The organism is Buchnera aphidicola (Microlophium carnosum) (assembly GCA_011752475.1).
In the GTDB taxonomy this organism is placed as follows: Bacteria; Pseudomonadota; Gammaproteobacteria; order Enterobacterales; family Enterobacteriaceae; genus Buchnera; species Buchnera aphidicola_BG.
The window spans coordinates 173,015-230,685 of sequence record CP048747.1 but is presented as its reverse complement, the minus strand read 5'-3'; the positions used below and the strand labels follow the sequence as shown (position 1 = coordinate 230,685).

The 57,671-nt window shown below is 25.2% G+C and carries 47 protein-coding genes, 1 other RNA gene and 2 pseudogenes (2 of these 50 running past the window's edge); 18 read left to right on the top strand and 32 right to left on the bottom strand.

Annotated elements, in window-relative coordinates:
- Together speE and speD are read left to right on the top strand one after the other, a co-directional pair.
- Positions 1-763, top strand: the 3' portion of a protein-coding gene (speE, locus tag G4A98_01035) for a polyamine aminopropyltransferase (protein ID QIQ41805.1). 98 nt of this gene lie to the left of the window's left edge; the window shows 763 of its 861 coding nt (coding positions 99-861); its start codon lies off the left edge, out of view; its stop codon occupies positions 761-763.
- A gap of 27 nt (positions 764-790) precedes the next feature.
- Entirely contained in the window at positions 791-1,585 is a 795-nt protein-coding gene (gene speD / locus G4A98_01030; protein ID QIQ41804.1) for an adenosylmethionine decarboxylase, read from the top strand.
- A 187-nt stretch (positions 1,586-1,772) separates the two neighbouring features.
- On the opposite strand, the gene lpdA is transcribed toward speD, so the two are convergent.
- The 4 genes from lpdA to G4A98_01010 all read right to left on the bottom strand — a co-directional run bounded on the left by lpdA (position 1,773) and on the right by G4A98_01010 (position 8,341).
- Positions 1,773-3,194 (bottom strand): dihydrolipoyl dehydrogenase, encoded by a 1,422-nt coding sequence (gene lpdA, locus G4A98_01025; protein ID QIQ41803.1) that lies wholly within the window; start codon positions 3,192-3,194, stop codon positions 1,773-1,775.
- Positions 3,195-3,256: 62 nt separating this feature from the next.
- Entirely contained in the window at positions 3,257-4,465 is a 1,209-nt protein-coding gene (locus G4A98_01020) for a dihydrolipoamide acetyltransferase (protein QIQ41802.1), read from the bottom strand.
- A gap of 13 nt (positions 4,466-4,478) precedes the next feature.
- Positions 4,479-7,142: a pyruvate dehydrogenase (acetyl-transferring), homodimeric type gene (aceE, locus tag G4A98_01015; protein ID QIQ41801.1), complete on the bottom strand. Its 2,664-nt coding sequence runs from the start codon at positions 7,140-7,142 to the stop codon at positions 4,479-4,481.
- A gap of 149 nt (positions 7,143-7,291) precedes the next feature.
- A complete protein-coding gene (locus G4A98_01010) occupies positions 7,292-8,341 on the bottom strand; it encodes a GMP reductase (protein ID QIQ41800.1) in 1,050 nt (349 codons plus the stop codon).
- Between the two features lie 55 nt (positions 8,342-8,396).
- On the opposite strand from G4A98_01010, the gene G4A98_01005 reads away from it, so the two are divergent.
- Entirely contained in the window at positions 8,397-9,047 is a 651-nt protein-coding gene (locus tag G4A98_01005; GenBank protein QIQ41799.1) for a dephospho-CoA kinase, read from the top strand.
- An 81-nt stretch (positions 9,048-9,128) separates the two neighbouring features.
- Here G4A98_01005 and G4A98_01000 read toward each other — a convergent pair.
- The 4 genes and pseudogenes from G4A98_01000 to truA all read right to left on the bottom strand — a co-directional run bounded on the left by G4A98_01000 (position 9,129) and on the right by truA (position 15,460).
- Positions 9,129-9,488, bottom strand: a pseudogene (locus G4A98_01000) (NUDIX domain-containing protein).
- Between the two features lie 71 nt (positions 9,489-9,559).
- The gene (gene secA, locus G4A98_00995; protein ID QIQ41798.1) at positions 9,560-12,184 is read right to left on the bottom strand and encodes a preprotein translocase subunit SecA; all 2,625 of its coding nucleotides are present in this window, start codon (positions 12,182-12,184) and stop codon (positions 9,560-9,562) included.
- A 234-nt stretch (positions 12,185-12,418) separates the two neighbouring features.
- Positions 12,419-14,663 (bottom strand): annotated as a pseudogene (locus G4A98_00990) (penicillin-binding protein 1B).
- Positions 14,660-15,460, bottom strand: coding sequence for a tRNA pseudouridine(38-40) synthase TruA (gene truA / locus G4A98_00985; protein ID QIQ41797.1), 801 nt, complete (start codon positions 15,458-15,460; stop codon positions 14,660-14,662). The pseudogene G4A98_00990 and the gene truA overlap by 4 nt, the downstream one beginning before the upstream one ends.
- A 298-nt stretch (positions 15,461-15,758) precedes the next feature.
- On the opposite strand from truA, the gene dksA reads away from it, so the two are divergent.
- The gene (gene dksA, locus G4A98_00980) at positions 15,759-16,214 is read left to right on the top strand and encodes an RNA polymerase-binding protein DksA (GenBank protein QIQ41796.1); all 456 of its coding nucleotides are present in this window, start codon (positions 15,759-15,761) and stop codon (positions 16,212-16,214) included.
- A 1,345-nt stretch (positions 16,215-17,559) separates the two neighbouring features.
- On the opposite strand, the gene hpt is transcribed toward dksA, so the two are convergent.
- Entirely contained in the window at positions 17,560-18,102 is a 543-nt protein-coding gene (gene hpt, locus G4A98_00975) for a hypoxanthine phosphoribosyltransferase (protein QIQ41795.1), read from the bottom strand.
- Between the two features lie 647 nt (positions 18,103-18,749).
- Between hpt and thrA the strand changes: the two genes are divergently transcribed.
- From thrA to thrC, 3 genes are read left to right on the top strand one after another with little or no spacing between them, the layout of a single operon-like run.
- Positions 18,750-21,194, top strand: a complete 2,445-nt coding sequence (gene thrA, locus G4A98_00970; protein ID QIQ41794.1) for a bifunctional aspartate kinase/homoserine dehydrogenase I — start codon at positions 18,750-18,752, stop codon at positions 21,192-21,194.
- A 19-nt stretch (positions 21,195-21,213) separates the two neighbouring features.
- Positions 21,214-22,143, top strand: coding sequence for a homoserine kinase (gene thrB, locus G4A98_00965; protein QIQ41793.1), 930 nt, complete (start codon positions 21,214-21,216; stop codon positions 22,141-22,143).
- A gap of 3 nt (positions 22,144-22,146) precedes the next feature.
- Positions 22,147-23,436 carry a threonine synthase gene (gene thrC, locus G4A98_00960; protein QIQ41792.1) on the top strand — a complete coding sequence of 430 codons (1,290 nt, stop codon included), beginning with the start codon at positions 22,147-22,149 and terminating at the stop codon, positions 23,434-23,436.
- 84 nt (positions 23,437-23,520) lie between these two features.
- On the opposite strand, the gene ychF is transcribed toward thrC, so the two are convergent.
- The 3 genes from ychF to G4A98_00945 all read right to left on the bottom strand — a co-directional run bounded on the left by ychF (position 23,521) and on the right by G4A98_00945 (position 25,977).
- Positions 23,521-24,609, bottom strand: a complete 1,089-nt coding sequence (gene ychF / locus G4A98_00955) for a redox-regulated ATPase YchF (protein ID QIQ41791.1) — start codon at positions 24,607-24,609, stop codon at positions 23,521-23,523.
- A gap of 42 nt (positions 24,610-24,651) precedes the next feature.
- Positions 24,652-25,185 (bottom strand): aminoacyl-tRNA hydrolase, encoded by a 534-nt coding sequence (gene pth, locus G4A98_00950; protein ID QIQ42166.1) that lies wholly within the window; start codon positions 25,183-25,185, stop codon positions 24,652-24,654.
- 180 nt (positions 25,186-25,365) lie between these two features.
- Positions 25,366-25,977 carry a superoxide dismutase [Mn] gene (locus G4A98_00945; protein QIQ41790.1) on the bottom strand — a complete coding sequence of 204 codons (612 nt, stop codon included), beginning with the start codon at positions 25,975-25,977 and terminating at the stop codon, positions 25,366-25,368.
- A gap of 218 nt (positions 25,978-26,195) precedes the next feature.
- Here G4A98_00945 and rnt point away from each other — a divergent pair, with 218 nt between their 5' ends.
- Complete coding sequence (rnt, locus tag G4A98_00940; GenBank protein ID QIQ41789.1) at positions 26,196-26,843, top strand: ribonuclease T; 648 nt, start codon at positions 26,196-26,198, stop codon at positions 26,841-26,843.
- Between the two features lie 157 nt (positions 26,844-27,000).
- Here the strand turns inward: rnt and grxD are convergent, their stop codons facing one another.
- Positions 27,001-27,327 (bottom strand): Grx4 family monothiol glutaredoxin, encoded by a 327-nt coding sequence (gene grxD / locus G4A98_00935; protein QIQ41788.1) that lies wholly within the window; start codon positions 27,325-27,327, stop codon positions 27,001-27,003.
- A 127-nt stretch (positions 27,328-27,454) separates the two neighbouring features.
- On the opposite strand from grxD, the gene ssrA reads away from it, so the two are divergent.
- Positions 27,455-27,819: a transfer-messenger RNA gene (gene ssrA / locus G4A98_00930) on the top strand.
- A gap of 36 nt (positions 27,820-27,855) precedes the next feature.
- Here the strand turns inward: ssrA and G4A98_00925 are convergent.
- Positions 27,856-28,164 (bottom strand): outer membrane protein assembly factor BamE, encoded by a 309-nt coding sequence (locus G4A98_00925; GenBank protein QIQ42165.1) that lies wholly within the window; start codon positions 28,162-28,164, stop codon positions 27,856-27,858.
- A 133-nt stretch (positions 28,165-28,297) separates the two neighbouring features.
- Positions 28,298-29,179 carry an NAD(+) kinase gene (gene nadK, locus G4A98_00920; GenBank protein ID QIQ41787.1) on the bottom strand — a complete coding sequence of 294 codons (882 nt, stop codon included), beginning with the start codon at positions 29,177-29,179 and terminating at the stop codon, positions 28,298-28,300.
- 116 nt (positions 29,180-29,295) lie between these two features.
- Here nadK and G4A98_00915 point away from each other — a divergent pair, with 116 nt between their 5' ends.
- Positions 29,296-29,823 carry a nucleotide exchange factor GrpE gene (locus tag G4A98_00915; GenBank protein QIQ41786.1) on the top strand — a complete coding sequence of 176 codons (528 nt, stop codon included), beginning with the start codon at positions 29,296-29,298 and terminating at the stop codon, positions 29,821-29,823.
- Positions 29,824-29,856: 33 nt separating this feature from the next.
- On the opposite strand, the gene ung is transcribed toward G4A98_00915, so the two are convergent.
- Entirely contained in the window at positions 29,857-30,498 is a 642-nt protein-coding gene (gene ung, locus G4A98_00910; protein ID QIQ41785.1) for a uracil-DNA glycosylase, read from the bottom strand.
- A gap of 96 nt (positions 30,499-30,594) precedes the next feature.
- Between ung and G4A98_00905 the strand changes: the two genes are divergently transcribed.
- Positions 30,595-31,188, top strand: a complete 594-nt coding sequence (locus G4A98_00905) for a peroxiredoxin C (GenBank protein QIQ41784.1) — start codon at positions 30,595-30,597, stop codon at positions 31,186-31,188.
- A gap of 119 nt (positions 31,189-31,307) precedes the next feature.
- Here the strand turns inward: G4A98_00905 and G4A98_00900 are convergent, their stop codons facing one another.
- A complete protein-coding gene (locus G4A98_00900; GenBank protein ID QIQ41783.1) occupies positions 31,308-32,030 on the bottom strand; it encodes a DUF2076 domain-containing protein in 723 nt (240 codons plus the stop codon).
- A 250-nt stretch (positions 32,031-32,280) separates the two neighbouring features.
- On the opposite strand from G4A98_00900, the gene gyrA reads away from it, so the two are divergent.
- From gyrA to G4A98_00880, 4 genes are all read left to right on the top strand, one after another.
- Positions 32,281-34,782, top strand: a complete 2,502-nt coding sequence (gene gyrA / locus G4A98_00895; GenBank protein ID QIQ41782.1) for a DNA topoisomerase (ATP-hydrolyzing) subunit A — start codon at positions 32,281-32,283, stop codon at positions 34,780-34,782.
- 93 nt (positions 34,783-34,875) lie between these two features.
- On the top strand, positions 34,876-37,170 hold the full coding sequence (gene nrdA / locus G4A98_00890) for a ribonucleoside-diphosphate reductase subunit alpha (protein QIQ41781.1): 2,295 nt from the start codon (positions 34,876-34,878) through the stop codon (positions 37,168-37,170).
- Positions 37,171-37,238: 68 nt separating this feature from the next.
- Positions 37,239-38,369: a ribonucleotide-diphosphate reductase subunit beta gene (nrdB, locus tag G4A98_00885; GenBank protein QIQ41780.1), complete on the top strand. Its 1,131-nt coding sequence runs from the start codon at positions 37,239-37,241 to the stop codon at positions 38,367-38,369.
- A gap of 1 nt (position 38,370) precedes the next feature.
- Positions 38,371-38,634: a 2Fe-2S iron-sulfur cluster binding domain-containing protein gene (locus tag G4A98_00880; GenBank protein ID QIQ42164.1), complete on the top strand. Its 264-nt coding sequence runs from the start codon at positions 38,371-38,373 to the stop codon at positions 38,632-38,634.
- A 32-nt stretch (positions 38,635-38,666) separates the two neighbouring features.
- On the opposite strand, the gene pta is transcribed toward G4A98_00880, so the two are convergent.
- Both pta and G4A98_00870 read right to left on the bottom strand, forming a co-directional pair.
- Positions 38,667-40,799, bottom strand: a complete 2,133-nt coding sequence (gene pta, locus G4A98_00875; GenBank protein QIQ41779.1) for a phosphate acetyltransferase — start codon at positions 40,797-40,799, stop codon at positions 38,667-38,669.
- A 43-nt stretch (positions 40,800-40,842) separates the two neighbouring features.
- Entirely contained in the window at positions 40,843-42,114 is a 1,272-nt protein-coding gene (locus G4A98_00870) for an acetate kinase (protein QIQ41778.1), read from the bottom strand.
- A 28-nt stretch (positions 42,115-42,142) separates the two neighbouring features.
- On the opposite strand from G4A98_00870, the gene nadE reads away from it, so the two are divergent.
- Complete coding sequence (gene nadE / locus G4A98_00865) at positions 42,143-42,949, top strand: ammonia-dependent NAD(+) synthetase (GenBank protein QIQ41777.1); 807 nt, start codon at positions 42,143-42,145, stop codon at positions 42,947-42,949.
- A 7-nt stretch (positions 42,950-42,956) separates the two neighbouring features.
- On the opposite strand, the gene G4A98_00860 is transcribed toward nadE, so the two are convergent.
- The 3 genes from G4A98_00860 to prfA form a co-directional block, all read right to left on the bottom strand.
- Entirely contained in the window at positions 42,957-43,766 is an 810-nt protein-coding gene (locus G4A98_00860) for a tetratricopeptide repeat-containing protein (protein QIQ41776.1), read from the bottom strand.
- 164 nt (positions 43,767-43,930) lie between these two features.
- Positions 43,931-44,764, bottom strand: coding sequence for a peptide chain release factor N(5)-glutamine methyltransferase (prmC, locus tag G4A98_00855; protein QIQ41775.1), 834 nt, complete (start codon positions 44,762-44,764; stop codon positions 43,931-43,933).
- Positions 44,761-45,846 carry a peptide chain release factor 1 gene (gene prfA, locus G4A98_00850; protein ID QIQ41774.1) on the bottom strand — a complete coding sequence of 362 codons (1,086 nt, stop codon included), beginning with the start codon at positions 45,844-45,846 and terminating at the stop codon, positions 44,761-44,763. The genes prmC and prfA overlap by 4 nt, the downstream gene beginning before the upstream one ends.
- Before the next feature lie 232 nt (positions 45,847-46,078).
- Here prfA and ispE point away from each other — a divergent pair, with 232 nt between their 5' ends.
- Positions 46,079-46,951 carry a 4-(cytidine 5'-diphospho)-2-C-methyl-D-erythritol kinase gene (gene ispE, locus G4A98_00845; protein QIQ41773.1) on the top strand — a complete coding sequence of 291 codons (873 nt, stop codon included), beginning with the start codon at positions 46,079-46,081 and terminating at the stop codon, positions 46,949-46,951.
- 84 nt (positions 46,952-47,035) lie between these two features.
- Positions 47,036-47,983 (top strand): ribose-phosphate pyrophosphokinase, encoded by a 948-nt coding sequence (locus G4A98_00840; protein ID QIQ41772.1) that lies wholly within the window; start codon positions 47,036-47,038, stop codon positions 47,981-47,983.
- 74 nt (positions 47,984-48,057) lie between these two features.
- On the opposite strand, the gene G4A98_00835 is transcribed toward G4A98_00840, so the two are convergent.
- From G4A98_00835 to nuoH, 10 genes are all read right to left on the bottom strand, one after another.
- Complete coding sequence (locus tag G4A98_00835; GenBank protein QIQ41771.1) at positions 48,058-48,276, bottom strand: hypothetical protein; 219 nt, start codon at positions 48,274-48,276, stop codon at positions 48,058-48,060.
- 285 nt (positions 48,277-48,561) lie between these two features.
- Entirely contained in the window at positions 48,562-49,803 is a 1,242-nt protein-coding gene (gene folC, locus G4A98_00830) for a bifunctional tetrahydrofolate synthase/dihydrofolate synthase (GenBank protein ID QIQ41770.1), read from the bottom strand.
- A gap of 218 nt (positions 49,804-50,021) precedes the next feature.
- Entirely contained in the window at positions 50,022-50,957 is a 936-nt protein-coding gene (locus G4A98_00825; protein QIQ41769.1) for a TerC/Alx family metal homeostasis membrane protein, read from the bottom strand.
- A gap of 83 nt (positions 50,958-51,040) precedes the next feature.
- Positions 51,041-52,501 carry an NADH-quinone oxidoreductase subunit NuoN gene (gene nuoN / locus G4A98_00820; GenBank protein ID QIQ41768.1) on the bottom strand — a complete coding sequence of 487 codons (1,461 nt, stop codon included), beginning with the start codon at positions 52,499-52,501 and terminating at the stop codon, positions 51,041-51,043.
- 6 nt (positions 52,502-52,507) lie between these two features.
- Positions 52,508-54,025 (bottom strand): NADH-quinone oxidoreductase subunit M, encoded by a 1,518-nt coding sequence (nuoM, locus tag G4A98_00815; GenBank protein QIQ41767.1) that lies wholly within the window; start codon positions 54,023-54,025, stop codon positions 52,508-52,510.
- A 101-nt stretch (positions 54,026-54,126) separates the two neighbouring features.
- Positions 54,127-55,962 (bottom strand): NADH-quinone oxidoreductase subunit L, encoded by a 1,836-nt coding sequence (gene nuoL / locus G4A98_00810; GenBank protein ID QIQ41766.1) that lies wholly within the window; start codon positions 55,960-55,962, stop codon positions 54,127-54,129.
- A complete protein-coding gene (gene nuoK / locus G4A98_00805; protein ID QIQ41765.1) occupies positions 55,959-56,261 on the bottom strand; it encodes an NADH-quinone oxidoreductase subunit NuoK in 303 nt (100 codons plus the stop codon). The genes nuoL and nuoK overlap by 4 nt, the downstream gene beginning before the upstream one ends.
- A 30-nt stretch (positions 56,262-56,291) precedes the next feature.
- Entirely contained in the window at positions 56,292-56,807 is a 516-nt protein-coding gene (nuoJ, locus tag G4A98_00800; protein QIQ41764.1) for an NADH-quinone oxidoreductase subunit J, read from the bottom strand.
- A 10-nt stretch (positions 56,808-56,817) separates the two neighbouring features.
- The gene (gene nuoI / locus G4A98_00795; GenBank protein QIQ41763.1) at positions 56,818-57,360 is read right to left on the bottom strand and encodes an NADH-quinone oxidoreductase subunit NuoI; all 543 of its coding nucleotides are present in this window, start codon (positions 57,358-57,360) and stop codon (positions 56,818-56,820) included.
- A gap of 24 nt (positions 57,361-57,384) precedes the next feature.
- Positions 57,385-57,671: the end of an NADH-quinone oxidoreductase subunit NuoH gene (nuoH, locus tag G4A98_00790; GenBank protein QIQ41762.1), read on the bottom strand. 682 nt of this gene lie beyond the right edge of the window; 287 of the gene's 969 nt are visible here — the last part of the coding sequence; the start codon falls outside the window, past its right edge; it ends in the stop codon at positions 57,385-57,387.

Here is a 57,671-nt window from a genome sequence, read left to right as displayed (position 1 = left end):
CAAAGTAATCATCTTTAAAAATTCTATATTTGGTAAAATCATGGTCATAGATGATATTGTTCAAACAACTGAACGTGATGAATTCATATATCATGAAATACTAACTCATATACCTATATTTGCTCATGGTTCAATAAAGAATGTATTAATCATAGGAGGAGGTGATGGTGGTATACTTCGTGAAGTATGTAGACATAAAACTATTGACAGTATCACTATGGTTGAAATTGATATTAATATTATTGATTTATGTAAAAAATATTTCCCAAATCATAGTAATAATGCTTATCAAGATTCTCGTTTAAAATTAATCATTGATGATGGTTTAAATTTTACAAAAAAAACACAAGAAAAATTTGATTTAATCATATCAGATTCTACAGACCCTATTGGTTGCGGAAAAAATTTATTTCTATCAGAATTTTATTTTAATTGTAAAAATTGTCTTAACAAAAATGGTCTTTTTGTATCACAAAACGGTGTTTTCTTTCTTCAAAAAAATGAAACTATTCTTACTTATAAAAATTTAAAAAAATATTTTTATGATGTAAGATTTTATCAAGCGAACATTCCTACTTATTATGGTGGAATCATGATGTTTGCATGGGGTTCTGATAATATAGAACTGCGTAAAAATAGTTTAAAAAAAATACAATCACGAATAAAATATACAAAATTATCTTTTAATTACTATAATGATAAAATTCATATAAGTAGTTTTCATTTACCTCAATATATTCTTAATGCATTAAATGAAAGTTAAAAATCCTTTCATAGGAGAGTAATTAAATTGCAAAAACTAAAATTATATGGCTTTAATAATCTTACTAAAAGCCTAAGTTTTTGTATCTATGATATTTGCTATGCGAATACTAACGATTCACGTAATAGTTATATTTCTTATATTGATGAACAATACAATGCTATTCGATTAACTAAAATTTTAAAAGAAACGTGTTCAATTATTGGTGCTAACGTTTTGAATATATTTCATCAAGATTATGAACCTCAAGGTGCAAGTGTCACTATCTTAGTGTGTGAAGAACCAATTAATATAGAGAAAATTAATGTTTTAAATAAAAATATTATATCATCCTCTGTACTTGCTCATTTAGATAAAAGTCATATTTGTGTACATACGTATCCTGAAAGTCATCCGCAAAGTGGGATTTGTACTTTTCGAGCTGATATCGAAGTTTCAACATGTGGAATCATATCGCCTCTGAACGCATTAAATTATCTTATACATCAATTAGAGTCAGATATTGTTACAATTGAATATCGTGTTCGAGGATTTACTAGAGACATACATGGTATAAAACACTTTATCGACCATAAAATCAATTCCATTCAAAATTTTATGTCTAATAATATAAAATCTATGTATGATATGGTTGATGTTAATATGTATCAAGAAAATATTTTTCATACTCGAATGTTATTAAGAGAATTTAATTTAAAAAACTACTTATTTAACATTAATTTAGACGATCTAAACAAAAAAGAACATTCTTATATTGTGAACTTACTATGGAGAGAAATGCGCGAAATTTATTATGGAAGAAATATATCTAGAATAGATTGAATGTGAAAAATATTTTATATAAAAAACACATTTCAAAAAATTAATTCAAAATATTTAATAATTATTTCGAATAAGATAAAGTATTTTAAAAAAGAAAAGATTATAGAAGCTTAATTTCTATAATCTTTGCTTTTTGCAAACGAATTTATTAATTTAAACAAAATAGAATTTTTTAAAAAATTAACAATTATTTATTCAATTGATAGTTTAATACATCTGTTGCTGTACCTTGAAAAACTTCTGCAGCTACACCTATTGATTCATATAAAGTCGGATGAGCGTGAATAGTTAATGCTATATCTTCGGCATCACATCCCATTTCAATAGCGAGTCCGACTTCACCAATTAATTCACCAGCATTTGTACCTACTATAGAACCACCAATAATTTTATTATTTTCTTTATTAAAAATTAATTTTGTCATACCTATACTACAGTTTGAAGAAATAGCTCTACCTGATGCACTCCAAGGAAAATTTGCAATCCCATAATCTATTTTTTCTTTTTTAGCTTGTGTTTCGTTTAATCCTACCCAAGCAATCTCGGGATCAGTATAAGCTATTGATGGAATTACCTTAGGTTCAAAATAATGTTTTTTACCAAAAATTACTTCTGCTGCAATATGACCCTCATGTACACCTTTATGAGCCAACATAGGTATTCCAGTTACATCGCCAATAGCATAAATATGTGGTATATTTGTTTTTAACTGTTTATCTACTTCAATAAAACCAAAACTGTTTATTTTCAGTCCTATTTTTTCTAATTTTAATGTATCAATATTAGGAGTTCTTCCTATTGCTACTAATACAGCATCATAAAATATATTTTTTTTGGTAATATTTTCTTGCACTATATCTACTGTTAATCCGATTTTTTTTAGCTCAACTTTATCTATATGAGTATTTAACATCAAATTAAACCTTTGATTAATCGATTTTATATATGTATCACTGATATCTTTATCTACTGAAGGAAGAAAATGATTAAATCGATCAATAACATCAACAGTTGAACCTAATGCACTATATATTGTAGCCATTTCTAAACCAATAATTCCACCACCTATAATTAAAAAACGATTTGGAATAGTTTTCAATAATAAGGCATCAGTTGAGTCCCAAATTCTTATATCATTATTAGGCATAGAAGCAATTTTAATTGGTCTAGAACCTGTTGCAATAATTGCATTATCAAAAAAAATAGTAAACTCATCTTCTTTACTAGTGACAATAATACTTTTATCAGTATTAAAAACAGCATGTCCTTGAAAAATTCTTATTTTTCTTGTTTTTCTCATATTAGATAAACCACTAGTTAGTTTATTTATAATATTTTCTTTCCAATTTTTAATTTTTTCAATATTAATTACTGGATCACTAAAAAAAACACCTGTTTTAGATAATTCTTTTGCTTCTCCAATCACTTTAGCTATATGTAATAACGTTTTCGAAGGAATGCAGCCAACGTTTAAACAAACGCCTCCTAATTTATTATAACGTTCTATTAATACAGTATCTAAACCTAGATCTGCACAACGAAAAGCTGCAGAGTAACCTGATGGTCCGGATCCGATAATTACAACTTGTGCATAAATTTTTTGATGCATTATAACCTCTTATAAATAAAAAAAAACAATGTATTATTTACATAATATTAAATATATGAAAACTACATAATTAAAAAATGTACATCAGATAATAGTTTATTAATTAATGTGATAAAACGAGCCGCGTAAACTCCGTTGATGACACGATGATCATAAGATAACGATAATGGTAGCATTAAAGATGGAATAAATTCTTTTCCATTCCATAACGGTTTAACCTGAGATTTTGAAACTCCAAGAATTGCTACTTCAGGTGCGTTGATAATTGGAGAAAACCAACTACCTCCGATTCCTCCTAAATTAGAGATTGTAAAACATCCTTCTGTCATATCTGAAATATTTAGTTTTCTTTTACGTGCTTTTTCTGATAGTAAAATTAATTCAGAAGATAGCTGTTCAATATTTTTTTTATTAACATCTTTTAATACAGGAACAAATAAATCATTATTAACATCTATAGCAAATCCGATATTAATATATTTTTTTAAAATAATTTTTTTATGATCTAAAGTAAGAGAACTATTAAAAATAGGAAATTTTTCTAATGCATGTGCAACTACTTTCATTATAAAAACCAATATTGTAACATTATCACTAGTATTTTTTTGTACTTTTTTTTCGATGTTGTATTTTTTACGAAAGTTTTCTAGGATAGTAATATTAACTTCATCAAATTGTGTGACATGGGGTATATTAATCCAATTCTGATGTAAATTTTTACCAATTGTTTTTTGAACACTGCTTAATTCAGATTCTTCTATTTTTAATGTATTATACTCATTAGGTTTAATGATTTTTTTTTCTTCTAAAATATTCTTTTTTATATTATTTTGATATAATTCTATATCTTCTTTTAAAATCCGTTTCTTAGGTCCAGTACCAATAACACTACATAAATCAATATTTAAATGACGTGCTAAACGTCTTATAACTGGAGTTGCATGAAAATATAAGTCTTTTTTTATTTTTTTTTTATGATTGAAATCGATATCTTGATCTAAATAGTTTGCTTCTTTTTTCTTTATATAAGAATTGATATCATCAACTTCAAACATCATGATAAGAGAATTAGTTTTAATTTTTTCACCAATTTTTATATAAATATTTTTTACTACTCCTGACATCGGTGATGGTATCTCCATAGAGGTTTTATCTCCTTCTACAGTTATTAATCCTTGTTCAAGTTCTACTTTTTCATTAACATTGACTAATATTTCGATCACTTCTACTTCATCGAAACCAATATCAGGTATTTTTACTTCTATATCCACTGTTTTTTACCTCTTAAGCTAAACGCGGATTAATTTTATCAGTATTAATATTAAATTTAACAATTGCATCTTCTACTACTTTTTTCTTAATATTATTTATATTAGCCAATAAACTTAAAGCAGCTACAACAATATAATGAGCATTTACCTCAAAATGATTACGTAATTTATCACGACTATCTGAACGACCAAATCCATCTGTCCCTAAAACATGATATTCTTGTGAAGGTATGTAATGACGAATTTGCTCAGCAAATAGTTTCATATAATCAGTAGCTGCAACAGTCGGATTTTTATTCATAACTTGTTTAACATATGCTATTTTATTTTTTTCATTAGGATGTAGCATATTCCATCGTTCACAATCTTCTCCATTTCTAGCTAATTCTGTAAAAGAAGTAACACTATATATATCTGTTGTAATAGAATAGTCTTTTAACAAAATTTCTGCGGCTTCACAAACAGAGCGTAAAATAGCACCAGAACCTATTAACTGTACTTTTGATGCAGTGCCATGTAAAGTTTTTAATTTATAAATTCCTTTACAAATACCTTCTTCTACTCCTGTAGGCATAGCAGGCATATAATAATTTTCATTAATTGTAGTAATATAATAATATATATTTTCTTGAGAAGGACCATACATACGTCTTAATCCATCTTGTATAATTACAGCAACCTCATAAGCAAAAGAAGGATCATAAGATATACAATTAGGAATTGTTAAAGATTGTATATGACTATGTCCGTCTTCATGTTGTAATCCTTCACCATTTAAAGTAGTTCTCCCTGAAGTTCCACCAATTAAAAAACCTCTTGCTTGCTGATCGCCAGCAGCCCAAAATAAATCTCCTATTCTTTGAAAACCAAAAATTGAATAATAAATATAAAAAGGAATCATAGGAAAATTATTAGTACTATAAGAAGTAGCAGCAGCCAACCAAGATGAAGCTGCACCTAATTCATTTATCCCCTCCTGCAATATTTGACCTTTTTTTTCCTCTTTATAGTACGCTAATTGTTCTCGATCTTGAGGAATGTACTTTTGACCACTAGAACTATAAATACCAATTTTCCGAAACAATCCTTCCATACCAAAAGTTCGTGCTTCGTCAGCAATAATTGGTACTATTAGATGTTTTATAAAATTATTTTTTAAAATAATATTTAAAACACGTATAAAGGCTATAGTTGTAGAAATATCTTTTTTTTGTTCTTCTAATAATGACTGAAAATCTACTAGATCTGGTAAAACTAATTTATTAGTAAAATTAGATAAACGAAAAGGAATATAACCACCTAATTTTTTTCGTTGTAAATGTATATAATAATATTCTTCAGAATTTTTTGCAAAAGTCACATATGGTAATTTTTTTATATTATCATTTGATATAGGAATATTAAAACGATCTCGAATATGCATTATGCCATTTATATCTATTTTTTTTATTTGATGAGCAATGTTTTTACCTTCTGCAGTTACTCCCATTCCATATCCTTTCACAGTATGTGCTAGAATCACTGTTGGTTTATATTTTGTTTCCTTTGCTTTTTTTAATGCATTAAACATTTTTTTTGGATCATGTCCTCCCCTATTTAACTGCCATATTTCTTCGTCAGTCATATCTTTAACTAATTCATATGTTTCTTTATATTTACCAAAAAAATTTTTACGAACATACGCGCCATCTTTAGATTTAAAAGTTTGATAGTCTCCATCGATTGTTTCATTCATTAATTGAATCAATTTTCCACTTGTATCTTTTTTTAATAAACAATCCCATCTGTTTCCCCATATAACTTTTATAACTTTCCATCCTGCTCCATAAAAAAAACTTTCTAATTCATTTACAATTTTTCCATTTCCTACTACTGGACCATCTAATCTTTGTAAATTGCAGTTGATTATGAATATTAAATTATCTAACTTTTCACGTACAGCTATAGAAATAGCACCTTTAGATTCCGGTTCATCCATTTCACCATCACCTAAAAAAGCATAAACTGTTTGTTTTGAAGTATTTTTTAATTCTCGATGTTGTAAATATTTTAAAAACTTTGCTTGATAAATAGCACAAAGAGGTCCTAAACCCATAGATACAGTAGGAAATTGCCAAAAATTTGGCATTAATTTAGGATGTGGATAAGAAGATAGTCCTATTCCATCAACTTCTTGTCTGAAATTATTAATTTGCTCTTCTGAAAGACGTCCTTCTAAAAAAGAACGAGCATAAATACCTGGAGCAATATGTCCTTGAAAATAAACTAAATCTCCTCCATCATTATCGTTTTTCGCTCGAAAAAAATGATTAAAACATACTTCGTATATTGTAGCTGAAGACTGAAAAGATGATAAATGACCGCCTAATTCTAAATTTTTTTTTGATGCACGTAATACCATCATGATAGCATTCCAACGAATTGCTGAACGAATGCGCTTTTCTAAAACAAGGTTCCCAGGATACTCAAATTCATCTTCACTGCAAATAGTATTGATATAGTCACTAGTAAAAAAAGATCTAAAAAATTCTACTCTATTAATTTTAGATGTTTTTAAAACTTGTTCAATTAAAAAATGAGCTCTTTTACGCCCTTCTTGTCGAATAACAGATTCAATAGCTTGCACCCAATCACTAGTTTCAATTGGATCCACGTCATTATATAAGCGTTCTGACATGGTATAAATTCCTTATACATTATATATTTAATAATAAAATGAAAAATTCATTATAAATCTTTAAAAAAATCAATAAAATTAACTATATTTATACACACACTTAATTTTATTAATTTTAAAATATAAAAAAAATTCAAAATAAATATTGTTCATTCTTTAAAAATATTAAAAACACAATTTTCTTGTTCAGTAACCCGTATAAATGTAGTTCTTTTTGTTAATTCTTTTAATTTCTCTGCACCAACATAAGTACAAGAAGAACGTAATCCCCCTAAAATATCACGTATAGTATTATCGACACTTCCACGATAAGGTATTTTAACTGTCTTACCTTCAGACGCACGATATCTTGCAATTTTACCTTCATAACGCTTCATTGCAGAAATAGAACTCATACCATAAAAAAGCATATATTTTTTTGATTCTTCTTCAAGTATATTTCCTGAGCACTCCTCATGACCTGAAAGCATTCCTCCCAACATAACAAAATCTGCACCGCCTCCAAAAGCTTTAGCAATATCTCCAGAAACAGCACATCCTCCATCACTAATAATTTGTCCATTTAATCCATGCGCTGCATCGGCACATTCTATAATAGCTGAAAGTTGAGGATAACCGACTCCAGTTTTCACACGTGTAGTACATACTGAACCTGGACCGATACCAACTTTCACTATATCTGCTCCAGATAATATTAACTCTTCGACCATTTCTCCAGTCACAACATTTCCAGCACAAATAATTTTATCTGGAAAATAATCTCTTACTAATTTTAAAAAACAAACAACATGTTCAGAATAACCATTAGCAACATCAATACAAATATATTTTAACTCCGATGATAATAAAAAAATTTTTTTTATTTTTAAAAAATCTACATTAGAAATTCCCATTGATACAATTACATGGTTTAATATTTCTTTAGAAGATGAATCAATAAAAATTTTCCATTCTTCAAAAGAGTAATATTTATGAACTGCTGTTAGTATATTAAAATTTGATAAAGATCTTACCATGTCAAATGTACCTATAGTATCCATATTTGCTGCAATAATAGGGATTCCAGACCAAACATTAGGGGAATATTTAAAGGAAAAACAACGAACAAGATCAACTTGAGCACGACTTTTTAGTATAGAACGTTTTGGTCTAATTAATACATCTTTAAACCCCAGTTTAATATCTTCTTCAATTCTCATACAATTATTATCCTAATTTAAATGTACAATACTAATAATAAAAATTTAAAATATTATGACTTATATTGTAGCACTTACTGGAGGTATTGGTAGCGGAAAAACTACCATCTCTAATGGTTTTAAAAAAATAGGTATTAAAATTATTGATACAGATATCATTGCAAAAAATATAATAGAATATAATATAAAAATATCATTTTCTATTAAAAAAAAATTTGGAAAAAAAATATTGAATATAGATAATTCGATTAATCGATCTCTACTTAGAAAGTATATTTTTAATGATAAAAACCATCGTTTATGGTTAGAAAATCTATTACATCCTAAAATTTATCAAGAAACTAAGCATCAAATACGACTTGCACAATCAAATTGGTGTCTATGGGTTGTACCATTGCTAATTGAAAAAAAATTAGAAAAACAAGCTCATAGGATTCTTTTAGTTGATACACCAGTAAAAGAACAAATAAAACGTATAATGAAAAGAGATAAGATTAATCTTCTAGAAGCTAAAAAAATTATTGCATTACAAGCTACTAGAAAAGAAAGAATTTCTGTATCAGATGATATTATTTTAAATAAAAAAGATATCAAAAAAATAAATGCACATATTTATTATTTTAATTTGTTTTATTCATTTCTATCAAAAAATCACAATAAAAGAATAATAGAAATTAAAAAAAATTATTTAACAAAATTTTATTAATATATTATATATATTTTTTAACTTTTTTATTTTCAATAATTCTTGAAATATAAATATTTATTATAAAAAGATATCAATATATTAATATTGATTTTTAAGGGAAGTTATAATATTGTGATTCGCACGTGGAAAATCAAAAGATCTTAAATTATATAAACATTTCCAATTATAAGGATATCCCTCAATACTATAAGGTTTTCCTGTCCATTTTTTTATTAAAAAAAAATATAGTTTTAATTTTTTTTTACAATTCATGTACTCTATATATTGAAAAAAAATAATGTCTAATGTAATAATTCCAACTTCTTCTAATAACTCTCTTTTTAATGCATGTATTATATTTTCATTTTTTTTTATCTTACCACCTGGAAATTCCCATATATTTTTTTTATATTTTCCTCTAGTTACATAAACTTTTTTTTTTGTTTATAATAATACCAATTACTGCTTCTATATATTTCATTAAATATATCCTTAATAAAAATATAACTTATTTTGTAGCAAAAACAATTTTATAAACTACCATGACAATACTTATATTTTTTTCCTGAACCACATAAACAGAGTGCATTGCGACTAATTTTCATATTATTAGGATTTAATGTTAAGTTTGTATTTAAATCTATATATTTTTTTGCATAAGACAGATTAATCTTACTAAGAAATGATACTACTTCATATTTTAATAATTCTAACATGCTAGAAAACATATTAAAAGATTCTCGTTTATATTCTTGTTTAGGATCTTTTTGAGCATAACTACGCAAATGAATACCTTGTCGTAGATAATCTATAGCTGATAAATGTTCTTTCCAAAGTGAATCTAATGTTTGTAACATGATAATTTTTTCTATCATACGCATATTTTCCGTACCAATTAATTTCTCTTTATTTTCATAATTAATATTCGCAAAATCAATGATTTTTTTTATAATTGTTTTATCTGTTAAATTAGGTTCTACAGTAAGCCAATCTAAAATTGGTATATTTAAATGAAAATCAATCTTTAATTTCTGTTCTAAATCAGCAATATTCCATTTATCTCGGATTGTATTTTTAGGTATATATAAAATAATATTTTTTTTTAAAACATCGTTTAAAATATCATAAATTATTATTTTTATATCTTTCACATCAATTAATTTATTACGTTGGGAATAAATTGCACTACGCTGTTCGTTAATCACATCATCATATTCTAATAACTGTTTTCTAATATCAAAATTTCGGCTTTCTACTTTTTTTTGAGCATTTTCTATAGCTTTTGTTACCCAAGGATGTTCAATAGCTTCATTAGAAGATAATCCTAATTTTCGCATCATATAAACGATTTTATCAGATGCAAAAATTCGCATTAAGGAATCTTCCATAGAAAGGTAAAAACGTGAAGAACCACTATCTCCTTGACGACCAGAACGTCCTCTTAATTGATTATCAATTCGGCGTGATTCATGACGTTCAGTACCAATAATATGTAATCCCCCAGAAGAAACAACTAAATCATGTTCTTGTTTCCATTGTTTTTTAATTTTATCAGCTTCATGTTCAGTGATGTTTACATGATGATTTAATTCAACTTCTAAATTACCACCAAGAACTATATCTGTACCTCTACCAGCCATATTAGTAGCAATCGTAATTGATTTAGGCTTACCAGCTTGTGCTATAATTTCAGCCTCTTTAGCGTGAAATTTAGCATTTAAAACATTATGATTAATATTTAATTTTAATAACTTCTTAGAAATAATCTCTGATTTCTCAATGGAAACTGTACCAACTAATACAGGTTTATTTAATTTTATACATTCTTGTATATCTTGAATAATTGCATTAATTTTTTCTTTTTTCGTAATATATACTAAATCAGGTAAATCTTTTCGTATCATTTCTCTATTTGTTGGTATTACAATAGTATCAAGATTGTAAATAGAACTAAACTCAAAAGATTCAGTTTCAGCAGTTCCAGTCATACCCGCTATTTTTTTATATAAACGAAAATAATTTTGAAAAGTGATAGATGCTAGAGTTTGGTTTTCATTTTTTATAGGAACATTTTCTTTTGCTTCAATTGCTTGATGCAATCCATCAGACCATCTTCTTCCTGGCATAGTACGACCTGTATGTTCATCTACAATAATTACACTATTATCTTTAACAAGATAATCAATATCTCGAATAAACAATTTATGAGCACGAAGTGCAGATAAAACATGGTGCATTAATATTATGTTATTCGAAGAATATAATGATTCTCCTCTATTCATTAGTTTCTTATCAAACAATATTTTTTCAATTTTAATTAGTCCTCTTTCTGTTAAATATACTTGTTTTGATTTTTCATCAATAGAAAAATGCCCTGTTCCATGAAAAATATCTGAATCTTCTTGTATTTGAGGAACTAAGAAAGGAACAATTGTATTGATTTCTTTATATAATTCAGAACTTTCTTCTGATGGTCCTGAAATAATTAAAGGTGTTCTAGCTTCGTCTATCAAAATTGAATCTACTTCATCTATTAATGCATAATGTAATTCTCTTTGTACTCTTTCCTCAGAAGTAAAAACCATATTATCACGTAAATAATCAAATCCATATTCATGATTCGTTCCATAAGTAATATCAGATAAATACGCTTTTTTTTTAGAAAAAAAAGATATTTCAGATGAATTTAAACCTACTGTTAAACCAAGAAATTCAAATAATAAAGTGTTTTTTTCAGCATCTCTTCGAGCTAAATAATCATTCATGGTTACGATATGTACGCCTTTTCCACTTAATGCATTTAAATAAGCTGGCAAGGTTGATGTTAAAGTCTTTCCTTCACCTGTTCGCATTTCTGCAATACATTGTTTATTTAAAACTATTCCTCCAAGGATTTGCACATCAAAGTGACGCATGCTAAAAACACGTTTACTCGCTTCTCGAACTGTAGCATAAGCTTCTGGTAATATATCGTCTAAAGTTGCACCACTACTTAATCGAAAACGAAATAGTTTTGTTTGTTCTTTTAATTTCTTATCTGACAAATTTTCAAAATGTTTTTCTAGTTTATTAATAGATAATACTATTTTTTTAAACTTTTTTAAAATACGATTATTACGATTACTAAATATTTTAGTTAAAAATTTAATTAACATATTATATGTTCTCATATTTAAAATTTTTAGATAAAATAACAGTTAAAAATTTTTATTATTCTTGAAGTAATATAATTAATTATGTTACTCAGTATATATAAAATATAAATAAAAAATTATTATGAGTAAAATACTCTAAAATTAATATTAATAATATACAGTAAAATTACATTAAAGTTTTAATGCAGATTAAAACTATACTTTCTTTAAAAAAATTTTTATTTTATTTTAAAATCAACTGTTCAAACAAAACAAAAAATTTTTTATATTAAAAAATATTTTTGATAATTCATAATGATACAAATTTTTTCATTTTTTGAAGAGTAAACTAGTACACTTCAATTATACTTATCGTTTTTTTGACAAAATCATTTTCTTAAATTATCTATATAAAACATATTAATATTTTTTAAAAGTTTTAATAGTAATGGTATTAGACATTGATATTGAAGATATCTCTATAAACTTTCATTGTCGTAGAAGCACTATATAATTTTGTTGTTTGATTATTATCTCTTTCTATCTAGGTAATTGCAATTTGTTTTCTATCAATACCTATAAACTAATTATCAACTAAATTGTTTGTAGTACCAGTTTTTCCAGATAAAAAATTTTTTAAAAATTACTCCCAATGACTTTACTACTCCAGTATTATCTACTTGATATATAGCATATAATGTCAAATAAGAAGCTTTAGAAGAAGTCATATGTTTTAATTAAGGAAAAGTTTGATAAAAAACTTTACTATCATCAGCAACAATTGATCTGACTGATGATAATAATAACTTATAACCACCAATTGCAATTATTAAAAATATTTGTACTGTTTCAATAGGTGTTAAGTCAATAGCCTCTAAAGATGTTGATGGAAAGGGAAAATCTAATTGCTAGAAATACTTCAAGTATAAACAACTACCAACTAATTTTTTTAATCCTATAACTATACTGAAATGCACTGTAAGAATATTAATTGAGTGAATTAAAACATCTAATAACATTACCCTTTAATTAAAAAAATATTATTTTTTGGTTTCCAATACTTACCATTATCTAATTTAATTAAAATGAGATGATTAAGAATTCACGTATTTCAATTGTATTTATTTGATTATAATAAAGCAGTGAAATATGTTATTAGTTTAGATCAAAAACTAATAGAACGACGAACTTTTAAAACGAAATTATAACTATGCAATTTTGATTTAAAACTTCCAATAAGCGATTGAACTTTTGCAGAAAACCTATTAATAATTACAAATAACAACTTTTAAATCTTCTAATCTTTTTTTGCTTTGCAATATAAGAATTTCTATTTTTTTATCTTTTCCTACTGCGTTTTATGAAATGTAATCAAGAGTTGTAAATATCTTTATTCTTAAAAATTTTTAATTGAATTACTAACTTTTATTGTAAATTCTTAACATACCAGTTTTGCAAAAGAAAGATGAGAAAAAATAATATCTCTCTTAGGTTGGATATTTAAAGAACGTTTACATAAATTCTTATAAAGATTTTTTATAACATATTTTTTTGATATTATAAAAATCAGAATACATTTCTTCTTTTTAACGCAGATTTAGAGTAAGTACAAGACTTATATAAAGATACCTCTTTTACTATTCTCACTAATAAAACATATTGTTTTAAAGTTAACTCATGTATTATTCAACTAAAATAGTAAATACTAACAAGAGGAAATATTTGAATTGTTTTATCATCTTATCCTAAATACAATTCATTAAATATAGTTCTAAAAATTCGATTTGGTGTATAAAAAACCATTTATAATCAAATTTATATACATTTCATTTATCTTTCTTGATATTAAACAAATATTTGTTAGAAACAGATTTTTATTAACTTTTAACTTAAAGTACGTCTAACTTATATTGTACGACTAACTATCGCGTTTACTAAAAAGTTTATCCTAGTTTATCCTAGTTTATCCTATAGAAGATATGTGAATATTATTCATTTTTATAAAAATATTTATCTTCAATTCTTAATAGTGTTTTAATTAAAATATCTAGATATTTATTACAAAAAAAATATACGTTTCTTTTTTTTAGGAAATATTAACATAGAAATTAATTTAGGTGCTAAACGAAAAAAATAAAATTACAATTATTATTAATATTTTTAATTTCTATGAAAGTATTTTTATTGAAAAATAAACGTGTATGAAATTCGATTTCCTTGACAATAGGGAATTCAAAAGGACATTATATAGATTCTATGTATTATTTTTTATACTGTATTCTCTAAGAGACATAACTGAATCTACTTTTTTATACGTTTTACTTCTTAAAAGATTTAATATCTCTTGTTGAGAAGATTAAGCACCTAGTTTCAAATTAACGATACATCTATATATTGAATTCGGAAAACTCTATACTTTTCTTTGAATTAATTAATCTATCTTAGTATATAAATACAATTTATAGAAAATAATCAAAAAAAATAATTTAACATTTTTCATTTAAAGAATATAGAAGTATATTCTAATTTCGGAAGATTAAAATGTAGAGGATATTGTACATATACTAAATATAAACCTTTAGCTGGTGCAGTAACTCCCGCATAATTTCTATCTTTTTTTTGTAATAATTCTTTCATCCAAAAGTCTTTTTTTTTAGACATCCCAATTTCAATCAAAGAACCCACAATATTCCGAACCATATGATGTAAAAAAGAATTGGCTGTAATATCAATTATTACCCAATCATGAAAACGAAAAACATTTAATTTGGTAATTTTTCTCCAAGGAGAACATGACTGACAACTTAGAGCTCTAAAAGATGTAAAATCGTGTTCTCCTAATAAAAATTGAGCTTCAGAGTACATTTTTTTTACATTTAATTTTCTATAAATATGATATGATTTATTTTGAAAAATAGCAGAACGAAGACTATAGTTATATATTATATAACGATAAGAACGTGTAATAGCACTATAACGAGCATGAAAATTTTCTGGAACTTCTTTTATCCAAACGATAGAAACATTTTTAGATAGGTAACTATTTACTCCTATTGACCAAGATGATTTTTTTCGAACAGCTGTGGTGCTGAAATGTACAACTTGTCCTATACTATGAACTCCAGCATCAGTTCGACCTGCACATATAACATCTATCTTATGATTAGCAATTATAGACAAAGCTGTTTCGATTTCTTCTTGAATGCTAAACACGCTTTTTTGACGTTGCCATCCATGGTATAAACTCCCATCATATTCAACTCCTAAAGCAAATCTTTTGATATTATCTTGTACCATTTAAAAAGAATCCTATCACAAATATTAATAAAAATAATAACTTGTTATTTTCATAAAAAATTATCTATTTCTTTAAAAATAAAGCTAATAGTATAAAAAATATATTTAATTATAGTTTATGTTAACATAATTTATTATAATGATTTATTTATATAAAAAAAATAAGAAAAGATTATATATTTAATATCTCAAAAACATATTTTCTAAATTGAAATTTATCAAAATAATACAATAAATATTGTGTTCACAATATTCCTTATGTTGCATATTTAGTAAAAATATTATCTCGGAGAGAGCTATGGAAAAAGAAAAAAACAAAAAAACATCATCTTTAAACGTTCTTTCTATTGCAGGTTTACAACCTTATCAAAAAAAAATAGATGAACAATACATGAATGAAGATCAAATGTTACACTTTTATACAATTCTTGAGACATGGAAAAATCAATTAAAAGATGAAATCAACCATACTCTACTCTATATACAAGATAAAGCTACAAATTTTCCAGACCCTATTGATCGAGCTACACAAGAAGAAGAATTTAGTTTAGATTTACGAAATCGTGATCGCAGTCGAAAATTGATTAAAAAAATAGAAACAACTTTAAAAAAAATTCAAGAAAAAGATTTTGGTTATTGTAATTCTTGTGGTATTGAAATTGGAATTCGTCGTTTAGAAGCTAGACCTACTGCCAATCTTTGCATTGATTGTAAAACATTAGAAGAAATTAGAGAAAAACAAATGACTGGTTAGTTTTATAGATTAAAAATTTATAATAAGGATATTCGAACAGTTTGAAAAATATATTCGAATATCCCCTTGTAGTTTGGAACATATTATTATACTGTAATTCATTGAAGTAAATATGAAACGTATTATAAATTCTCAATTAATAAACCAGAAAATAATAAAACAAAATTATCAGATGTTACAAACTAGGACTTTTAATTTACTAAATTATTGTATAATAATTATTCGACCTGTATTTTGTGTCTTATGATAAAATTAAACAAGCTGTTGCAAAAATAAAAATAATTATCAGCTCTAGTACAAATCTAATTAAAATAATACCAAAGGAAAATAGTTAGTAAAAATTATTAAAGGAGTATCTAACAGCTCATAAATCAATATTAGCATATAGTTATACAAATTTAACACCCAATCTTTCAACTATTCAGATAAATATAAAACTCCAAGAAAAGAAAAAATAACAAAAATAAATTAATAGACGAATCTTTTTTATCAAAATTATCTGAAATTAAATTACTTTTAGTAGAATGTGATTTAAAAAATTAACAGCAAAAATAACTAAAAACTTACCTATTTTAGTTATCGATATAAGATAGAGTAAATATACTAATAGAGAAATTCTTATAATATATAATTGATTAAGAATTACTAAAGGGAAAAAATCAGTTTTATAGAAAATTTTATTTCTGTAAAATAACAGAATTTAAAAAGAAATTATAAAATATATGTGTGAAGTTAAAAAAGATATTTATCTCAGCATAAAATATAGTTTTGAAAGATATAATATTATATTGTATATATATAAAACATACGATTGATTTCTACCATAAATCATTTAAAAAATAGAGATATAGCACTAATATCATTAAAAAACATATAGATAATATTATTAAGTATTTTTATTAATCTATTCAATTGAATACTTTATTAAATCTTCAAATTACCATCAAACCTTTAAAATAGATTGTGAAATATTAAAAAATATAGATGTTGTTTTTTCCTATATGAGTGAAATTTATCCAAAACATTATATAAAATAAAAAACTTGTAAAGATTCTATGATACTTTAAATTCTTATAAAGATAAATATAGACGAGATATTTTAAAGCAATCAAGATAATAATTTCTAAGATTATTTAATTTCGCATAATCGAATTGTTTTCTTAAGAAAAAGATCGCCAGTTAATATAATATTAAAAGAAAAAAATTTGAAATAATTGTAAAAAAAACAGTTATACTAGAAAAAATTTATTCGCTCATTTAAACAATTTTTAATTAAAACAAGATTTTCTGTTGATATATTTAATATTGTAATTTATAAAATATGACAATATTAATTTAATTTGATTTAATTTAATTTTTTAAAAACTACTTTTCCTATGTATGGTAGATAACGATAAGATTGAGCATAATCAATACCATAGCCTACTATAAAAAAGTTTTCTAAAATAGAAAAACCTATAAAATCAACACTAATATCTACCTCTCGACACTCTGGTTTATCTAAAAGGGTGCAAATTGATAATGATTTTGGGTTTCTAAGTTTTAAAATACCCAATACTTTACTTAAAGTTTTGCCTGAATCAATAATATCTTCTACAATTAAAACATGTTTATTGTAAATATCTTCATCTAAATCTTTTATAATTTTAACATCTCCACTAGATAGCATCCCCCGTCCATAACTAGAAGTTGTCATAAAATCTACTTCATGTTTAATATGAATTCTACGACATAAATCTGCTATAAATACAAAAGAACCACGTAGTAGTGCTATTAGTATCATTTTATTTTTACTGTTTCTATATTTTTTAGTAATTTCTTGACCTAGTTCGCGTACACGAATATCCAGTTCTTTCTCGGAAATGATAACTTGAATGGTATGTTTCATAATGTTAACTAAATAGTTAGTGTGAATTGAATCATATTAAAAATTTACAATAATACACTGGTAGTTTATTGAAAATATACAATATATTGAACAAATAAATTTCTAATATACAATGAAAAATAAAATATTTATTTTTTAAACTATTGCACTAATAATGATCATTATGTTATAAAAATTAAAGTAATTAAAAAACACATATTCTATCTATATCAAAATGTGATTTATGTTATATTTTATATTTAATTATAAAAAATAATATTTTATGAAAGAAAATGTTAAATTTCAAAAAAATTACAAAATATTTTTAGTGTAAAAGAAATAATTTTTTGTTGTAATATTTTTCTATAAACATAAATACATCTAATTTATGATAAAATCAAAAAATACTGCTTTTACAGCATTCTAAATAAATAAAAATATTTTTCATCAACAATATAAATTATATTAAAAAATATTGCTTAATACAATTGATTAAAAAACTTTGCGCATTCATAAAAAAATATTAATATCTATTTATAGCCTCTTCACTAGAATAGCTGTTCTAATTCTTATAACTAGTCATGATGTGGGCTCAGATAATCTTTTAAAAAACCTGCCCATACTAAAGGCAGGTTTTTTTACGACATAAATACAAGGAACTAAAAAATATGAAGTTATTAAAATTTGGTGGCACTTCACTTGCTAATGCAGAAAAATTTTTATGCGTATCTAGTATTATAGAAGAAAATATTAAAATAGATCAAATTGCAGTAGTTCTTTCAGCACCAGCTAAAGTAACTAACTATTTAGTTAAAAGTATAGAAAATATCACTAATAATAATATTTTAGAAACAATACATCTTGCAGAAAATATATTTTTAGAATTAATAAATAATATTTTAAAAATACAATCTAATTTTCCTTATAATCAAGTAGAAAAAGTTATAAAAAAAGAATTTGATAAATTAAAAAAAATAATACATGGAATAGTATTATTAAAACAGTGTCCAGATAATATTCGCGCAACTATTATTTCTCGTGGAGAAATACTTTCAGTTTTTATAATGAAAGGTATATTACAATCTAAAAATCATAATGTAACTATTATTAACCCAGTTGAAAACTTTATATCTTTAGGAAATAACTACTTAGATTCAACTGTTGATATATCTAAATCTAAAAAACGCATTCATAATATAAACATTCATAAAAATGATATTATTTTAATGGCTGGTTTTATTTCAGGTAATCAAAATAAAGAGTTAGTAGTATTAGGAAGAAATGGATCTGATTATTCTGCCGCAGTTTTAGCGGCTTGTTTAGATGCGAATTGTTGTGAAATTTGGACCGATGTGGATGGCGTTTTTACTTCTGATCCAAGAAAAGTTTTAAATACTTATTTATTAAAATCAATATCATATCAAGAGGCAATGGAATTATCTTATTTTGGTGCTAAGGTATTACATCCTCGCACTATTGAACCAATTGCTCAATTTAAAATTCCATGTTTTATTAAAAATACTGCTAATAAAGACTCTATGGGAACTTTAATTTGTCAAAAAAATTATTCTGAAAAAGATTTTCTAAAAGGTGTAACTCATCTTGATGAAATAGCAATGTTTAATATATCTGGACCTCATATAAAAAATATAAGAAATGTAATTCCACGTATTTTTACTGTAATATCTAGAAATAATATTAAAATATTATTAATTACACAATCATCTTCGGAATATAAAATGAATTTTTGTATTTTTGAATCTGGTATTGATAAAGTTCTATACTCATTAAATAAAGAATTTCAACTAGAATTAAAAAATAAATTATTGAATCCTTTTAAAATAAAAAAAAATTTATCTATTCTTTCAGTAGTGGGATCAAATATTTATAAAAAACATGATATTGCATCAAAAATATTTTCTACCTTAGGTGCCTCAAAAATTAATATCCTTGCAATTGCACAAGGTTCTTCAGAACATTCTATTTCATTAGTAATTCAAAAAGAACATATTTTACAAGCCGTTCAAAATGTTCATAATATATTATTTTGTAATAAAAAAATTATTCATGTTTTTTTAATAGGAATAGGTGGAATTGGTAGCACATTATTGAATCAAATACTCAAACAAAAACAGTTTTTAAATGAAAGAAATATAGAAATTAAAATTTGTACTATTGCCAATTCTAAAAAAATATTATTTTTAGATGAACCAAGTAATCTATCTAATTGGAAAAATGATTTTAAAAAATCCACTAAAAAATTTACTTTAGAAATATTAAATAATTTAGTAAAGAATAATAATTTTTCAAATTCAGTAATTGTTGATTGTACATCTAATCAATTGTTAGCAGAACAATATGTAAATTTTATTTATAATGATTTTCATGTAGTTACTTCAAATAAAAAAGCAAATACTAGTGCATTGACTTACTATAAAAAAATAAGACATGCTACTGCTGAAACAAATAAAAAATTTTTATACGAAACCAATGTTGGATCAGGATTACCAGTAATAGAAACTATTCAAAATCTATTTAAAACAGGTGATACTTTAATTCGTTTTAAAGGTATATTATCTGGGTCATTATCTTTTATTTTTGGAAGATTAGAAGAAGGTGTTTCATTATCACACGCTACTAAAGAAGCAAAAGAATTAGGTTTTACCGAACCGAATCCATGTGATGATTTATCAGGAATTGATGTTGCGAGAAAGTTACTAATTTTAGCACGTGAATCTGGATGTAATATAGAACTAAAAGATATTAAAATTGAACCTTTATTACCGGATATCTTTAAAAAATATGAAGATGTCGACAAATTTCTATTAAAATTAAAAGAATTAGATTCTTATTTTCTAAAAAAAATTAATCAAGCACGCAATGTAGGAAATGTACTTCGATTTGTTGCGACAATAGAACAAAATAAAAAATTTTTTATAAAACTTGAAGAAGTCAACATTAATGATCCATTATACAAAATAAAAAACGGTGAAAATGCACTAGCATTTTATACAAATTATTATCAACCAATTCCTCTAGTACTAAGAGGTTACGGTGCTGGTAATAGTGTTACAGCGTCTGGAGTATTTTCCGACTTACTACGTACACTATAATAAACGTCAGGACATAGTAATGATTAAAATTTATGCACCAGCTTCTATTGGTAATGTTGGAGTAGGATTTGATATTTTAGGTGCAGCAATTATACCTATCAATGGTGCGTTATTAGGTGATTTTGTAACAGTAAAATTATCAAAAAAATTTAACTTAATTAATAAAGGTATGTTTTCTGATAAATTACCTAAAAACACTGAACAAAATATTGTTTGGAAATGCTGGTTAAAATTTTGTAGTGTTATAAAAAAAAATATTCCAGTTTCTATTATATTGGAAAAGAATATGCCTATTGGATCAGGATTAGGTTCTAGCGCATGTTCGGTAGTAGCTACTTTGGTTGCCATGAATGAAATTTGTAATAAACCTTTAAGTTCAAAAGAATTATTACTTCTTATGGGAGAAATAGAAGGTGAAATATCAGGTAGCATACACTATGATAATGTTGCTCCATCTTATCTTGGAGGACTACAGCTCATATTAGAAGATTCTGAAATAATAAGTCAAACAATACCAAGTTTTAAAAATTGGTTTTGGATAATAGCTTGGCCAGGAATAAAAATCTCTACTTCAGAAGCAAGAGAAATATTACCAAAAAAATATAAAAGAGAAATATGTATTAAAAATAGTCGTTACTTATCTGGTTTTATTCATGCTTCATATAGTCAACAACCGTTTTTAGCAGCACGATTAATGCAAGATTTTATAGCAGAACCATATCGTATTAAATTACTACCTAATTTTTTAAAAACTAAAGAAAAAATCAAAAAAATCGGAGCTATAAGTTGTGGGATATCTGGTTCAGGACCCGCGATTTTTTCTATTTCTGATAATATACAGATAGCTCAAAACATATCTTTATGGTTAACAGAAAATTATTTACAGAATAAAACAGGATTTGTTCATATTTGTTTTTTAGATTCAAAAGGTGTACGTAAAATAGGATGAAAAATGAAACTGTATAATTTAAAAGATCATAGCGAACAAGTAAATTTTGAAACAGCTGTAAAACTAGGATTAGGACGACAACAAGGATTATTTTTTCCAGTAGAACTACCTATTATTACGCCTATCGAATTATCAAAAATATTAAAAATGGATTTCATTACTCGTAGTACTGAAATACTTTCTAAATTTATTTATCATGAGATATCTAAAAAAAAATTATATGAACATGTTAAACAAGCATTTTCATTTAGAAATCCATTAAAAATAAAGATTACAGAAGATATACATTGTTTTGAGCTATTTCATGGACCAACATTAGCATTTAAAGATTTTGGAGCACGTTTTATGGCTCAGATGATACTATCACTAAATAAAAAAAATGAATCAGTTACTATCTTAACTGCAACATCAGGCGATACAGGTGCAGCGGTAGCACATGCATTCTACGGAATGAAAAATGTACGTGTGATTATCTTATACCCTAAAGGGAAGATTAGTGAATTACAAGAAAAATTATTTTGCACATTAGGGAAAAACATAAAAACCATATCAATTAATGGTAGTTTTGATGATTGTCAAAAATTAGTAAAAGAAGCTTTTAACGATAAAAAATTAAAAGAATCAATTGGATTAAATTCAGCTAATTCTATTAATATAAGTAGATTATTAGCACAAATTTGTTATTATTTTGAAGCTTTCTCTTTAATTTCAGAGCAACAAAGAAAAAACTTAGTTATAGCAGTTCCATGTGGAAATTTTGGGAATCTAACTGCTGGATTATTATCTAAATCTCTTGGCTTACCAATTAAATCATTTATAGCATGCACCAATGCTAACGATACAGTACCAAGATTTCTTGATCATGGGATATGGAATCCAAAAAATACTGTATCTACCATTTCTAATGCTATGGATATTAGTCAACCTAATAATTGGACTCGAATTGAAGAATTATTTTATCGAAAAAAATGGGATTTAAAAGAACTTAGATTTGGCAGTGTATCAGATCTTACCACTGAAGAATCATTAAAAGAATTGTTTCAGTTAGGTTATGTTTCTGAACCTCATGCTGCAATAGCATATCGATTATTACGGGATCAATTAAAAGAAGATGAATTTGGTTTATTTCTAGGAACTGCACATCCAGCTAAATTTAAAAATACTGTGGAAAAAATATTACAAAATAAAGTTATACTTCCTAATGAACTAAAAAATAGAATCAATCTTCCATTATTATCTTATAATATTAATCCTATTTTTAGTAAATTAAAAACATTTTTATTAGAAAAATAAAAATTATACTAGAGAGGATAAACATTTTTTCCTCTCTAAAAAAATTACATACATATATATATAAAATTTAAAAATTAATCATCTTTATACATTAAATAAAAAATGAATAATATCACCATCTTGAATATAATATTGTTTTCCTTCTATTCTAAATTTTCCCATTTCTTTAACTTTGGATTCACTTTTATATTTTATAAAATCTATATATTTAATAATTTGTGCTCTAATAAAACCTTTGCTGAAATCACTATGTATTTTATGTGCGGCTTGAATACTAGTACTTCCATCAAGAATTTCCCAGGCACGAATTTCTTTTTTCCCCACAGTAAAAAAAGTTATCAAATTTAAAAGTTTATACCCAGCAGATACAATATTATTCAAACCTAAATTTTTTATATTAAATGCTTGCATAAACGATTTTTGTTCTTCATTATGCATTCTAACTAAATCCAACTCCAAATTTGCATGAATCGGAATAACTATAGACCCTTCTTTCTCAGCTATCTTATTTAATTCATCTAAAAAATAATAAGATTCTTTTTCGTCATTAATATTAGCAATGTACATCGTTGGTTTTAAAGTCAAAAAACGTAAATAACTAATCAGATTTCTTTCATCTTGATTTAAATCAAGAGTTTTTAGCATTAAAAATTGTGTTAAATGATTAATGCATTTTTTCAAAACATTGATTTTCTTTAGTATTATACTATCTTGTAATACTGCTTTTTTTTGTAATTGTGCTAAAGTCTTTTCACAAAGATCAAAATCAGATAATATAAGTTCAGTATTAATAATATCTATATCTTTATCAGGTTGAATTTTATTATAAACATGAGTAATATTATCATTTTTAAAACATCGAACAACATGTGCTATAGCATCTGTCTCTCGTATATTGGCTAAAAATTGATTACCTAATCCTTCACCATTAGATGCTCCCTTAACCAAACCTGCAATATCTATAAATTCTATAAATGTATTAACTATTTTTTGAGGAGAAACAATTTTAACAAGATGATTAATACGTTCATCAAAAACTGAAACGATACCTATATTTGGTTTAATAGTGCAAAATGGAAAATTAGCAACTGCTGAATTTCCTTTAGTCAAAAGATTAAATAAAGTAGATTTACCAACATTAGGCAACCCTATAATACCACATTTAAAACCCATATTTTATCGCACCTTGAAAAAATAGAAGATATTTTTATCTAATTAAAATTTCAAAATGTTTGAAATCAAATTTTCTTCTATTGCATGTAAAATTGATCTTCGAATTAATGTTTTCTCTTGTTTTGTAGGACTTGATAATACAAAAGAAGCTATTTGATCGCAATATTCTGGACGACCAATACCAATTCTAAATCGAAAAAAATTAATTTTTTTATTGAATACATTAATAATATTTCTTAATCCATTATGTCCATTATGTCCATAACTATATTTTACTTTTAAGATACCAGGTGCAAGCTCTAAATCATCATGAACTACTAATATGTCACTTAGATTAATATTATAAAATGATGCCATTTTTAACACTGACTGACCATTAATATTCATAAATATATTAGGTACAAGTAATCGAGTATAATTTAAATTTATACTAAAAGAAGTAGCAAAACCAAGAAATTTTTTTTCTATTTTTAAATTTTTTAAATAACTCTCTGCTAAAGCATAAACATACCAAGAACCTACATTATGACGCGTATTATGATATTCTTTTTTTGGATTAGATAGTCCGACTATCATTTTAATAGTGTTCAAAAAATACCCTTTTATATTAAAATAATTGTTTTAGTATCTGATAAAATATATTAAAAAACATATAATATATTATTATATGCTTTTTATAGATTACATGATGAAATTTGCAATTAAATCAATCAAATCTGATCTTATAAACAATACTAGTTTAATAGTATTAATAAATTATTTCTGTAAACGATCAGAAGCTTCTTCCCAATTAACAACATTCCAAAAAGCTTTAATATAATCTAATCGTCTATTTTGATATTTTAAATAGTAAGCATGTTCCCAAATATCTAAACCAATTATAGGATAACCATGTGTATTAGATATTAATTTACCCATTAAAGGGTTATCTTGATTAGTAGTAGAAACAATAGATAAAACACCGTTTTGATTAACTAACCATACCCAACCAGATCCAAAATGATTGAGTGCTACTGATTCAAATTTTTCTTTAAAATGATCAATAGTACTAAATTTTTTTTCTATTTCTATTTTTAGATCATTAGTTAAAACAGTTCCTAATTTTAAACTTTTCCAAAAAAAACTATGATTTATATGGCCACCTGCGTTATTACGTAATATATTTTTATTTTCTAAAGTAATCTCATTTAAAATAGAGATTAATTCATCAATAGATAATGAAGAAAAATTTGTATTTTCTAAAATAGAATTAGTATTGTTGATATAATTTTGATGGTGTTTAGTATGATGAATTCGCATAGTTTGCTCATCAAAAAATGGTTCTAACGCATTGTACGAATAAGGTAAAGAAGGAAGAACGTAACTCATTTTATTTTCCTAGAGGTAATTGTAATAAAATATCGGAATTATTTTTTAATAATATTAAGTTAATACTTTAATCTTAAATATTCTTATAAAGTATAGTACACTTATTAAATTATTCACAAGAATCATAATACATATTTTTAAAGTATCCAGAATTAAAATAATAAAAATATAAAAGATTGACTATATTAAACAAAAATATTTTAAAAAATGAGATTTTGATGTCTACAACTCAAGAATTCAATTTATTAAGCAATCGATTTCGAAAATTTTACCCTGTTGTTATCGATATTGAAACAGCTGGATTTAATGCAAATACTGATGCAGTATTAGAAATTGCTATGATAACATTAAAAATGGATAAATTAGGATGGTTGCATAAAGAAAATACATTACATTTTCATATAAAACCATTTAAAGGATCTATAATAAATGCTGAAGCAATAGCTTTTAATAAAATTGATCCATTTAATCCATTACGTGGTGCTATTAGTGAAAAAGTAGCCATTCAATCTATATTAAAAATGGTTCGAAAAGGGATCAAGATAGAAGGATGTAATCGGGGGATTGTTGTAGCACATAATGCTAATTTTGATCATAATTTTTTAATGGCAGCAATTCAAAGAGTCAAAATAAAAAACAATCCCTTTCATCCATTTGTAACATTTGATACAGCAGCATTAAGTGGATTAGTAGTTGGTCAAACAGTATTATCTAAAGCATGTAAAGCTATTGGTTTATCATTTGATAACCAACAAGCTCATTCTGCACTTTATGATACCTTACAAACTGCTGATCTTTTTTGTGAATTAGTAAATCGTTGGAAGCGTTTAGGTGGATGGCCTATTTATTCAGAAAAAAAAATTTAACAGTATAACAAATAATAATATAACTATGTTATATATTAATAATTTTTTAATAAGAAAAAGATATGACATTAGCAATAAAAATGAAACCTTGCTATTTTTATTTAGTGTCATATCTCATTTTTTATATAGATTATTTATATTTATATTGTCTTGAAAATTATATTTTATATTTTTTTACAGCCTTTAATATTAGTTCTTTCAATTGACCATTTTGCAACATTTCAAGTATAATACTACAACCACCAATTAATTCGCCATCTATCCATAATTGAGGAAATGTCGGCCAATTTGCATATTCTGGTAATTTACTTCTAATCTCCGGATTTTCTAAAACATCTATATAAGCAAATTTTTCACCACAAACTGACAGAGCTTTTACTGCTTGCGCAGAAAAACCACAACTAGGAGACTCAGGAGTACCTTTCATATAAATTAAAATAATATTATCTTTAATTTGTTTTTTTATTTTTTTTATAACATTCATATTAATTTCCATTTTTAAAATTTATAATATATATCAATTATTTATATAAAAATTTTCTTAAAACAGTATAAAATAATTAATAGACAAACTTATGTTTTTTTGTAATACTACGTTGTAGAATAAATACGGGGCTGTTTTTGGATTCGACAAAGTTATCAACAAAGTAAAGTGCATGCCGAGGAACGGTTTGCCTCGATAAAAGCCGTAAAAAAATAATTGCAAATAATAAACAAAACTACGCTTTAGCAGCTTAAAAAACTATATAAAGCCCTTCCTTCTCAGCCTTCTCTCTTAGGACGAGAAAACAGGAAGGTCATAAAAAGAGAACAGCGTGAACATCAAGCTTGACGATGACACGGAATTACTTTTCAAGCTATAGACCTAAAATGAGTTTTTCCAAATTAGGTAATGAATCTAACAAAGATAAAACTAAGCATGTAGTACTTTATTCGTAGAAATTTTGGACGCGGGTTCAAATCCCGCCAGCTCCAAAAAAATTTATATATTGTTTAAAAAATTTTATAAAAGCTATGTGATGGTGAATTTTAAAACCTTATTGTCTTTAAAATATAAATTTAACATTTTTTTTTGAAAAAAATCATCATTTTTTGAATCGTATAAACAATAATGATATACATCACTAAAAGAATCAGAAATAATGGGTATTCCAAAAATATAAACTATCTGATTTTTTGTCATACCAAAATAATTTTTATTTAAGATATGCTGATTTAGATGTATCTTTTCTAAAAAATTAAGACTATATTTACTTGGATCTACAGTTGAACAACTAGATAAAAAAATCACTATCAATAGTATTTTGACATAATTATTCATCATAATATCCTATTATAGTTCACATGAAAATCATTAACACTTTTTTATTAGCATCTTATAACTTTTTATATGAATAACAAATATTAAGTATTTAAAAAAATATTTTATTAAATATATAATATCTTATTCTAGATTATTTAAAAAATTTTTTAGACCAACTTAACTTAGAAGTTAAAGTTTTGAAATAATCATAACTTTTAGGATGAATAAGATTTAAATAATAACAACTTCGACGAATAAATACACATTCACCTTTTTTGATTGTTAAAATAATTTGACTATCACAACTTATTTTTAAATTATTCTGCATATTAGAAAATTTTAAACAAATTATACTGTTACTATGAATTACTAAGGGACGAGCAGATAAAGTATGTGGAAACATTGGAACCAATACAATAGCATCTAAAGATGTCGCTATAATTGGCCCGCCAGCTGAAAGGGAGTAACCAGTAGAACCTGTAGGAGTTGAAACAATTAATCCATCTGCACGTTGAGAAAATGAAAATTTATTATCAATATAAACTTCAAATTCTATCATATGAGCTAAATTTTTTGTATGTAAAACGACTTCGTTAATAGCTATGCTAGATTTTGAAATTATTTCTTTTTGGCAAATTTGAGCATCTAACAAAAACCGATTTTCTAATAGATAATTTCCAGATAATACCTCTGATAATTTTTTTAAACCAGTATCGGGATTCAAATCAGCAAGAAAACCCAAATTACCTCGATTAATTCCAATAATTTTAATATTATAAAATGACAAAACACGCGCTGCACATAATAAATTACCATCTCCCCCTATAACTACTGCTAAATCACAAGATTGACCAATTTCAATTAATGTAGCAGTATTAGGATTGTTTAATTTTAATTCTTTAGCAACAGTGTGTTCAATAAAAACTGTATAACCATTTTTTATTAACCACTTATAAAGAGTCTTATGTGTTATTAATGCACTCGCATGACGTGGACGCCCAACAATACCTATACAAGTGAAATGTTGATTCATTACATAAAAACTCCTAAAAAAATAATGTGTATTATATTATAATAGAAAACAGTCTTGAAAGATTAATTATAAAGTTTATAATAGCCTAATTATTAACATTATAAATGGTAACTTTTATGGATAATAAAGAAACAAAAATAAATAAAGAAAATACAATTGATATGATTTCTCTTCAAAATAAAAAAATAGACGATTTAAAATTAGAACTAATTCAGAATCAAAAAAAAATAAACGATATTGAATTGCGAAAATTAGCAAATATAGAAAATATCAAAAAAAATACTAAAGAAAAAATCAAAAAAATAAAACAAACAGAAGTTGAAAGATTTTTAAAAACAATAATTCCAGTAATAGATTCTTTAGAAGACATATTAACCTTGTCTAATACATTACATTTAAAAGATAAACCTTTAATAGAAGGAATTAAACTGACATTACAATCTTTATTGAATATATTATATAAATCAGGAGTGCAAAACGAAGGTCAAAAAAATGAACTTTTTGATCCTAAAATTCACACATTAATTTCAACAGAATCATCCGATAATACACTACCTAATCATATTATTACTACTAAAAAACAGGGATTTACTTTTAATAAAATATTGTTAAGAAAAGCAATGGTCATAGTGGCTAAAAACTAATTTTATTAATATTAAAAAAGTAAGATATTTTTTCTAAATTAAAAACCAATTAATCGGTTTTTTTTTGTTTTGAATCAATATTTTATTAGTCAAAGTAAAATGTTTACATCCAAAAAACCCTCGATATGCTGATAATGGAGAAGGATGAGATGCTTTTAATATATAATGATTTTTTTTATCAATTAAATTACATTTTTTTTTCGCATCGTTACCCCACAATAAAAAAACAATAGAATTTCTATACAGATTAATTGCAGAAATTACTTTATCGGTAAAAATAGTCCATCCTATATTACTATGTGATTTTGGTTTATCTGATTCAACTGTTAAAATAGTATTCAATAAAAAAACGCCTTGATAAGCCCAGTTTTCAAGATATCCATGATTAAATCTATGTTTTTTTTTGAAATCACTATTTAATTCTTTATATATATTCTTTAAAGAAGGTGGTATAGTCAAATCTTTGGGAACAGAAAATGACAAACCATGTGCTTGATTCTTAGAATAATATGGATCTTGTCCAAGAATAACAACTTTGATATCATTAAAATTAGTTAAAACAAAAGCATTAAAGATATCTTTTGCATCTGGATAAATTATTTTATTTAAGCGTTCTTGTCTAAGAAATTTCATTATGTTAATAAAATATCTTTTTTTTTTCTTGAGACAAAACATCTTTCCAAGATAAAATCTTATTCATTTTTCAGTTCCATTTTTAATAAAAATTTAACAATAACTTTCTTTTGCTAGTGTAATATTATAGGAAAAAAAATGGTTCTAGTAACACAAAACGCACCTAATTTCATAGCTCCAGCAATTTTAAAAAATAATCAGATTGTTGAACAATTTGACCTTAAAAAGCATTCTAACGGTCAATCGATTGTGCTATTTTTCTGGCCGATGGATTTTACTTTTGTATGTCCATCTGAAATTATAGAATTTAATATACTCTATTCAGAATTTAAAAAAAGAAATGTAAAAGTCGTAGGAATATCAATTGATAGTGTTTTTGTTCATCAAGCTTGGCAAAACACACTACCTAAAAATGGCGGTATTGGAAAAATAAACTTTCCTATGGTATCTGATATAACACATAGTATTCAAAAATCTTATGGAATTGAACACCCAAATCTTGGTATAGCATTAAGAGCTTCATTTTTAATTGATTCTAATTGGATTATACGTCATCAAGTTGTAAACGATCTTCCATTTGGACGCAATATAGAAGAAATGATACGCATGGTAGATGCTATAGATTTTCATAATAAATTTGGAGAAGTATGCCCTGCTAATTGGAAGAAGGGAGAAAAAGGTATGGAGGCCTCTTCAGAAGGAGCTTCTAAATATTTAAGTAAATACTCTTAATCAAACCTAAAGTCAGCAAAAAAAATATTTTATGCTGGCTTTATTTTTTAATCTCATAGATATATTATGAAGTGTTTTTATAAAAATTTTTATATTTATAGTAATTACAATACATGTTTTTAAATCAAATTATCGTCATCAATATCAATGTCATCTGTATCATAAATATCATTATTTATATTCTCTGAATTTAATTCATTCCCATTAATATGTGATTCATTATATTCATAATTTATTAAATCATTATTAGAATTATGATTTAAAAAATTATCTTCTGCATGTTGGTCTAAAGATGATGTATTAACAGTATCAAATATATCTTCTTCTGGTTTTGTATGACTAAAAACATTCATTAGCATATTACCTAAAATCATACCACCTGCTACACCAGTTGCTGTTTGTAATGCACTACCAAGAAAATTACTACTTTTACTACTATTTGTTGACACTGGAAATGATTGAGTTATTGGTGAACTAGTTATGTTAGAATAATTAGGTGGTGAAGGCTCATTCTTTTTTTTCCATATATTATTATTGGATGCTATTTGAGAGGAAGTATCTTTTTTAAAAAAACTAGATAAAAAACTTGGTTTTTTATCTAATTCCTCTACTTCTAATGCTTTTATTTTTGTTTTTAATTCCTCAATTTTTATGCTCATTTTTTTTATAGCTGTTTCGTGAATCAATATTGTTTGAGTCATATAATAAGAAGAAGCAGGTTGTTTTGTTACTAAATTTTGAATTAAATTATCTGCTTCCATATCTCTTTCGGAAGAATTTAATTCAATATTCTTTAAACGATCAAATAAATTTTTTATTAATTTTTTTTCTTCATCTTTCATAATAATATCTCATTTTATAATCAAATTAATAAACTTTTATAAATCAGTGCGTTTTAACACTTTTAATATGAAATTACAATTTTTTTTATAATAATACTTTCGTGTCAAATAAACAATATAAAAAAATATTTTTTACTATAAAAAATTATCTATCTTAAAGAATCATTTTCTTTATATGCATCTAATAGTTTAATTATGTTATACTTTTCTACTTAATTTGATTGTTTTTAATTAAAGAGATAAAAGTTCTATGAAAGACCCTGCACGAGAAATCATACAGGTCAATATTGAAGAAGAGTTAAAAAGCTCTTATTTAGACTATTCTATGTCTGTAATAGTTGGCCGCGCTTTGCCAGATGTGAGAGATGGTTTAAAACCTGTTCACCGCAGAATACTGTTTGCAATGTATGTGTTAAATAATGATTGGAATAAAGCATACAAAAAATCTGCTCGAGTAGTAGGTGATGTTATAGGAAAATATCATCCACATGGAGATTCTGCTGTATATGACGCTATAGTCCGTATGGCTCAAAAGTTTTCATTACGATATATGCTTATAGATGGTCAAGGAAATTTTGGATCTGTAGATGGAGATTCTGCCGCAGCAATGCGATACACAGAAGTTCGAATGTCTAAAATAGCTCATGAATTATTAAATGACTTAGAAAAAAATACTGTTGAGTTTTTGCCAAACTATGATGGAACTGAATATATACCAGAAATATTGCCGTCAAAAATACCTAATCTGTTAATAAATGGTTCATCAGGTATAGCTGTCGGTATGGCTACAAACATTCCACCTCATAACTTACATGAAGTAATTGATGGATGTTTAGCTTATATTGATAATAATGATATTACTCTACAAGAGCTAATCAAATATATTCCAGGACCAGATTTTCCAACAGCTGGAATAATTAATGGAAAAGCAGGAATCGAAGAAGCATATCGTACAGGAAAAGGAAAAATTTATATTCGTGCACGAAATCAAATTGAAAAAAATACAAAGAATAAAAAAGAATCAATAATATTTAATGAAATACCTTATCAAGTAAATAAATCACGTTTAATTGAAAAAATAGCTGAACTAGTAAAAGATAAAAGAATTGATGGAATTACTGCTTTACGTGATGAATCTGATAAAGATGGTATGAGAATTGTTGTAGAAATTAAAAAAGAAGCAATATCTGAAATCATTTTGAATCAACTGTATTCTTTGACTCAATTACAAGTATCTTTCGGAATTAATATGGTTGCTTTGTCTCAAGGACAACCAAAAACGTTATCTTTAAAAGAAATATTAAAACATTTTTTATCTCATAGACAAGAAATAATTATAAGAAGAAGTATTTTTGAATTAAACAAGATGCGCAATCGTATCCACATTCTTGAAGGATTAAACACTGCCTTAATAAATATTAATATGATTATTGAAATGATTAAAAGTTCAGGAAATTCAATAAACGCAAAAAATTTGATAATTAAAAAAAAGTGGATATCTGATAAAATAAAAGAATCTGATTATTTACAAGCAAAAAATTGTCAATCTAAAAAAACTGGATATTATTTCACTGAACAACAAGTACAAGCAATATTAGATTTACGTTTGCATAAATTAACTAATTTAGAGCAAAAAAAAATTATTATAGAACATAATGATTTAATAAAAAAAACTAAAGAATTACAAGAAATATTAGACAATCCAAGTCGTATGTTTGACGTAATAAAATCAGAATTATTATTAATAAAAGATAGCTTTAGTGATAAAAGAAGAACAGAAATTACTAATAATCATACCGATATTAATCTTGAAGATTTGATTAATCAAGAGGACGTAGTAGTTACATTATCTCATTCAGGATATGTAAAATATCAACCTCTTTCAGATTATAATGCTCAAAGAAGAGGTGGAAAAGGAAAGTCAGCTGCAAAAATAAAAGAAGAAGATTTTATAGAAAGTTTAGTAATAGCAAATACACATGATACTATATTATGCTTTTCTAGTCGAGGTATTCTATATTGGATGAAAGTTTATCAATTACCCGAGTCTAGTAGACATGCAAGAGGAAGACCTATAGTTAATTTATTACCTTTAAGTCCTAAAGAAAGAATTACAGCTATATTACCAGTACATGAATATAAAGATAATCTGAATATTTTTATGACTACCGCGCATGGAATAGTAAAAAAAAGTTCTTTAAATCAATTCAAAAAACCTAGAATTGCAGGAATCATAGCTATTAGTTTACATGCAAATGACGAACTAATTGGAGTATCTTTGACTGATGGTAATAATAACATTATGTTATTTACGCAAAATGGTAAAGTAGTCCAATTTCTAGAAAATAGTGTTCGAACTATGGGCAGAACTGCATCTGGAGTTAGAGGTATTAAAATTAAAAAAAATGATAAAGTTGTCTCTTTAATCGTTCCAAAAAATAGAGGTAGTATTTTAATAGCAACAAAAAATGGGTATGGAAAACGTACAAAAATTACTGATTTTCCTATAAAATCACGTGCTACTCAAGGTGTTATATCTATTAAAATTACAAAAAAAAATGGAAGAATCATCGGAGCAATACAAGTTGTAGAAAAAGATCAAATTATGATGATTACTAATGCAGGAACATTAGTTAGAATTAGAGTTTCGGAAGTAGGAGTATTAGGAAGAAATACACAAGGTGTAATATTAATCAGGACATCGAAAAATGAAAAAGTTGTTGCTTTACAAAAAATTGTAGAACCAATATAAAAAATATATTTATCTACAATAAACACCTAATATTAATTATTAAATAAAAAAAATAAAAATTTTTTGTACTCTTGATAATAAGTTAAATTCATTATGAAAAATAGTCTGTTTGTTACTAAGCGTGATGGAAGAAAAGAAAAAATAAATTTAGATAAAATTCATAAAGTGTTAAATTGGGCATCAGAAGGACTAGATGACGTATCTGTATCACAAGTTGAGTTATGCTCTCGAATTCAATTTTATGATAATATTACTACTATTAATATTCATGAAACTATTATAAAAGCAGCTGCAGATCTTATTTCACAAGATACACCAGACTATCAATATATGGCTGCAAGATTATCTATTTTTCATCTTAGAAAAAAAGCTTATGGTCAATTTGAACCACCTCAACTATATGATCATGTAAAAAACATGGTTGTGTTAGGAAAGTATGATAAAAATCTACTGAAAAACTATTCTCACAAAGAATTTATACAGATGAATTCTTTTATTGATCATTGGAGAGATATGAATTTTTCATATGCAGCTGTAAAACAGTTAGAAGGAAAATATTTAATACAAAATCGTATCAGTGGAAAAATCTATGAAAGTGCACAATTTTTATATATTTTAATATCTGCATGTTTATTTTCTAAATATCCAAAAAATGTTCGAATGAATTATATACATCGTTTTTATAATGCTATCTCTACTTTTAAAATTTCATTACCAACACCAATTATGTCTGGAGTTAGAACTCCTACTCGTCAATTTAGTTCTTGTGTTTTAATTGAGTGTGCTGATAATTTAAATTCTATTAATGCGACAACTAGCTCTATTGTTAAATATGTTTCTCAACGTGCTGGAATTGGTATTAATGCCGGACAAATTCGGGCATTAGGAAGCCCTATTAGAAATGGAGAGGCATTTCATACAGGATGTATACCTTTTTATAAGCATTTTCAAAGCGCTGTCAAATCTTGTTCGCAAGGAGGTGTAAGGGGTGGAGCTGCAACTATTTTTTATCCAATATGGCACTTTGAAGTTGAAAGTTTATTAGTTTTAAAAAATAATAGAGGAATCGAAGATAATAGAGTTCGTCATGTTGATTATGCAATTCAAATTAATAAGCTAATGTATCAAAGAATGTTATTAGGAGATAAAATAACATTATTCAGTCCTTCTGATGTTCCTAACTTATATGAAGCATTTTTTTCTGACCAAAAAAAATTCGAGGAGATATATATTCAATATGAAAACAACAAAAGTATAAGAAAAAAAACAATTAAAGCATTAGAACTATTTTCGTTGATAATGCAAGAAAGAACTTCCACTGGACGTATTTATATACAAAATGTCGATCATTGTAATGCACATAGTTCATTCAACCCTCAATTATCTCCAATAAAACAATCTAATTTATGTCTAGAAATTACATTACCCACTAAGGCATTAAATGATATTTATGATGTTGATGGAGAAATAGCACTTTGCACATTATCGGCTTTCAATTTAGGAAGTATTAAAAATCTCGATGAATTCAAAGAATTATCTATATTATCTGTACGTGCACTAGATGAAATATTAGAATATCAAAATTATCCAATATTAGCAGCTAAAAAATCAGCTATTTCTAGACGTTCTCTAGGAATTGGTGTAATTAATTTTGCGTATTATTTAGCTAAGAACAAAGTACGTTATTCAGATGGAAGTGCAAAAAATTTAACACATAAAACTTTTGAAGCCATGCAATATTATTTATTGGAAGCATCTTGTGAATTAGCAAAAGAAAAAGGAGCATGTTCTTTATTTAATCATACTAATTACTATTTAGGGAAATTACCTATAGATACATACAAAAAAGATATTGACGATATATGTAATGAACCACTGCATTTAGACTGGGATTTATTACGCTGTAAAATAAAAAAATATGGTTTAAGAAATTCAACATTATCTGCTTTAATGCCTTCAGAAACGTCTTCTCAAATATCTAATGCAACAAATGGAATTGAACCACCAAGAGGTTTCATTAGTATTAAAGTGTCAAAAGATGGAATATTACGTCAAGTTGTTCCAGAATATAAAAAATTAAAATCACAATACGAATTACTTTGGGATATACCAAATAATATAGGATATATACAACTAGTTGGTATTATGCAAAAATTTATTGATCAATCTATTTCAGCAAATACTCACTATGATCCAGAAAAATTTTTAAATAAAAAAATTCCTATGAAACAACTTCTCTATGATCTTCTATTGTCTTATAAACTTGGTTTAAAAACATTGTATTATCAAAACACTCGAGATGGTTCTGAAGACCATCAAAATATTATATCTGAATCTTCTGAATCTATAGAAGAAAATATTTGCGAAAGTGGCTCATGTATTATATAAAAATAGAAAATTAAAATATTGTAAAAAACATATACTACAACATTAAATTTATTATTAGGTATAATATTATGTCTTATACGATTTTTTCAAAAAAAAAAAATAATCAACTTAAAGAACCGATGTTTTTTGGACAACCTGTCAATATTGCTAGATACGATCAACAAAAATATAATATTTTTGAACAATTAATTGAAAAACAATTATCGTTTTTTTGGAGACCTGAAGAAATAGATCTCTCTCGAGATAGAATAGATTTTCAAAACTTGCCTGATAATGAAAAACATATTTTTATTAGTAACTTAAAGTATCAAACATTACTTGATTCTATTCAAGGAAGAAGCCCTAATATAGCTTTTCTACCAATTGTTTCTATTCCTGAACTAGAAACATGGATTGAAACATGGTCTTTTTCAGAAACTATTCATTCACGTTCTTACACTCATATAATTAGAAACATTGTTAACTCTCCATCTTTAATATTTGATGATATTATTTCAAACAAACACATTAATGATCGTGCTCAAAACATTTCTATCTATTACGATGAACTAATAAAATTAACTAGTTATTGGCATTTATTAGGAGAAGGTATTCATTTATTAAATGGTAAAAAAATTCACATTAATTTACACTTACTAAAAAAAAGACTATATTTATGCTTAATTAGTGTTAACGTTTTAGAAGCGATTAGATTTTATGTAAGTTTTGCATGTTCATTTGCGTTTGCAGAAAGAGAACTCATGGAAGGAAACGCAAAAATTATAAGATTAATAGCACGTGATGAAGCATTACACCTAACAGGTACTCAACATATTTTAAATATTTTAAGTAATATAAAAAATGATGAAAACATGAATGATATAGTTTTAGAATGTCAAGAAGAAGCTATTAATATATTTCTTTCAGCTTCACAACAAGAAAAAAAATGGGCTGAATATTTATTCCAAAATGGTTCAATGCTCGGATTAAATAAAGATATTCTTTGGCAATACATAGAATATATTACGAATATTCGTATGCATGCAATAGGTTTTAAAATGCCTTTTAAAAAAAAATCTAATCCTATCCCTTGGATTAACGATTGGTTAACTTCTGATAATATACAAACTGCTCCTCAAGAAACGGAAATCAGTTCTTATTTAGTTGGTCAGATTGATTCAGAAGTATCTGATAATGAATTTAAAACATTTAGATTATAAAATGACTCATACTATTATTGAAATAATAAATATTAATAAAAAAATACTTTATAAAAAAAATATCTCGTTATTATTTGTTTTAAAATTAAATAATATTAATATAGAATACCAGTGTCGATCTGGATATTGTGGAATTTGTAGAATTGAGTTAGTCAGGGGAAAAATATTTTATTTAATAAAACAGCCTATAGCTGCTTTATTTAAAGAAAAAGAAATATTCCCGTGTTGTTGTAAACCAAATGGAAATATTGTAATTAAAATTTAAAAAATATATTTTTTATTCTATAAATATATATTTTATTGAGATTGAATTGATGTTAATGCAATAGTATATACAATATCTTCTACTGAAGCACCTCGTGATAAATCATTTACTGGTTTCCTTAATCCTTGTAACATTGGACCAATAGAAACTATTTTTGAAGAACGTTGAACTGCTTTGTAAGCTATATTACCAGAATTTAAATCTGGAAAAATAAATATATTTGCAGCTCCTGAAATGGGTGAATCAGGTGATTTTAATTTAGAAACTTTTTCTGAAACAGCTGCGTCATATTGTATAGGACCATCAATAATTAAATCGGGTCTTTTATTTTTAACAATCCTGGTGGCTTCTTTTACTTTTTCCACTTGATATCCAAATCCAGAACAACCAGTTGAATAAGATAACATAGCAATACGTGGTTCTATTTTAAAAATTTTTGCTGAATCTGCAGATTGAATTGCAATTTCTGCTAGTTCTTCTGCAGTTGGATTAATATTAATAGCACAATCACCATAAATAAATACTTCACTTGGTAACAACATAAAAAAAATAGATGATACCAATGAATTCTGAGCATTAGTTTTAATAATTTGCAATGCTGGACGTATAGTGTCAGAAGTAGTATTTATTGAACCAGAAACTAATCCATCTACTTCATTAGATTCTAATATTAAAGTAGCTAAAACCATATTATTTTCTAATTGTTTTTCGGCAAGAAGTTTATTCATTCCTTTTTCTTTTCGGATTTCTACAAGACGAGAAACATACTGGTGTCTTATTAAGACAGGATCAATTATTTCAATATTTTTATTTAAATAAATACCTTTATCATTTGCAATACTATGAATTTTTTTTGGATCTCCTAATAATACACATTGAGCAATATTGGCATCATCACACATTGAAACAGCTTTTAATATTCGAGTCTCATATGATTCAGGTAATATAATACGTTTATTTCTTTTTTTTGATAATAGCTTTAAAGTATAGAGAAATTCTCTTGGAGAATATGTTATGCCATAATTATAGTATTTCTTAGAAACCATTATAGAAGAGTAACAAAAAAAATTAGAAATATACTTCTGCAATTTTTCAATATATATTATACCTTTTATATTTATATCAAAGTTAAAAACTTGCAATTGAGATACAATCTCAATTGTACTATTTTCTGTACAAAAAATAGAAATAGATTTTTCAATTAATACTTTACATACAGAAATAATATATTTTTTTGATTTTGATACTCCGGTTAATATAACACACTTAATTTTATTAGCATTAAAATTAGAATGAAAATTTAAAATATTAATTAAAACATCTATACGACTAAAAGAAATTATTATCAAGGTATTCAAATAATTTTTATTCAACATATTTAGATAACTTTCATCAAATATCATTATTTCTTCTATCATATAAGTTTTTTTATGAATTAAATTAATACATTTTATATTTAGAAAATTAAAAATATCCATGACATGTATTGTCGTAATTTTTTTATTCCAAGGAATACAAGCTATAATTGTCAAAAAATTTTTTTTAAATACTTCTTTTAGAACAACAACTTCTTTTTTATTTTCTATTTTTTTTAATAATATTAGTTTTTCTATGAGGGTATATTTTTTTTCTATAAAAGGAGAGTTGATGTGATTAAAAATAATCCCTAAAATATTTTTATATTTCTTATATTTTACAAATAAATTTATTTGTTTTTCTTTATTTTTGACATATTCCAAAGAAACATTCTCTAAATTAGATACAAATATCACTTCTGCATTTAAATTTTGCGCAAGATCATAATTAATCTCTTTAGAATCAATACTATGATTATTATTTATACCTTCAATTAAAATAAATTCATATAAAAATTTATTGTTATAACAATTATCTATAATTTTATTTAACAAAAAAAAATATTCAGGAGAATTAAAAAAAACTTTAGAAAAATCTACATGTTCTAATGTATGAACAATTTTTGAAAAATATTTTTTAATAATTAATAATGTATCATCTAAACAATTTTTTATACAAGATAAATATAATATAGGTTGAATAGATTTTTTGTTCAATTTATTCTTATTCAGAAAATAAATCATGCTTAAACTTACTGAAGTTAAACCAACATCTTTATCCAAGGGAATTAACATTATAATGCGTGACATAATTATCCTATTATGACATATCAACATAAAATAATAAAAAAAACTATTTTCTACTAATTATATTACTAGTTTCTTGAGCTATTGCTAATTCTTCGTCTGTTGCAATCACAAAAACTGGACGAGAAGTAGATTCAGTTATTATTCCTGATTTATTTCCTGTAATAGACGAATTAAGTGTTAAATTAATTTTAAAACCTAATAGCGATAATCTAGAAAGAGTTAGCTCTCTAATTAAAGGTACATTTTCACCGATTCCACCAGTAAAAATTACAGCGTCTAAATGATTTTCCATTAAACTCATGTAAGCAGCAATATATTTAGATAAACGATGACAAAAAATATCTACAGATCTTTTAGCATGTTTTTTACAGTTATAATTTTTTTCAAAATATCGAAAATCACTACTAATACCACTTAAACCTAATAATCCTGATTTTTTATTCAAAATTATTTCAATTTCATCAATATTTAAATTAAGTTTTTTATTCATAAAAAAAATAATAGAAGGGTCTAAATCACCACTTCTAGTTCCCATAACTAATCCTTCTAAAGGGGTTAATCCCATTGAAGTATCTACACATATTCCATTACAAATAGCAGAAATAGAAGCTCCGTTTCCTAAGTGACATGTTATAACATTTAACTTTTTAAATTCTTTATTCAAGATAATAGAAATTTTATGCGCAACATAATTATGACTAATACCATGAGCACCATAGCGTCTAATACCATGTTTCTTATAAAAACTATACGGTATAGCATATAGAAAAGAAGTTTCAGGCATATCTTGATAAAAAGATGTATCAAAAACTGCTACATTTTTTCTTGATAAACTAGGATATTTTTTTATAATAGTTTTAATACCAATTAAATTTACTGGATTATGTAATGGAGCAAAAGAGACTGCATCCTGAATACATTGAATAATATTATTATTGATAATAGTTGATTTTTTTATTTTAGCTCCTCCATGTACTACTCTATGCCCTACACCTATTAAATTGTTTAAAATATTTTTTTGATGTGATAACACTTGATCTATAATAAAATTTAATGCATCTTCATGACTAATGTGTGCACCTATTTTTTTCTTGTATTTTACTCCTAAACACTGCCATGTGATGTATGTTTCTGATAAAAATAAACATTCTACCAAACCCGATAAATATTTTTTTTCATTTTTAGGATCTAATATCGCAAATTTTATAGAAGAACTACCACAATTTAATACAAAAATTAAATTATTCAATTTTTTTATCCATTTTTCTATTTTAATAATGTTAAAAAATATATTTAGTATGTAATATGCAAACATTTACAATTTGAAAAAATTAGGAAGATATATGACACTTCAAAATAAAATTATTGAATTACTAGGAGTTAGATCAATAATTATACCGGAAATAGAAATCAAAAACTCTATTAATTTTTTAAAAAAATATTTACTTAATCATATTTATCTGAAATCTTTAATAGTTGGTGTTAGTGGTGGACAAGACTCTACATTAACTGCTAAATTGTGTCAAATAAGTATAGAACAATTAAGAAACGATAAAAAAGATATTAATTATCAATTTATCGCATTACGCCTACCATATGGTGTTCAATCTGATGAAAAAGACTGTCAAGATGCAATTAATTTTATACGTCCAGACCAAGTATTTAACATTAACATAAAACAGTCAGTTTTAAATAGCGAGCAATCTTTAAAAAAATCAGGTATTATTATTTCAGATTATATAAGAGGCAACGAGAAATCTAGAGAAAGAATGAAAGTACAATATAGTGTTGCTGCTGTAAAAAAAGGTCTTGTAGTCGGAACAGGACATGCAGCAGAAAGTATCACTGGATTTTTCACAAAATATGGAGATAATGGAACAGACATAAATCCTATTGCCAAATTAAATAAGCGACAAATTCAATCATTATTAAAACAATTACACTGTCCAAAGCATCTATATCTAAAAAAACCAATGGCAGATTTAGAAGATGATCATCCACAACGAGATGACGAATCTGTTTTGGGTATTACATACAACGTCATTGATTCTTACTTAGAAGGAAAGAAAATAGATCTCAAAAGTCAAGAAATTATTGAAAGATTATATTTGAACACATTGCACAAACGTAATTTGCCAATTACACAATAAATTATTTTTAATGTAAAATAATTTTTTTTTGTTCAATAGAGTGAATTTGAATCTTAATAATTTCACTAATTGGATCTTCAGGACAATGTTCTACAAAATAAATTAAATCTGTTAAGGCAACATGATTGCATTCTAATTGTGCATATATTAGTCCTCTGTCACGAATTTCATATGGATCGTTTGGATCAATGTGTAATAATAAATTAGTAACGTTTAATGCTAACTCCATTTTTTTTTCTTCCATTAATGCAGATTTTAATGTGTCTAACATTTTTCGCATGACAGTAATAGATTCAGATTTGCATAAATCATTTTCATATAATTCTGCTGTTGGGCTAATATTGCCTTTTAACCAAACTTCTAATGTATGTTGATCTAATATCTCTCCATTAAAAGGATTGATAAGCCATTTTTTTTCGTTTATCCAATCTGCTCTTAAAATAAGTTGAGTAGGGAAAACAACAGGATTTAATGGTAATTTTAATTCTTGAGCAATGTGTAAAAAAAGAATGCCCAAAGATACTGCAGTACCTTGTTGTGTTTTCAGTACACTATCAATCCATAGTGTATCTGAAAGTTTGTAAACACCACTCGCACCACCAAAATTCCAGTGAGTATAAAATAATTCTAATAATTTTTCTAATTGTCGATTAGGTTCATTTTCAGATGAAATATAAGATTCAGCTTCTTTTATTCTGCTTTTTAACTCAGATAAAACACAATTTGTAGGAAAATCTTCTCGAATAGCTTGAGAAGCAACAATGATAGATTCAAAAAGTGATAATTTAGAAAAATCAATATTCGAAATAGCTTTCATATTATTAGTAATAGTAATATTTTTTTTAAATTCGTAATAGAAATTTAAATGATATAATTTTTTATATAATTAATGTAATTTATATTAAAATATAACATTTTTTTTTATTATTGTTAATAAAACATTTTTTGTTTTGATAGATTTTCATAAAATATTATGAATTTTTATTTATTATATTTTTTTCCAATTGTTACACGATCATTTCCTCCATAATCTTGATACGATGTTATTTCAAAAAAATTATATTTTTTGAATAAATATTGTACTTCTGTTTTTTGTTTCCATCCATGTTCTATTAATAACCACCCTCCACAAAGTAAATAGTTTTGTGCTTTTTTTATGATATTTGCAATATCTGATAATCCATTATTATCAGATATAAGAGCATCGAACGGTTCAAAAAAAATATCTTTTTTAAAAAATATTATTTCTTTCTCGCTAACATATGGCGGATTACTTACAATAATATTAAATTTTTGGTGTATTTTTGAAAACCAATTACTATAAAAAAAAGTAACGTTTTTAATATTTAACTTATTTGCATTAATTCGAGCTATTGTAAGTGCTTTTTCTGATTTATCAATGCCAATAATATTCCAATGAGAACAGATACTAGCTAAAGCTAGAGAAATAGCTCCACATCCAGTTCCTAAATCAAGAATTGAAATAGAATGACTGTCAATTTTAGATAATACTTGTTCTACTAAAATTTCTGTATCAGGTCTCGGAATAAGAGTATCATATGAAACACATAAAGACAAAGACCAAAATTCTTTTTCTTTTATTATGTAAGCTATAGGCTCCCCTAAAGATCTACGATAAATTAAATACTCTAGATATTCGTATTCTTTTTGAGTCAATTCAATATTATCAGAACTAATAATAAAACTACGTGTACGTTTTGAAACATAACTTAATAAAAATTCTGCTTCATTTTTAGGGTTATCGACATCAGATAATTTTTTAATAGATTCTTGTATCCATTTTTTAATATTCATAGTTCTGATTGAGATAGAGAAGACAGTATATCTGCTTGATATTCTTGAATTATTGGATCAATAAGCCAATTTAATTTTCCTTGTAATACTTCATCTAATTTATAGATAGTAAGATTAATTCTATGATCTGTAATTCTATTTTGTGGAAAATTATATGTCCTATTTCTATCTGATCGTTCGCCGGTTCCTAATAAAATTCTTCTCATAGAAGAATTTTCTTGATGATCTTTTTCTAATTTAGCAGCATAAATACGTGCTGATAAAATAGATAAAGCTTTTGCTTTATTTTTATGTTGTGAGCGTTCATCTTGACATTCTACTACATGACCAGTAGGTATATGAGTGATTCTAATAGCAGAATCAGTAGTATTAACGTGTTGCCCTCCTGCACCAGAAGAACGAAAAGTATCAATTTTCAAATCAGAAGAATTAATTGCTTCTTTTTCAGCTTTAGGAGTTACAGGCATAACAGCAACAGTACAAGTAGACGTATGAATTCTTCCTTGTGATTCTGTTTCTGGTACTCTTTGCACACGATGACCACCTGATTCAAATTTTAATCGACCACATGCGCCTTTCCCTGTAATTTTTAAAATTATTTCCTTGAATCCTCCTTTTTCGCTTTCACTAGCATTCATTATTTCTACTGTCCATGAACAGTATTCAGCGTATCGCAGATACATTCTAAATAATTCACCAGCAAAAATAGAAGATTCATCTCCACCTGTTGCCGACCTAATTTCAATAAAACAACTATGTTTATCATTAGGATCTTCAGGTAATAATAATTGATTAATTTTTTTTTCTAATATTTCTTTTTTATTACTTAAAAAAGATAATTCTTCCTCAGCCATCTTTTGCATTTCGATATCATTTAACAAAATATCATTATTTTTAATATCAACTTCTAATTGTTCCCATTGAATAAAATATTTTATAATTTTAGAAAGTTTTAAATATTCTTTAGATAAACTTTTTAAATGTTCTCGATCTGAAATGATATTTTTCTGAGTAAGCATCACTTCAACTTCTTGATAACGATTTCGTAAAGATTTTAATTTGTTTAAAATGGAACTATTCATGAAATCCTTCTATTAATTAGCATCTTTTAAAAATAATTTTTAATTAATATTAAACAATGTATTATTAATACAATTAAAAACATAAAAAATATTTTTTTGTTTAATAGTTTTTAAAAACTATGAAAATTAAAATATCTATACTGTAATGATTATACTATTTTACATGTTTTCATTGTAATTTTAATAAAAACTAATATAAAAAATATTTTAAAAAAATAAATGACACTTAAAAATGATTTATACATGTCTGTCTCCTGCAAAAATTAATCTATTTTTATATGTAACAAGTATACGTAAAGATGGATATCATAATATACAAACATTATTTCAATTTCTTAATTATGGTGATGAATTAAAAATAATTCCTAATAAAACAGGTAGTATTCAATTATTTACTGAAAAAAAAAATCTTCAAAATGCAAAAAATAGTATTATTATTGCCGCTAAATTGTTAAAAAGGAAAGCACTGTTTGATAATAAACTATCTAATCTTAATTACGGAGCAAAAATACTTTTAAAAAAGAAAATACCTATAGGAAGCGGATTGGGTGGAGGTTCTTCTAATGCTGCAACGACTTTAATAGTTTTAAACAAATTATGGAATACAGAATATACGTTAAAAGAACTAGCTTCATTAGGTCTTGAAATAGGTTCTGATGTACCTGGTTTCATTATAGGAAAAACTGCAATTATTGAAGGAATCGGAGATATATTACATCCTGTTATACAGCAAGAAAAATGGTATCTGGTTGTCTATCCTTATATTAATATTTCAACAAAAAATATGTTTTCTAGTCCATTTTTAATGAACAATACTCCTAAAAAATCGCTGAAAACATTATTAGAACTACCTTTTAGCAATGACTTTGAAAATATAGCAAAAAAAAAATTTATTAAAATAAAAACATTAATTTCAATGTTATCTGCGTACGCACCTTCACGAATGACTGGTACAGGTTCCTGTGTTTTCTCTGAATTTCATAATAAGAAATCCGCACAAAAAATTTTTTCTTTATTACCTAAAAATATGCAAGGGTTTATAGCAAAAAGTGTTAACATTTCACCATTGCATAGAATTTTTTCGAAAAAAAGTATTTGTATATAAATTTATTCATTAAAATATTCATAATAAAACATATTATAATTAAATATATAAAACATTACTAATTAAACACAAAAAAGGTTCTTTATGCCTGATATGAAACTTTTTTCTGGAAACTCTATTCCTAAACTAGCAAAATTTATTGCAAATCGATTATACATTAATTTAGGTAAAGCATCCGTAGGTCGATTTAGTGATGGTGAAATAAGCGTTCAAATAAATGAAAATGTAAGAGGTGGAGATATTTTTATCATTCAATCTACTTGTGCACCTACTAATGATAATATAATGGAATTAGTTGTAATGGTAGATGCTCTAAGAAGAGCTTCTGCTGGTAGAATTACTGCAGTAATACCATATTTTGGATATGCTCGTCAAGACCGTAGAGTAAGATCAGCACGAGTTCCTATAACAGCAAAAGTAGTAGCTGACTTTCTATCTAGTATTGGCGTAGATCGTGTGTTAACAGTAGATCTACATGCAGAACAAATACAAGGTTTTTTTGATGTTCCTGTTGATAATGTTTTTGGTAGTTTAATTCTTTTAGAAGATATGCTTCAAAGAGAACTAAAAAATCCAATTGTTGTTTCTCCTGATATTGGTGGAGTAGTAAGAGCAAGAGCAATTGCTAAACTACTTTATGATACTGATATGGCAATTATTGATAAAAGAAGACCTCGCGCTAATGTATCTCAAATCATGCATATTATTGGAGATGTTGCTAATCGTGATTGTATTTTAGTAGATGATATGATAGATACTGGAGGTACTCTTTGCAAGGCTGCAGAAGCTCTAAAAGAAAGAGGAGCTAAAAGAGTTTTTGCATATGCAACACATCCTGTTTTTTCTGGGGATGCATCAAAAAACTTAAAAAATTCTGTTATTGACGAAGTAGTTGTATGTGACACTATTCCTTTATCAGAAACAATTGAACTGCTACCAAATGTACGAACATTGACTTTAGCAGGTATGTTAGCAGAAGCAATAAGACGAATTAGCAACGAAGAATCTATTTCTGCTATGTTTGAGCATTAAATATTTTATTACAATATCTGTAATTCTAAGCACACTATAATTTTTTATACTAATATGAATAATGTGCTTAGTTTTTAAAATACATTCAATAATAATAAAAAATATTGTTTATATTTTAAAATAATAGAGATTATCATCGAATGATTTATATAATAATTATAACCATTCTGATCAAAATAACTAAAAATAAAAAGAAATAAAAAGACTAGTAATATACTCCGTAAAATTCCAAATAAACCTCCTAAAACAATATTATAATAAGAAAATTTAATTTGTTTAATAATTTTTTTCATAAAAAAATTTAAAATATTTTTTATAATAAAAAAAAAATAAACATAACTAGCATCAAAATTTTATCTTTTAAAAAAAAATTTTGAATTGCATTTGTAAAAAAAGAACTAAAATAGTCGTATTTATTAAAAAAATAAAAATTAAAAAACCAAAAACAGACAGAAACTATTTCTTGATAAAAACCGCGTAAAAAACCAAAAAAAACTGAAATAACAATAGTGAAAATAATAATATAATCTAATAGAAACATTGATTTTTCCAAAATTATATTTTTTTTATTTATTGTATTACATTTTTATTTTTAAAGAAAGAAACTCGGAAACAGTTAGAAAAGAACCAAATATTATAATAGCATCTTGTTTTTTTGATAATGTAAAAGCTTGTTTATAAGCTTCATTAATACTGCTTAAAACAGATGTATTATGCATAATAAAAATATTTTTTAATTGACTTTTAGTAGCAGTCCGTATTGTTTTTAAAGGAGCAGCAAACCAGTAATGAATTTTATTTCTTAACGGATTGATTATTCCTGAAATATCTTTATCATTTAATACTCCTACTACCGCGTATATTTTTCCTTTTATACTCATTTCATCTATTTTTTTAGATAAATACTTAGCGGCATCAGGATTATGAGCTACGTCAACAATAATATAAGGAAAAGTAGAAATTATTTGAAATCTACCTGATAACTGAACGTTAGCAATAGATTTTCTTATAATTTTTTCATTCATTTCAAAACCTGAATAATATAAAGCGGCTAATGCAATAGCTGTATTTGATAATGGTATATGAGTAATAGGTAAATTGTATAGCTGAATATTAGAATGAATAAAATTCCAATAATTATTTTTTTTTTTCCATGACCAATCTATATTAATGATTTTTAATATTGTTTTTTTATCTTTAGCTACTTGATACATCGATTTAGGAATATTGGTCTCTCCAATAACAGAAATTTTATTTTTTCTAAAAATTCCAGATTTTTCACGTGCGATACTTTCACGATCTATTCCCAATAAAGCAGTATGATCTATTCCTATATTAGTTATAATAGATATATTAGAATCTACAATATTAGTAGCATCTAACCTTCCTCCTAAACCTACTTCTAATATAATAATATCTAATGTATATTTTTTAAATAAACTTAATGCAGAAAGTGTAATAAATTCGAAATAAGTTAATAGAGTACAATTTCTTACTGATTCTACATTCTGAAAGGAAGAAACATGATCTGCTTCAGTAAGAAAGTATCCATTAATTCGAACTCTTTCTAAAAAATTTACAAGATGAGGAGAAGTATATAGTCCTACTCGATAACCTGAATTCAATAGCAGTCTTTCTAACATCGCACAAGTTGTTCCTTTTCCATTAGTTCCTGCAACAGTAAAAATAAAAGCTTGTACATGTAGTAAATCTAACTTTTTTGCAAGCAATTTCAATTCAATAAGATTATATATTGTTTTTTTATCTAAGTTCTCTAAATATTTAAGCCACATAGATAAAGAATAATTTTTATTAAGCATTTTATTCTTGTTGTTTTTTAGATGAAGTAATATTTAAAATTTTTAATACGAAAATATTAATTTTATAAAAGATATGAATAAACATGTAAATATTTTACATATTCTAAAAATTTTAAAATTTATTTTTTCTCATAATTTTTTACTGTTTAAAATTTTTTCTAAACAATAACACAATCAATTTTTATATGCATTACAATATTTTTTTATAAAAAAATATATTAATATTTTTTATAGTTTAAAACGCTATTAATAATAAACGTTATTATTATAATAATTAATATTATAAAAAAAGTAATAAATGCTGGAATAACAAAAAAATGTTCAAATATCATTTTTAATCCAATAAAAATTAAAACCACTGATAGTCCGTATTTAATTATAGAATTTTTTTCTATAATAATAGATACAAAAAAATACATGGACCTTAGACCTAATATAGAAAAAATATTCGAAGAAAATACAATAAAAAAATCATTAGTTATAGAAAAAATAGCAGGAATACTATCTACTGAAAATGCAATATCACTTAACTCTATTGTAATCAAAGACACAAATAAAGGCGTAATAAAAAATTTATTATTTATAATCATGAAAAATTTTTCACTATTAATATCTTTACTAACTCTGCAAATATTATAAATCCAAGATATTTTAATATTTTTTTTATTTAAATTGGTTTTATTTGAAAAAAAAATAAATTTTAAACTCGTTAATAGAAAGAAAAAACCAAATAAACATAATAACCAATGCCATTTAGAAAAGAATATCTTGCCATAAAAAATCATTATAGAACGGAATACTACAGCACCCCATATACCATAAGATAATACTTTTTTTTGAAAACTTATTGGTATTTTAAAAGACTGAAAAATAAGAAACCATACAAAAACATTATCTATTGAAAGTAATATCTCTAATAAGTATCCAGTAGAAAATAATGTAATTTTTGTGTTAGCAATATCACTTCCTTCATTTTTAAAAACTACATACCAAAAAATTAAAAAAAATAATAAAGATAAAAAAAACCAATAAAAATCATGAATACAAAAATTTTTTAAACATTGTTTTTTGATTTCTTTTTTCTTGTAAATATAATTTTCTATTATAAATATCACCAAAACTAAGAAAAAAAAAATACTCCATAATAGTGGCATATAAAAAAAATTATTCACTAAATATACCTTTTGTATTAATAAAAATTTTTCATAATATAATATATATATTTTAAAAAATAATATTACACAGTTAATTTAACTAAACTGATCAATGGATTTGGATATATTCCTAATATTAACAATATAATTCCTGCAATACAGATTACTATGCCAGAAGGAGTATAAAACCAATTCTTAGATACATTCCAATCTCTTCTTAATAATTTTGATGGGTTTGAATATAAATTTAAAATTATTCTTAAATAGCAATACAGACCTAATATAGTTCCAATAATAAAAGCAAATCCCATTATCCATAAATGTTCTTTGATAATAATAGATAGTATATAAAATTTTCCAATAAATCCTAAAGTCATTGGAATACCTGCTAAAGAAAGAAGTACTAAAGTAAATACACTAGATAAGAGTGGTTGTGACCAAAATAATCCATGATATGAACATATTAAATCAGAATTATTTTTTTTATGTGAATTTGATATTAAATTAATAATACCAAAACAAGCTATATTACTAAACAAATAACTACATAAATATATTGCGCTAGCTTCTAGAGAAAATAAATAGTTCTTCTGTGATGCAAATAATATTATTAAAAGATATCCAAATTGAGATATTGACGTATATCCAAAAAATCTTTTAATATTTTCTTGAAAAAGAGCCATTAAATTACCAATTAATATAGAAAAAATGGTAATTAATAATAATATAAAATATAATGTTTCATTCTCTGAATGAGAAATATACGATAAAAAACGCAACAATACACCAAAAATAGCAATTTTACTGGCAGTTGAAAAAAAAGATAATACTGATGTAGGTGTTCCTTGATAAACATCAGGAGTCCATAAATGAAATGGTGCCATGGATAATTTAAAAAACAATGATAAAAGCACCATACTAATTCCAAATAAGAGTACTAATTTTTCATCGATAGAAGTAATATCCAACGTTTTATGTATGGATAAAAAATCAAGACTCCCAGAAATAGAGTAAATCCATGCAATTCCAAGCAATAAAAAACTAGATGAAACACCAGATAAAATAATATATTTAAATGAAGCTTCTAAAGAATATTTTTGAAAATTACAATATGCAATTAAACCAAAAATTGGTAAAGATATTAGTTCGATATTAATAAAAAATGATGCCATATGATTAGATATAATTAATGCAATAGCCCCTAAACTAGAAATTATTATCAATAAATAAAATTCTTCTTTATTAAATGGATATTTTAATAACCATGGGTATGCAAAAATACATGCACAAATACTAGAAATTACTATCATTCCGATATATAAAATAGAATAACCATCGATATGAAATAAAAAAGTGATATCTACAGGAACAATTGTCGTTAATAAATATAGCGAACAAAGCGTAGATATAAAACCTATGATACTAAATACAGCAATAAAAAAATGATTTCGATTATAAGAAATAGATAATATAACTGTTGCTGCAGTAAAGATTATAATCAACAAAGGCAGTAGTGCTGTTAATTGTTGTAAATTTATTGTCATTACTAATTACAACCTTATCTTTAGAATAGAATTATTAAATTTTTTTTGAATATTGTGTATAGAATTATATGAAGTATTTATAACTTTCTGCGGGTTTAAACCTAAAAAAACTAACATAAAGATCAATGCTATTGTTATAAATAATTCTTGTCTATTTATAAAAAACATTGAACAATTTTTTTTACATGGACCATAAAAAATTCTTTGAATAATATTTAAAGAATAAATAGAAGAAAAAATAATACCTATCGTTGCTAATATAGATATAAATGGAAAAGATTGAAACAAACCAGACAAAATTAAAAATTCACCAATAAAATTCCCTGTTCCAGGAATGCCTAAATTTGCAAGAGAAAAAAACAAAGAAAAACCTGGAATCCAATAAATACAAGACCACAAACCTCCCATTTCATTCATATTTTGAGTTTTAAAACGTTTATAAAGTTGACCGGATAAAATGCATAAAGCAGAACTAGTTAAACTATTTGACAAAATTTGAATAACTACTCCTTGCATTGCTATTTCATTATTACTATAAATAGCTATTAAAATTAAACCCATATGAGAAATAGAAGAATATGCAATTAATCGTTTGATATTTTTTTGAGAAAAAGCAAGCCAAGCCCCATAAAATATACTTAAAATACCCAAAAAAATAGCAATTAAAGAAAATTTTTCTGTTGAATAAGGGAATAAAGCTAAATTATATCGTAAAAGAGCATAAGGAGCAGTTTTTAATAAAACACCAATAATTTCTACTGTACCACAAGAAACTGATTGAGAATGTACATCTGGCAACCATCCATGAAATGGAACAATAGGCATTTTTATAGCAAACGATAAGAAAAAACCTATCATGACTATATATTCTATATATCTATTAATTGGTGTATTAAGTAATAAATTATAATTAAAAGTTAATAAATTAGTGCTTTGATAATAACTGAAAACTAGTAATAAAATAGATGATAACAATATTAAACCAGAAGTTTGTCCATATAAAAAAAATTTATTAGCTGCAAGAATATTTTGCTTGTTTTCAGTTTGATTACTCCATAACGAAATTAAAAAATACATTGGAAATAACATTATTTCCCAAAAACAAAAAAATAAAAAAAGATCAAAAGAAATAAAAACACCAATAATTCCAGTCAAAACAAACATAAAATTAAAATAAAAAAATCCTTGGTTTTTTTTAATTTCATTCCATGAACATAACACTGCTATTATAGATAAAAAAGAAGAAAAAATAAGCATTATGATAGAAAAACCATCGATTGCAATATTAAATTCAATTCCAAATCTTGATATCCAAGGTAAAATTAATTGACGATCCCAATGAGGATAATGTTCTATTTGAAAAAAATTATAGTGCTCTTGAAAAAATATTTGCATTATCATCAATAGAGTTAAAATTATTCCTGATAATGCAATCCAACGAGGTAAATTTGCATGCAATCTATAAGACAAAAAAGAAAACAAACCACTAAAAAATGGAATGATAATTAACAAAGAAAGTAACATTACACGTATATTCCTATTATTCACTATAACTATTTAATTAATGGAATGATTTTTTATTGTTAGAAAAATATAAGTTGATTAACGAAAAAAACTATTTTAAATTAATAAAATAATATGAGTATAAAAATCAAATTAATACCTAATACCATTGAAGCTACATACCATCTTATATAACCATTGTTAGTTTTTAACAAATAAAAATTACACGTCTGAATAATTTTTAAAAAATAATTAATAATTTTATTAAACGGATCAGAAGATAATATTTTAGATATATATAAATAAAAATTTATAAAAGAAATATTGTAAAACCAGTCAAAACCCCATCCTTTTAAGAAAAAATAATATATATATCTTATTAATTTACATGTAAAAAATTTATCAAGAAAATGTAAATTTTTAATCCATAAATAATACGAGAAATATATCCCAGAGATAGATAATATACTGCATATTATTTCAAATATTAATTTATTATCTGTTAATAAATAAAATAAAGGAAATACATGTAACAATGGAGGCGATATATATGCACCAAATATAGTAGAAAAAAATAAAAGAATAAATAATGGAATATTATGTACTAAATTTGCAGATGAGGTAACTGTATGAATATTTTTTCCATGAAAAACAACAAAAATCATTCTAAATGTATAAAGAACTGTTAAAAAAGAACAAAATAAAGCAATTAGAAAAAAATAAATATGACCACTTTGTAAAACACTAAATAAAATATTTCCTTTACTATAAAATCCTGCTGTAACCAAAGGAAAGGAAACTAAAGATGCGCCTCCTACTATAAAATTAATATATAAAAATGGTAGTTTTTTACGTAAACCACCCATTTTAAATATATTTTTTTCATTTTTACATGATAAAATTAATGAACCTGCAGATAGAAATAATAACGCTTTAAAAATTGCATGTATGATCAAATGTGTAATGGCTGCACTCCATGCTTTCACTCCTAATGCTAAAAACATATACCCTATTTGACTCATTGTAGAATAAGCTAAAATACGTTTTATATCATTTTGCACTAAAGCAGAAAAACTAGAAAGTAGTATTGTTAATATACCAATAAGTCCTACAAGATATAGTATATTAGGAGTTAATAAAAATAAAAAATGTGTCCTCGCTATTAAATAAACACCTGCTGTTACCATAGTAGCTGCGTGTATTAAAGCTGAAACAGGACTTGGACCAACCATTGCATCAGATAACCAATTTTGCAAAGGCAACTGAGCAGATTTTCCAAGCGTACCTAATAATAAAAAAAGTGTAATATAATTTATATTATAATTATTTTCTATATTCGAAAAAGTAGATAAAAATTTAATTTCTTGAAAATTCAAGGTATGAAATTCTCTGTATATTAAAAATATTGCAATTATTAAAAAAACATCAGAAATACGAGTTAAAATAAAAGCTTTAAAAGCACAACGATTATTATTCAGATCAGTATAATAAAAACCAATTAATAAATAAGAACATACACTCACTCCTTCCCATCCTAAATACATAAATAAAAAATTATCAGCAAGCACTAAAACTGACATGCTTGCTATAAATAAATTAGTATATGCAAAAAAACGCGAGTAACCTTCTTTATTTTTCATATACCAAGAAGAAAAAATATGTATTAATAACCCGACACCTGTGATTACAAATAACATACTTAAAGATAGTCCATCTAAAAGAAGACTAAAATCAATATTGCACTCACTAATAGATAACCATCTCCATAATATTTGCGTAAAAACTTGATCATTATTTTTAATAATGCTTGTTCCATAAATACAAGTTATGATAAATGATATCAATATAGAAAATACACCTATATTTGATGTAATTTTTCTGGAAATTACACCTTGCATAAAAGATAAAGATAAAAATCCGATTAATGGAAATAAAGTTATAAAAAAAATAATATTCATCCATTCATCTCACTTAAAATATCAATGTTTAATGTTTTCTTATTCCTATACAGTTGAAGTAATAATGCTAAGGCTATACTAGCTTCTGATGCTGCTAAAGTAATAGCAAATATATACATTATTTGACCATCGACTTGATTCCAGTAACTACCAACTACTATCAACGCTAATCCAGCAGCATTCATCATTATTTCTAAACTAATTAATATAAATAATATATTACGTCGAACAATTAAAGATGTTAAACCTAAAATAAATAATATTAATGATAGAAATAATCCGTGAAATAAAGAAATCATGAATTATCACCTTTAACAAACATCAATTAACTACGAAACTTTATTTTTATTTATATGTTTCTTTTCTGTACCAATATGAAAAACAACAATTAAAGCAGATAATAAAAGAATAGAAGATAATTCCACTAAGAGCATATAAGGACCAAATAGATTGATACCTACTATTTTCGCATCAATCAATAATCCGTCTATTTTTTTTTCCTTTAAAAAAAATATTGCATAAGTCATAGATAAAAGTAATATAAATGATAAAAGACTAGGTCCAATCCAAAAAGCAGGTTTTAAATATTTTTTTTCTTGTAGATCATTTGTATTATCGATATTAAGCATCATAATAACAAAAACAAATAGTACTATAATAGCTCCAGCGTAAACAATCACTTCTAAAGCACCGGCAAAAAAAGCACCAAATGAAAAAAAAACACCAGATATTGATAAAAGAGAAATAATCAAGTACAACAAAGAATATACTGCATTTTTTTGGATAATTACAAAAAAAGTAGAAATAACTGCTACAAATGAAGATATATAAAAAACAAATTCCATAAAGACCTCCTTATGGCAATAAATCTTTTACGTTGACAGGCTTATATTCGGTATCTAAATAACCTATTTTCTTTCCTTGTATAGCTACACCAGAAAAATCATAAAAATCATAATTTGGATATTTACCAGGACCTGAAATTAATAAATCTTTTTTTTCATATACTAAATCTTTTCTTTTAAAATCAGACAATTCAAAATCAGGAGTTAATTGTATTGCTGCTGTAGGACACGCTTCTTCACATAAACCACAAAAGATACAACGAGAAAAATTAATTCTAAAAAATTCTGGATACCAACGGCCATTAGTTTTTTCAGATTTTTGTAAAGAAATGCAATCAACTGGACAAACTGCAGCACATAAATTACAAGCAACACAACGTTCTTCTCCATCTATATTACGAGTCAATATAATACGACCTCGATAACGAGGAGCTAGGTATACTTTTTCTTCTGGATATAATTTAGTTTCAGGTTTAGAAAAAATATTTAAACCAATCATTAAAATACTTCTTATTTGTGTAAAAAATCCAATAATAATATTTTTTAACATCATAAATAAAAAAATCCCTTGTGACATTTATAATAAAATAAAAAAAGCAGTTAAAAATAAATTAAATAATGTTAATGGTAAACAAAATTTCCATCCAAATAATAAAACTTGATCATATCGTGGTCTTGGTAAAGATGCTCGAATCAAAATGAAAATAAAAATAAAGAAAATAGTTTTTAAAAAAAACCAAATAAATCCAGGAAACCAAGGTCCATACCAACCACCAAAAAAAATTGTTACCATTAATAATGAAATTGTGATAATAGAAATATATTCACCAATAAAAAATAAACCAAATTTCATCCCGGAATATT

Excerpts from the sequence above, each read along its gene's own strand:
- G4A98_00840 (QIQ41772.1), top strand. The coding sequence starts at position 47,036 with ATGCCTGATATGAAACTTTTTTCTGGAAACTCTATTCCTAAACTAGCA.
- aceE (QIQ41801.1), bottom strand. The coding sequence starts at position 7,142 with ATGTCAGAACGCTTATATAATGACGTGGATCCAATTGAAACTAGTGAT.
- G4A98_00870 (QIQ41778.1), bottom strand. The coding sequence starts at position 42,114 with ATGTTTGCATATTACATACTAAATATATTTTTTAACATTATTAAAATA.
- nrdA (QIQ41781.1), top strand. The coding sequence starts at position 34,876 with ATGAAAAATAGTCTGTTTGTTACTAAGCGTGATGGAAGAAAAGAAAAA.
- G4A98_00905 (QIQ41784.1), top strand. The coding sequence starts at position 30,595 with ATGGTTCTAGTAACACAAAACGCACCTAATTTCATAGCTCCAGCAATT.
- nuoN (QIQ41768.1), bottom strand. The coding sequence starts at position 52,501 with ATGACAATAAATTTACAACAATTAACAGCACTACTGCCTTTGTTGATT.
- G4A98_00915 (QIQ41786.1), top strand. The coding sequence starts at position 29,296 with ATGGATAATAAAGAAACAAAAATAAATAAAGAAAATACAATTGATATG.
- nuoJ (QIQ41764.1), bottom strand. The coding sequence starts at position 56,807 with ATGGAATTTGTTTTTTATATATCTTCATTTGTAGCAGTTATTTCTACT.
- rnt (QIQ41789.1), top strand. The coding sequence starts at position 26,196 with ATGTCTACAACTCAAGAATTCAATTTATTAAGCAATCGATTTCGAAAA.
- G4A98_00880 (QIQ42164.1), top strand. The coding sequence starts at position 38,371 with ATGACTCATACTATTATTGAAATAATAAATATTAATAAAAAAATACTT.
- ychF (QIQ41791.1), bottom strand. The coding sequence starts at position 24,609 with ATGGGTTTTAAATGTGGTATTATAGGGTTGCCTAATGTTGGTAAATCT.
- G4A98_00925 (QIQ42165.1), bottom strand. The coding sequence starts at position 28,164 with ATGAATAATTATGTCAAAATACTATTGATAGTGATTTTTTTATCTAGT.
- dksA (QIQ41796.1), top strand. The coding sequence starts at position 15,759 with ATGGAAAAAGAAAAAAACAAAAAAACATCATCTTTAAACGTTCTTTCT.
- nadE (QIQ41777.1), top strand. The coding sequence starts at position 42,143 with ATGACACTTCAAAATAAAATTATTGAATTACTAGGAGTTAGATCAATA.
- secA (QIQ41798.1), bottom strand. The coding sequence starts at position 12,184 with ATGTTAATTAAATTTTTAACTAAAATATTTAGTAATCGTAATAATCGT.
- nadK (QIQ41787.1), bottom strand. The coding sequence starts at position 29,179 with ATGAATCAACATTTCACTTGTATAGGTATTGTTGGGCGTCCACGTCAT.
- ung (QIQ41785.1), bottom strand. The coding sequence starts at position 30,498 with ATGTTTTGTCTCAAGAAAAAAAAAAGATATTTTATTAACATAATGAAA.
- G4A98_00900 (QIQ41783.1), bottom strand. The coding sequence starts at position 32,030 with ATGAAAGATGAAGAAAAAAAATTAATAAAAAATTTATTTGATCGTTTA.
- G4A98_01010 (QIQ41800.1), bottom strand. The coding sequence starts at position 8,341 with ATGAGAATTGAAGAAGATATTAAACTGGGGTTTAAAGATGTATTAATT.
- pth (QIQ42166.1), bottom strand. The coding sequence starts at position 25,185 with ATGATAGTCGGACTATCTAATCCAAAAAAAGAATATCATAATACGCGT.
- G4A98_00835 (QIQ41771.1), bottom strand. The coding sequence starts at position 48,276 with ATGAAAAAAATTATTAAACAAATTAAATTTTCTTATTATAATATTGTT.
- grxD (QIQ41788.1), bottom strand. The coding sequence starts at position 27,327 with ATGAATGTTATAAAAAAAATAAAAAAACAAATTAAAGATAATATTATT.
- prfA (QIQ41774.1), bottom strand. The coding sequence starts at position 45,846 with ATGAATAGTTCCATTTTAAACAAATTAAAATCTTTACGAAATCGTTAT.
- nuoK (QIQ41765.1), bottom strand. The coding sequence starts at position 56,261 with ATGATTTCTTTATTTCACGGATTATTTCTATCATTAATATTATTTATT.
- G4A98_00860 (QIQ41776.1), bottom strand. The coding sequence starts at position 43,766 with ATGAAAGCTATTTCGAATATTGATTTTTCTAAATTATCACTTTTTGAA.
- prmC (QIQ41775.1), bottom strand. The coding sequence starts at position 44,764 with ATGAATATTAAAAAATGGATACAAGAATCTATTAAAAAATTATCTGAT.
- thrB (QIQ41793.1), top strand. The coding sequence starts at position 21,214 with ATGATTAAAATTTATGCACCAGCTTCTATTGGTAATGTTGGAGTAGGA.
- ispE (QIQ41773.1), top strand. The coding sequence starts at position 46,079 with ATGATTTATACATGTCTGTCTCCTGCAAAAATTAATCTATTTTTATAT.
- truA (QIQ41797.1), bottom strand. The coding sequence starts at position 15,460 with ATGGTACAAGATAATATCAAAAGATTTGCTTTAGGAGTTGAATATGAT.
- nrdB (QIQ41780.1), top strand. The coding sequence starts at position 37,239 with ATGTCTTATACGATTTTTTCAAAAAAAAAAAATAATCAACTTAAAGAA.
- gyrA (QIQ41782.1), top strand. The coding sequence starts at position 32,281 with ATGAAAGACCCTGCACGAGAAATCATACAGGTCAATATTGAAGAAGAG.
- G4A98_01005 (QIQ41799.1), top strand. The coding sequence starts at position 8,397 with ATGACTTATATTGTAGCACTTACTGGAGGTATTGGTAGCGGAAAAACT.
- nuoM (QIQ41767.1), bottom strand. The coding sequence starts at position 54,025 with ATGTTACTTTCTTTGTTAATTATCATTCCATTTTTTAGTGGTTTGTTT.
- folC (QIQ41770.1), bottom strand. The coding sequence starts at position 49,803 with ATGCTTAATAAAAATTATTCTTTATCTATGTGGCTTAAATATTTAGAG.
- G4A98_00825 (QIQ41769.1), bottom strand. The coding sequence starts at position 50,957 with ATGCCACTATTATGGAGTATTTTTTTTTTCTTAGTTTTGGTGATATTT.
- nuoI (QIQ41763.1), bottom strand. The coding sequence starts at position 57,360 with ATGATGTTAAAAAATATTATTATTGGATTTTTTACACAAATAAGAAGT.
- G4A98_00945 (QIQ41790.1), bottom strand. The coding sequence starts at position 25,977 with ATGAGTTACGTTCTTCCTTCTTTACCTTATTCGTACAATGCGTTAGAA.
- pta (QIQ41779.1), bottom strand. The coding sequence starts at position 40,799 with ATGTCACGCATTATAATGTTAATTCCCTTGGATAAAGATGTTGGTTTA.
- lpdA (QIQ41803.1), bottom strand. The coding sequence starts at position 3,194 with ATGCATCAAAAAATTTATGCACAAGTTGTAATTATCGGATCCGGACCA.
- nuoL (QIQ41766.1), bottom strand. The coding sequence starts at position 55,962 with ATGAATATTATTTTTTTTATAACTTTATTTCCATTAATCGGATTTTTA.
- thrC (QIQ41792.1), top strand. The coding sequence starts at position 22,147 with ATGAAACTGTATAATTTAAAAGATCATAGCGAACAAGTAAATTTTGAA.
- thrA (QIQ41794.1), top strand. The coding sequence starts at position 18,750 with ATGAAGTTATTAAAATTTGGTGGCACTTCACTTGCTAATGCAGAAAAA.
- hpt (QIQ41795.1), bottom strand. The coding sequence starts at position 18,102 with ATGAAACATACCATTCAAGTTATCATTTCCGAGAAAGAACTGGATATT.